General features: G+C 73.7%; 41 protein-coding genes and 1 riboswitch (1 of these 42 only partly in view). Of the genes, 25 read left to right on the top strand and 16 right to left on the bottom strand.

What is annotated here, in order from left to right:
• Positions 1-412 precede the first annotated feature (412 nt).
• Complete coding sequence (locus tag ACZ4YL_RS02825) at positions 413-3,520, top strand: DNRLRE domain-containing protein (protein ID WP_468113420.1); 3,108 nt, start codon at positions 413-415, stop codon at positions 3,518-3,520.
• Between the two features lie 73 nt (positions 3,521-3,593).
• Here the strand turns inward: ACZ4YL_RS02825 and ACZ4YL_RS02820 are convergent, their stop codons facing one another.
• Entirely contained in the window at positions 3,594-5,603 is a 2,010-nt protein-coding gene (locus ACZ4YL_RS02820) for an ABC transporter ATP-binding protein (protein WP_468113419.1), read from the bottom strand.
• 323 nt (positions 5,604-5,926) lie between these two features.
• On the opposite strand from ACZ4YL_RS02820, the gene ACZ4YL_RS02815 reads away from it, so the two are divergent.
• Positions 5,927-7,441 carry an immunity 49 family protein gene (locus tag ACZ4YL_RS02815; RefSeq protein WP_468113418.1) on the top strand — a complete coding sequence of 505 codons (1,515 nt, stop codon included), beginning with the start codon at positions 5,927-5,929 and terminating at the stop codon, positions 7,439-7,441.
• A 91-nt stretch (positions 7,442-7,532) separates the two neighbouring features.
• A complete protein-coding gene (locus tag ACZ4YL_RS02810) occupies positions 7,533-7,754 on the top strand; it encodes a hypothetical protein (protein WP_030715088.1) in 222 nt (73 codons plus the stop codon).
• Positions 7,755-7,858: 104 nt separating this feature from the next.
• Here ACZ4YL_RS02810 and cobN read toward each other — a convergent pair whose 3' ends face one another.
• Positions 7,859-11,476: a cobaltochelatase subunit CobN gene (gene cobN, locus ACZ4YL_RS02805; RefSeq protein ID WP_468113417.1), complete on the bottom strand. Its 3,618-nt coding sequence runs from the start codon at positions 11,474-11,476 to the stop codon at positions 7,859-7,861.
• Positions 11,477-11,531: 55 nt separating this feature from the next.
• A riboswitch (cobalamin riboswitch) is annotated at positions 11,532-11,636 on the bottom strand.
• Positions 11,637-11,936: 300 nt separating this feature from the next.
• On the opposite strand from cobN, the gene ACZ4YL_RS02800 reads away from it, so the two are divergent.
• Genes ACZ4YL_RS02800 through ACZ4YL_RS02790 form a run of 3 tightly spaced genes read left to right on the top strand, consistent with a single transcriptional unit; the run spans position 11,937 to position 15,384 of the window.
• Positions 11,937-13,247 carry a cobalamin biosynthesis protein CobG gene (locus ACZ4YL_RS02800; protein WP_468113416.1) on the top strand — a complete coding sequence of 437 codons (1,311 nt, stop codon included), beginning with the start codon at positions 11,937-11,939 and terminating at the stop codon, positions 13,245-13,247.
• On the top strand, positions 13,244-13,891 hold the full coding sequence (locus ACZ4YL_RS02795; protein ID WP_468113415.1) for a precorrin-8X methylmutase: 648 nt from the start codon (positions 13,244-13,246) through the stop codon (positions 13,889-13,891). The genes ACZ4YL_RS02800 and ACZ4YL_RS02795 overlap by 4 nt, the downstream gene beginning before the upstream one ends.
• The gene (locus ACZ4YL_RS02790; RefSeq protein WP_468113414.1) at positions 13,888-15,384 is read left to right on the top strand and encodes a precorrin-2 C(20)-methyltransferase; all 1,497 of its coding nucleotides are present in this window, start codon (positions 13,888-13,890) and stop codon (positions 15,382-15,384) included. Before ACZ4YL_RS02795 ends, ACZ4YL_RS02790 begins: the two co-directional genes overlap by 4 nt.
• 81 nt (positions 15,385-15,465) lie before the next feature.
• Here ACZ4YL_RS02790 and ACZ4YL_RS02785 read toward each other — a convergent pair whose 3' ends face one another.
• The 4 genes from ACZ4YL_RS02785 to cbiE all read right to left on the bottom strand — a co-directional run bounded on the left by ACZ4YL_RS02785 (position 15,466) and on the right by cbiE (position 18,890).
• Positions 15,466-16,035, bottom strand: coding sequence for a GNAT family N-acetyltransferase (locus ACZ4YL_RS02785; RefSeq protein WP_468113413.1), 570 nt, complete (start codon positions 16,033-16,035; stop codon positions 15,466-15,468).
• Positions 16,036-16,103: 68 nt separating this feature from the next.
• Positions 16,104-16,862 (bottom strand): cobalt-precorrin-6A reductase, encoded by a 759-nt coding sequence (locus ACZ4YL_RS02780; RefSeq protein WP_468113412.1) that lies wholly within the window; start codon positions 16,860-16,862, stop codon positions 16,104-16,106.
• Positions 16,852-17,601: a precorrin-4 C(11)-methyltransferase gene (gene cobM, locus ACZ4YL_RS02775; protein WP_468113411.1), complete on the bottom strand. Its 750-nt coding sequence runs from the start codon at positions 17,599-17,601 to the stop codon at positions 16,852-16,854. The genes ACZ4YL_RS02780 and cobM overlap by 11 nt, the downstream gene beginning before the upstream one ends.
• Complete coding sequence (gene cbiE, locus ACZ4YL_RS02770) at positions 17,598-18,890, bottom strand: precorrin-6y C5,15-methyltransferase (decarboxylating) subunit CbiE (RefSeq protein WP_468113479.1); 1,293 nt, start codon at positions 18,888-18,890, stop codon at positions 17,598-17,600. Before cbiE ends, cobM begins: the two co-directional genes overlap by 4 nt.
• A gap of 191 nt (positions 18,891-19,081) precedes the next feature.
• Between cbiE and ACZ4YL_RS02765 the strand changes: the two genes are divergently transcribed.
• Entirely contained in the window at positions 19,082-20,044 is a 963-nt protein-coding gene (locus ACZ4YL_RS02765) for an oxidoreductase (RefSeq protein WP_468113410.1), read from the top strand.
• A 204-nt stretch (positions 20,045-20,248) separates the two neighbouring features.
• On the opposite strand, the gene ACZ4YL_RS02760 is transcribed toward ACZ4YL_RS02765, so the two are convergent.
• Positions 20,249-20,851 carry a TetR/AcrR family transcriptional regulator gene (locus ACZ4YL_RS02760; protein ID WP_468113409.1) on the bottom strand — a complete coding sequence of 201 codons (603 nt, stop codon included), beginning with the start codon at positions 20,849-20,851 and terminating at the stop codon, positions 20,249-20,251.
• Between the two features lie 133 nt (positions 20,852-20,984).
• The gene (locus ACZ4YL_RS02755) at positions 20,985-21,953 is read right to left on the bottom strand and encodes a trypsin-like serine peptidase (protein WP_468113408.1); all 969 of its coding nucleotides are present in this window, start codon (positions 21,951-21,953) and stop codon (positions 20,985-20,987) included.
• A 229-nt stretch (positions 21,954-22,182) separates the two neighbouring features.
• Here ACZ4YL_RS02755 and ACZ4YL_RS02750 point away from each other — a divergent pair, with 229 nt between their 5' ends.
• From ACZ4YL_RS02750 to ACZ4YL_RS02735, 4 genes are read left to right on the top strand one after another with little or no spacing between them, the layout of a single operon-like run.
• Positions 22,183-23,481, top strand: a complete 1,299-nt coding sequence (locus ACZ4YL_RS02750; protein WP_468113407.1) for a hypothetical protein — start codon at positions 22,183-22,185, stop codon at positions 23,479-23,481.
• On the top strand, positions 23,478-25,553 hold the full coding sequence (locus ACZ4YL_RS02745; protein WP_468113406.1) for a VMAP-C domain-containing protein: 2,076 nt from the start codon (positions 23,478-23,480) through the stop codon (positions 25,551-25,553). Before ACZ4YL_RS02750 ends, ACZ4YL_RS02745 begins: the two co-directional genes overlap by 4 nt.
• A gap of 31 nt (positions 25,554-25,584) precedes the next feature.
• The gene (locus ACZ4YL_RS02740) at positions 25,585-26,712 is read left to right on the top strand and encodes an AAA family ATPase (RefSeq protein WP_468113405.1); all 1,128 of its coding nucleotides are present in this window, start codon (positions 25,585-25,587) and stop codon (positions 26,710-26,712) included.
• Positions 26,709-30,296, top strand: coding sequence for an SAV_2336 N-terminal domain-related protein (locus ACZ4YL_RS02735; RefSeq protein ID WP_468113404.1), 3,588 nt, complete (start codon positions 26,709-26,711; stop codon positions 30,294-30,296). Before ACZ4YL_RS02740 ends, ACZ4YL_RS02735 begins: the two co-directional genes overlap by 4 nt.
• A 24-nt stretch (positions 30,297-30,320) precedes the next feature.
• Here ACZ4YL_RS02735 and ACZ4YL_RS02730 read toward each other — a convergent pair whose 3' ends face one another.
• The gene (locus tag ACZ4YL_RS02730; protein WP_468113403.1) at positions 30,321-31,214 is read right to left on the bottom strand and encodes an ion transporter; all 894 of its coding nucleotides are present in this window, start codon (positions 31,212-31,214) and stop codon (positions 30,321-30,323) included.
• Positions 31,215-31,530: 316 nt separating this feature from the next.
• Between ACZ4YL_RS02730 and ACZ4YL_RS02725 the strand changes: the two genes are divergently transcribed.
• The 13 genes from ACZ4YL_RS02725 (at position 31,531) to ACZ4YL_RS02665 (ending at position 47,590) form a co-directional block, all read left to right on the top strand.
• Positions 31,531-32,130, top strand: coding sequence for an acyltransferase (locus tag ACZ4YL_RS02725; protein WP_468113402.1), 600 nt, complete (start codon positions 31,531-31,533; stop codon positions 32,128-32,130).
• Between the two features lie 433 nt (positions 32,131-32,563).
• On the top strand, positions 32,564-33,733 hold the full coding sequence (locus ACZ4YL_RS02720; RefSeq protein ID WP_468113401.1) for a hypothetical protein: 1,170 nt from the start codon (positions 32,564-32,566) through the stop codon (positions 33,731-33,733).
• On the top strand, positions 33,730-34,506 hold the full coding sequence (locus ACZ4YL_RS02715) for a WecB/TagA/CpsF family glycosyltransferase (protein WP_468113400.1): 777 nt from the start codon (positions 33,730-33,732) through the stop codon (positions 34,504-34,506). Before ACZ4YL_RS02720 ends, ACZ4YL_RS02715 begins: the two co-directional genes overlap by 4 nt.
• A complete protein-coding gene (locus ACZ4YL_RS02710) occupies positions 34,506-35,762 on the top strand; it encodes a nucleotide sugar dehydrogenase (protein WP_030009430.1) in 1,257 nt (418 codons plus the stop codon). The genes ACZ4YL_RS02715 and ACZ4YL_RS02710 overlap by 1 nt, the downstream gene beginning before the upstream one ends.
• A gap of 4 nt (positions 35,763-35,766) precedes the next feature.
• A complete protein-coding gene (gene wecB, locus ACZ4YL_RS02705) occupies positions 35,767-36,909 on the top strand; it encodes a non-hydrolyzing UDP-N-acetylglucosamine 2-epimerase (protein ID WP_468113399.1) in 1,143 nt (380 codons plus the stop codon).
• A 22-nt stretch (positions 36,910-36,931) separates the two neighbouring features.
• A complete protein-coding gene (locus ACZ4YL_RS02700) occupies positions 36,932-37,690 on the top strand; it encodes a YveK family protein (protein ID WP_468113398.1) in 759 nt (252 codons plus the stop codon).
• A complete protein-coding gene (locus ACZ4YL_RS02695; protein WP_468113397.1) occupies positions 37,687-39,141 on the top strand; it encodes an oligosaccharide flippase family protein in 1,455 nt (484 codons plus the stop codon). Before ACZ4YL_RS02700 ends, ACZ4YL_RS02695 begins: the two co-directional genes overlap by 4 nt.
• A 6-nt stretch (positions 39,142-39,147) precedes the next feature.
• Complete coding sequence (locus tag ACZ4YL_RS02690; protein WP_468113396.1) at positions 39,148-40,212, top strand: hypothetical protein; 1,065 nt, start codon at positions 39,148-39,150, stop codon at positions 40,210-40,212.
• 28 nt (positions 40,213-40,240) lie between these two features.
• Positions 40,241-41,038, top strand: coding sequence for a glycosyltransferase family 2 protein (locus ACZ4YL_RS02685; protein ID WP_468113395.1), 798 nt, complete (start codon positions 40,241-40,243; stop codon positions 41,036-41,038).
• 124 nt (positions 41,039-41,162) lie between these two features.
• Positions 41,163-42,350 carry an AAA family ATPase gene (locus ACZ4YL_RS02680; RefSeq protein WP_468113394.1) on the top strand — a complete coding sequence of 396 codons (1,188 nt, stop codon included), beginning with the start codon at positions 41,163-41,165 and terminating at the stop codon, positions 42,348-42,350.
• Positions 42,347-42,853 (top strand): bpX5 domain-containing protein, encoded by a 507-nt coding sequence (locus ACZ4YL_RS02675; RefSeq protein WP_468113393.1) that lies wholly within the window; start codon positions 42,347-42,349, stop codon positions 42,851-42,853. The genes ACZ4YL_RS02680 and ACZ4YL_RS02675 overlap by 4 nt, the downstream gene beginning before the upstream one ends.
• 166 nt (positions 42,854-43,019) lie before the next feature.
• Complete coding sequence (locus ACZ4YL_RS02670; RefSeq protein ID WP_468113392.1) at positions 43,020-44,723, top strand: hypothetical protein; 1,704 nt, start codon at positions 43,020-43,022, stop codon at positions 44,721-44,723.
• On the top strand, positions 44,720-47,590 hold the full coding sequence (locus ACZ4YL_RS02665) for a bpX6 domain-containing protein (protein WP_468113391.1): 2,871 nt from the start codon (positions 44,720-44,722) through the stop codon (positions 47,588-47,590). Before ACZ4YL_RS02670 ends, ACZ4YL_RS02665 begins: the two co-directional genes overlap by 4 nt.
• 75 nt (positions 47,591-47,665) lie before the next feature.
• On the opposite strand, the gene ACZ4YL_RS02660 is transcribed toward ACZ4YL_RS02665, so the two are convergent.
• Positions 47,666-48,637 carry a glycosyltransferase gene (locus ACZ4YL_RS02660; RefSeq protein ID WP_468113390.1) on the bottom strand — a complete coding sequence of 324 codons (972 nt, stop codon included), beginning with the start codon at positions 48,635-48,637 and terminating at the stop codon, positions 47,666-47,668.
• Positions 48,583-50,598: an O-antigen ligase family protein gene (locus ACZ4YL_RS02655; RefSeq protein ID WP_468113389.1), complete on the bottom strand. Its 2,016-nt coding sequence runs from the start codon at positions 50,596-50,598 to the stop codon at positions 48,583-48,585. The genes ACZ4YL_RS02660 and ACZ4YL_RS02655 overlap by 55 nt, the downstream gene beginning before the upstream one ends.
• 80 nt (positions 50,599-50,678) lie before the next feature.
• Between ACZ4YL_RS02655 and ACZ4YL_RS02650 the strand changes: the two genes are divergently transcribed.
• Entirely contained in the window at positions 50,679-51,383 is a 705-nt protein-coding gene (locus ACZ4YL_RS02650) for a Wzz/FepE/Etk N-terminal domain-containing protein (protein ID WP_468113388.1), read from the top strand.
• Positions 51,384-51,400: 17 nt separating this feature from the next.
• Here ACZ4YL_RS02650 and ACZ4YL_RS02645 read toward each other — a convergent pair whose 3' ends face one another.
• The 5 genes in view from ACZ4YL_RS02645 to ACZ4YL_RS02625 are tightly spaced (at most 30 nt apart) and all read right to left on the bottom strand, a layout consistent with a single transcriptional unit that may run on beyond the window.
• Positions 51,401-52,450 (bottom strand): glycosyltransferase, encoded by a 1,050-nt coding sequence (locus tag ACZ4YL_RS02645; RefSeq protein ID WP_468113387.1) that lies wholly within the window; start codon positions 52,448-52,450, stop codon positions 51,401-51,403.
• Positions 52,447-55,746, bottom strand: a complete 3,300-nt coding sequence (locus ACZ4YL_RS02640) for a DUF4082 domain-containing protein (RefSeq protein WP_468113386.1) — start codon at positions 55,744-55,746, stop codon at positions 52,447-52,449. The genes ACZ4YL_RS02645 and ACZ4YL_RS02640 overlap by 4 nt, the downstream gene beginning before the upstream one ends.
• Positions 55,747-55,776: 30 nt before the next feature.
• Positions 55,777-56,892, bottom strand: a complete 1,116-nt coding sequence (locus ACZ4YL_RS02635; RefSeq protein WP_468113385.1) for a DegT/DnrJ/EryC1/StrS family aminotransferase — start codon at positions 56,890-56,892, stop codon at positions 55,777-55,779.
• Positions 56,889-57,662, bottom strand: a complete 774-nt coding sequence (locus tag ACZ4YL_RS02630) for a NeuD/PglB/VioB family sugar acetyltransferase (RefSeq protein ID WP_314250254.1) — start codon at positions 57,660-57,662, stop codon at positions 56,889-56,891. Before ACZ4YL_RS02630 ends, ACZ4YL_RS02635 begins: the two co-directional genes overlap by 4 nt.
• On the bottom strand, positions 57,659-57,671 hold the 3' end of the coding sequence (locus tag ACZ4YL_RS02625) for a DegT/DnrJ/EryC1/StrS family aminotransferase (protein ID WP_468113384.1). Its footprint extends 1,142 nt past the window's final position; only the last 13 of its 1,155 coding nucleotides appear in the window; its start codon lies beyond the right edge, outside the window — the gene reads right to left on this strand; its stop codon occupies positions 57,659-57,661. Before ACZ4YL_RS02625 ends, ACZ4YL_RS02630 begins: the two co-directional genes overlap by 4 nt.

The following is a 57,671-nucleotide window of genomic DNA, read 5'->3' as shown; positions in this document are numbered from 1 at the left end:
TAGCCACGTGATTCTGTGGTCCGGCGTGACCTAAAAGCCACCTCGGGCATGCCCGTGTGGTGTTAATCACCTGATGGTCCGTATACCTTGGGGCAATTCGCCCGAACTGGCTGTAAGCAATGGTCAGTTGGGGTGCGATGTGGTGTGACGATCGGCGTCGTATGGCTCATGCTCAGCTCGCGCGTTCATCGCGTGACGGCCGAGCGGGGGAGCGGACCCCGAGCCTCTTGGGCCGATGGCCGAAACACGAGCAAGTACCGAGGGTTGCGCAAGCGTGCGCCCGCGGGGGGAGAGAACAGAAGAGATGGCTGTCAGCGAATCCGTGGACACCAGTCCGCCAACAGACGTGACAGAAACACCACCTGCTTCTTCGGAGCGTCGCTGGTATCGGCGCCGCAGGGTTGTGGGTGGCTTGGCCGCTCTGCTCGCGGTGGCTGTTGCCGTGCCGGTCGGAGTGCAGCTGGGCGGGGGTGAGAAGCCGAAGGAGAAGGCGTCCGGCGGGGCGAGTGGTCCGGTGGCGGCGCCGCAGGCGCGGAAGCTGGCTGCCGAGACGGGCAAGGACGTGGAGGTGACGGCCGACCGGAGTGCGAACACGACGACGTGGGCGCAGCCTGATGGTCTGTTCAAGAAGCAGATCTCCAGCTCGGCGGTCCGGGCGAGGGTCGGTGACGCGTGGAAGGCGATCGACACCGATCTGCAGCAGGTCGAGGGCGGGTTCGCCGCGAAGGCGGTGAACGGGTCTGTCGTCTTCAGCGCCGGATCCGCTGCGGGTGGTGACGGGCGGTCTTCGCGTGGTGTGGTGCGGTCCGCGTTGACGGTGGATGCGCCGGGTCAGGTGTGGACCGAGCTGGTGCGTCTGAAGGTCGACGGGCATGACATGTCGGTGAGTTGGCCGGGTGCGTTGCCGGTGCCGGTGATCGATGGTCCGCGTGCGTTGTATGAGAATGTGCGGCCGGGTGTCGATCTGCTGATGACGGCGCAGGACGGCGGCTATTCGCACCTGCTGGTCGTGAAGGACAAGCAGGCCGCCGCCGATCCGCTCCTCGCCGAGATCAATTACCGGCTTGCTTCACCCGATCTGCAGTTCCAGCTCGACGCCGAGTCCGGTTCCCTCAGTGCCCGGGATGCGAAGGGCGAGGAGGTGGCGGGTTCGCCGTCACCGTTGATGTGGGATTCGTCGGGCAAGGTCGCCACCACCGACGACGTGCCCGCGTGGAAGGCCCCGGCGGCGGCGAAGCAGCATCCGACACTGGGCCTGGCGGGCCTGGCCGGTGCGGAGCGCGCGCACCTGTCGGTCGCGGCGGCCTCGTTCAAGGACGGCACCCTGTCCCTGAAAGCGGACGCCGGACTGCTGAATGCCGCGGACACCGTTTATCCGGTGTTCGTGGACCCGTCGTTCAAGGGCCATAAGAACTCCTGGTCGCTGCTCTACAAGACGGCCGGTAATTCGAGTTTCTACAACGGCCAGAACTACAACGCGTCGGGTACGAACGAGGCCCGCGTCGGCTACGAGTCGGATTCCGGCGGCACGTCCCGGTCGATCTTCAACTTCGATTTCGGGACCGAGCTCCACGGTGCCGGTATCCGCTCGGCGAGTGTCCGCGCCCTGCAGACCTATTCGTGGTCATGCAGCAAGAAGGACATGGACATCTACTCCACCCCGTACGTGTCCTCGTCCTCGACGTGGAACAGCACCACGGGCTGGTGGGGCAACAAGATCGGCACGGAGAACGCCGGCTACGGCTACAACTCCTCCTGCCCCGACAACTGGGTCGCCCCCGACATCAAGGGCCTGGTCACCCAGGCCGCGAGCGCCCGCTGGAGTGCGCTGTCGCTCGGTTTCAAGGCACCGAGCGAGTCGGACTCGTACTACTGGAAGAAGCTCCTCGCCAACGGTGAGAGCGCCCCGTACATCGAGGTCACCTACAACAGCAACCCCGACACCCCCCTCGCCGCTAACATGAGCACATCCCCGGGCGGTCCGTGCCTGACCAGCGGCAGCGGCACCAGCATCGGCAAAACCGACGTGTCCTTCCAGGTCAAGGGCAGTGACCGGGACGGCAACCTGACCGGCCTGCAGATCGAGATCTGGGACGCCGCGTCCGGGCAGTCCGTCTTCAACGAGTGGACCGACGTCAACAGCGACGGCACGATCAGCCGCTCCGTGCCCTTCGACAAGTTCACCTCGGGCCGCAAGTACTACTGGCTCTCCCGCGCCGTCGACAGCGACGGCTTCGGCTCCCCCGGATCGGGCCCGCAGGACTCCGGCTCCCCCGACTGGTGCACCTTCACCATCGACCACACCGCGCCCGCCAACCCGGCCGTCTCCTCGGCGCACTTCCCGCCGCCCGGCCCCGACGCCGCCGACTGGAGCATGAACCCGGCCTCCACCCCCGACCAGATCGTCGAGATCCGGGGCAACGGCACCGCGGCCGGCACCATCCGCGAGTACCAGTGGTCCCTGAACAAGCCCAGCTGGGAGAACAAGGCAGTCCCCACCAGCGGCGACCTCGCCCAGGTCAAACTCCAGGTCGACACCGCCGGACCCAACGTCCTGTACGTCCGCACCGTCAACCAGTCCGGGAACATCTCCGTCCCCACCGAGTACCTCTTCTACGTCAGCCCCCGCACCGGCACCGACAAGCCCGGTGATGTCACCGGCGACCAGTTCGCCGACCTCCTGGCCATCGACAAGGACGGCAACCTGCGCACTTACGCCGGTGACCGCCAGGGCGACACCGACGCGTTCATCCCCGGCGCCGTCCAGGACGGCAAGCCCGTCGCGCCCGGCCACTTCAAGGACCCGGCCTCCACCATCCCCGCCCTGATCGGGCACGCCACCGACTGGCACCCCGGCGACGGCATCACCGACATGATCGCCCGGATGCCCGACGGGAAGCTGTACATCTACCCCGGCACCGGCACCGGCCAGTTCGACGCCGGGCGCCGCATCGAGATGCAGCTCCCCGCGTCCGCACCCGACCCGGCGACGTTCCGGCAGATCGTCGTTTCCGAGGACGTCGACGGTGACGGCCTGCCCGACCTGTTCGCGCTGGACGCGGACGGCTTCTGGGCGTTCTCCGGCTACACCGGATCCAGCTTCGCCTCCTACCGCAAGATGGCCACGGGCTGGGCCGCCCGCGACATCGTCGGTGTCCGCGACGTCTCCGGCGACAACATTCCCGACCTCCTCTTCCGCGACAACGCCAACGCCAACCGCACGATGGCACTGCGCAAGGGCAAGGCGGGCGTCAACGGAGGCGCGGACCTGACCTCCCTGCAGTACGCGACGAGTGCGGAAGGCGGCGTCGACTACACCTACGCCACGACCGCCTGGAGCCGCGCTGCCTGGCCCATGGTCCTCGGCACCGAGGACAGCACCGGCGACGGCATCCCCGACATCTGGGGTGTCGAGGCGGGCAGCGGCTGGCAGTACTACTTCCAGGGCGGCGCCACCACCTACGGCAACGCCACCGGACGCGACGAGGACAACTGGAACACCTTCCTCACCATCGGATAACCGGCGGCGTCACGTCCGCGGGCACGACACAGGCGCCCTCCCCGAACGACACCGGGGAGGGCGTCCGCCCGTTTCAGGCGACCGTGTCGTCGTTCTGAGGTGCGGCGGACTGCCGGGGGATCGAAGGCGACCGGCGCCGCGGATCGTGGCCGAACTGCTCGGCCTGCATCGCGTACATGGAGGCGTACCGGCCGCCCAGCGCCATCAGTTCGTCGTGGCCGCCCCGCTCGACGAGCCGGCCCTCGTGCAGCACGTAGATCACGTCGGCGTACCTGACGCCCGACATCCGGTGCGTGACGAGGACGACCGCGCGCTCGGGGCCGGCGAGGCCCCGGATGCTGTCGAAGGCGGCGATCTCCGCCTCCGGGTCGAGCGCCGAGGTGGGCTCGTCCACGACCAGGACGCGGGCGTCGCGGAAGCGGGTGCGGGCGAGACCGAACTTCTGCCACTGCCCGCCGGAGAGCTCCGAGGCGCCCCTGAACACCCGGGCGAGCAGGGTCTCGTATCCGTTCGGCAGCTTCTCGACGATCCGGTCTGCGCCCGCGTACTCGGCGGCGGCCACCACCTCCGCGGCCCGGTCGACGGCGCGTTCGGGGTCCTCCTCCCCGGGCCGGCCGATGGCGATGTTGGTACGGGCGGTCACCGGCCAGCGCTCGAAGTCCTGGGTGAGGAGCGCGACCCGGTCGAAGACCTGCGCCCGGTCGGCGTCCCGCACCTCCACCCCGTCCCAGGTGACCGAACCCGAGTCGGGCAGGTGCAGGCCCGCCAGCAGCTTCACCAGGGTGCTCTTGCCGGAGCCGTTCTCGCCGACCAGGGCGACCACCTGGCCCGCCTCGATGGTGAGGGAGACCCCGCGCAGGGCGGGCTCGTCCCGGTCCGGGTAGCTGAAGTCCACGTCCCGGAGCCGTACCGCGGTGAGCCGCCCGGGCAGCGCGGCCCCGCCGGACGGGATGGCGCGGCGGGCCGCCTCGGCGACGAACCGTTCCAGGTCGCGCACGTACAGGGACTCCTCGTGCAGGGTGTTGGTGGTGGCCACCAGCGCCCCCAGGCTCGCCGAGCCGGTGCGCACCGCGATCACGGCGGTACCGGCGACGGCGAGGTCCATCCGGCCGGAGACGATGAGCGCGCCCATCGCCCCGTAGGTGACCAGGGCCGCGACGCCGGAGAGCGCGGCGGCCAGCAGTTCGGTGGCGGCCTTGTCCTTGGCGAGGCGGGTGGCCTCGCCCTCGGCGACCTCGGCCATGTTGCGGTAGTGGCCCAGCAGGTAGCGGCCGACGCCGTGGACCCGTACCTCGGGGGCCGACGTACGGGAGATCAGCAGCTGGCCGATGAGCCGGGCGGCCCGTACGTGCTCCACCCAGGTGATCATCGACAGGTAGCGGCGCTGCGCCACCCGCATCGCGCCCCAGCCGCGCGGGGCGGCGATCAGCAGGAGCATGGGCAGCAGCAGTGGGTGCAGTACGGTCAGCACCCCGGCGGTGGCGATCAGGGAGATGACCCCGCCGAGGGTGGCCACGCAGGCGCCGACCGTGCGGCGGGCCGAGGGCGGCCCCCACTGGGCGCTGTCCAGCAGCCGGCGGAACTCCCCGTCCTCGATGGCCTCCAGTTCCACCGCGACGGCGGCGCTCAGGTACTGCTCGTGCGCGGCCCGTTCGACCTTGGGCTCCAGCCGTCCGGCGGCCGCCGTGGAACGGGAGGCGAGTACGGCCCCCAGTACGGCGACCAGCGCCCCGGCGGCGAGGGCGGGCAGGGCCGCGTACAGCCGGTCGGCGGCGCTGCCCGCGCCCAGGAGCGTACGGAGCACATCGCTGATGACGAGCAGCCCGACGGCGGAGGTGCCCCCCTGTCCGGCCTCGGCGGCGGCGACGGTGAGCAGGGCCGGCCGGTCGGTGTCCCAGGCGAGGCGCAGAGTCCCGCCGACCATGCGGGGCATGGAGCGCAGGGTGGTCAGCAGCCGCCCTTCGAGTTGGGCGTATTCGTGGTTGGACCAGCCGGCGTCGTAGCGCAGGGGCCCGCCGAAGAGGCGCCGTTCGCTCTCGGAGACGGCGGGCTCGGTGGCTTCGGGCCGCTTGAGGAGCCTCATGCGCGGCCACCCCCGCCCGGTGCCGGGTCGAACACCACATGAACGTGCACGGATCGCAAGATTCCTCCCGGGGCGCTGCGGCTGCGAACTGATGCCGCAAGAACGTGGCTGTTCAGAGCGGCGTCACGGGGCCCGGGGAACGAATGCCCGCACACAGTTGCGACCAGGCGCCGGACCCCATGGGCGGTGCGGCGACGCGGCGTTCGAACCACCCGCAGGTGTCGATGCCCCCCTTCGAGGGATTGCGCGCCGCCCCCGCCGGGACCGGCGGCCCACGGACCCGGCCGACGGACGGTGTGGGGGTGCCTCGTAGAGTTCAAGGGGTGAATCGAGACAACTCACCTGAATCCAGCGCCGGTCACGGCGGCGAGAGTGCCGAGGAACTGCTGCGCGGGGTGCACGCCCGACTGTTGCCCGTCGGGTTGATCACCCAGGAGGTTGCCGGTGGCATGCAGTACGCCCGGCTCGTGGCGGACGAGCTGGTATTCGCCTACGCCCTCGACGGGCCCACCAGCGTGCGCACCCTCACCGACGGCGACGTGGCGCGCGCCGGGATCGAGGAACTGGGGCAGGCGGCGCGCGCCAACCTGATGCGGGTTCCCGTCACGTACGAGGAGATTCCCATCGAGGGGCGGGCCACGCTGCACTCCGTCTTCGGTGACTCGCACTTCGTGGCCTCCAAGGCGCTGTACCTCGGAGAGCTGGCGCGGCAGGTCACCGGTGAGCCGCTGCCGTCCGCCGGTGCCCTCGTTGTGGTTCCCACCCGGCACCTGCTGGCCTTCCATCCGATAGTCAACGGCTCCGTGGTGGACGCCCTCAACGACCTGGCCGCGTACGCCCTGGGCGCCTACGAGGACGGGCCCGGGCCCCTGTCGCCGCGTGTGTACTGGTGGCACCGGGGCAGCCTGACCTCGCTCACGGTCGTCGACGAGGACACGCGCACGCTGTCGCTGCAGCCGCCACAGCACCTGCTCGGTCTGATGAAGGGGCTGGTCCGCCTCGACCGCGCCGGACGCATCGCCGGGCCCACCGCGGACCGGGAGGCCCCGGACCCCGCCGCCCTCACCCGCGTGACCGTGGAGTCGGTGGCCCGGCTCGCGCACGACCCGTCGGGGCTGGGCGACGCCTTCGCCTCGGCCCTGGCCCTCGCCCACGTCCGCTGCGCCGCCGATCCCCGCGCCTCCGGCGTCGGCACGTGGGACGCGTGGGAATCGGCCGTGCGGCTCGGCTCAGCGCTGTTCACCGGCGCCGAGCCGGCGCAGTGGTACCTGGGTGAGGAGAACACCCTGAGGCTGCCCGCCACGGCCGCGACTCCGCCCGCCGACGCCCGCGCCTGGCTCGACGCCGTCTACCTCGCGCTCGCCTGCCGCGCGCACGACCGGGTGGCCCGCCTGTGCGGGGTCCCCCTGGAGACGCTGCGGCAGGACGACACCGTCGACGCCTACGTCCTGCACTGGATCGACACCCTGCAGACCTACCTCACCGGCGGACCCGGCGACACGGTTGTGGAGAAGCTGCTCGCCACCATGCAGGCGTCCCTGCCCGAGACGCTGACCCACTCCCCGGACGAGTTCGTGAACCGCGTCGACTACCAGCCGGTCGCGCTCTTCCACCGCCTCTTCACGCGGGAGCACGAGGCCTTCGGCGAGGTGCTCGCCGAAGCCGTCGCGGAACACGGCGGCTACTGGGCGGAGTCGGCGGCGCCGCGCGCCCGGGTGGCGCTCGGCCCGCTCGCCATGGCCTGTCTCGCCCACGACCAGGGCTTCCCGCTCGACCCGGAACTGCCGCGCCTGCCCCGATACCTGGTCGACGGCAAGAGGGTCGAGGACTTCTCCTGACACACCGCCGGCGTGCCGCAGCGCGAGGTGATTGTCCGATTGAGTTAGGTTTGCTCGCATATGTAGTGCCGATGTTCCCGGAGGGACACTCATGGCGATCGATCTGGACAAGGTGCTCGACAAGGCGTGGGCCGACAAGCCGCTCGCCGAGGTGCTCGCGGCTCCCGTTGCCGCGCTCAAGGGCGTCAGCGACGAGGACGGCAAGCTGCTGCACCAGGCGTTCGGGGTCAAGACCGTCGCCGACTTCGGGCAGCTGAAGTACGTCCGCTGGGCCCAGGCCCTCGTCGCGCTGAACCAGACCGTCAAGGCGTAGTGGTCGAGGTCCGCGTGCTCGGGGTGCGTGGGCCTGCATGAGGAAAGCCGTCCCCCTCACCCTTCGGCAGGGTGAGGGGGACGGCTTGTGTGACGGGGAGCGGACTACTCCGACTCGCCCTCCAGGTTGCCCTCCGTGTCCAGGTAGACCTGGCGCAGCGATTCGAGGATCTGCGGGTCCGGCTTCTCCCACATGCCGCGGGACTCGGCCTCCAGCAGGCGCTCCGCGATGCCGTGCAGGGCCCAGGGGTTGGCCTCCTCCAGGAAGGCGCGGTTCGTCGGGTCCAGGACGTACGTCTCGGTGAGCTTGTCGTACATCCAGTCCGCGACCACGCCCGTCGTGGCGTCGTAGCCGAAGAGGTAGTCCACCGTCGCCGCGAGCTCGAAGGCGCCCTTGTAACCGTGGCGGCGCATCGCCTCGATCCACTTGGGGTTCACGACGCGGGCGCGGAAGACGCGGCTGGTCTCCTCGACCAGGGTGCGGGTCTTGACCGTCTCCGGGCGGGTGGAGTCACCGATGTAGGCCTCGGGGGCGGTGCCGCGCAGGGCGCGAACCGTGGCCACCATGCCGCCGTGGTACTGGAAGTAGTCGTCCGAGTCCGCGATGTCGTGCTCGCGGGTGTCGGTGTTCTTCGCCGCGACCGTGATGCGCTTGTACGCCGTTTCCATCTCGTCCCGGGCGGGGCGGCCTTCCAGGCCCCGGCCGTACGCGTAGCCGCCCCACACCGTGTAGACCTCCGCGAGGTCGGCGTCCGTACGCCAGTCGCGGGAGTCGATCAGCTGGAGGATGCCGGCTCCGTACGTGCCCGGGCGCGAGCCGAAGATACGGGTCGTCGCGCGGCGCTCGTCCCCGTGCTCGGCCAGGTCCGCCTGGGCATGGGCGCGGATGAAGTTCTCCGAGGCCGGTTCGTCCAGGGACGCGGCCAGGCGTACCGCGTCGTCCAGCAGGCCGATCACGTGCGGGAACGCGTCGCGGAAGAAGCCCGAGATGCGGAGGGTGACGTCGATGCGGGGGCGGCCCAGCTCGTCGAGCGGGATCGGCTCCAGGCCGGTGACGCGGCGCGAGGCCTCGTCCCAGACCGGGCGGACGCCGAGGAGCGAGAGGGCTTCGGCGACGTCGTCGCCCGAGGTGCGCATCGCGCTCGTGCCCCACAGGGACAGGCCGACCGAGGCCGGCCACTCGCCGTTGTCCGTGCGGTAGCGGGTGAGCAGGGACTCGGCCAGCGCCTGGCCCGTCTCCCACGCCAGGCGGGAGGGGACGGCCTTCGGGTCGACCGAGTAGAAGTTGCGGCCGGTCGGCAGGACGTTGACCAGGCCGCGCAGCGGCGAGCCGGACGGACCCGCCGGGATGAACCGGCCGTCCAGGGCAGCGACCACGTGGGTGATCTCGTCCGTGGTGCCGGCCAGGCGCGGGACCACCTCGCGGGCCGCGAAGGACAGGACCGATGCGACGTCCGCCGAGTGGTCCGCCGCGACCGTGGACACGGCGTCGAGGGACCAGTTCGCGTCCTCCATCGCCTGGACCAGGGCGCGGGCCTGCTCCTCCACGGCGTCCGCCGAGGTGCGGGTGGGCTTGGACTCGTCCAGGCCGAGCGCCTCGCGCAGACCCGGGAGGGCCGTCGTACCGCCCCAGATCTGCCGGGCGCGCAGGATCGCGAGGACCAGGTTGACCCGGGCCTCGCCTGTCGGCGCGCCGCCCAGGACGTGCAGACCGTCGCGGATCTGGGCGTCCTTGACCTCGCACAGCCAGCCGTCGACGTGCAGCAGGAAGTCGTCGAAGCCGTCGTCGTCCGGACGCTCCTCCAGACCCAGGTCGTGGTGGAGCTTCGCCGCCTGGATCAGGGTCCAGATCTGGGCCCGGATGGCCGGCAGCTTCGCCGGGTCCATCGCGGAGATCTGGGCGTACTCGTCCAGGTGCTGCTCCAGGCGTGCGATGTCGCCGTACGACTCCGCGCGCGCCATCGGCGGCACCAGGTGGTCGACCAGGGTGGCGTGCACGCGGCGCTTGGCCTGGGTGCCCTCGCCCGGGTCGTTGACCAGGAACGGGTAGATGAGGGGCAGGTCGCCCAGGGCCGCGTCGGGCGCGCACGCCGCGGAGAGGCCGGCGTTCTTGCCCGGCAGCCACTCCAGGTTGCCGTGCTTGCCCAGGTGGATCATCGCGTCGGCGCCGAAGCCGCCGTCCTCCGCGCGCGCCTGGATCCAGCGGTACGCCGCCAGGTAGTGGTGCGACGGCGGCAGGTCCGGGTCGTGGTAGATCGCGATCGGGTTCTCGCCGAAGCCGCGCGGCGGCTGGATGAGGATGAGGAGGTTCCCGCGGCGCAGGGCCGCGAGCACGATGTCGCCCTCCGGGTTCGCGGAGCGGTCCACGAACATGTTGCCCGGGGCCTCGCCCCAGTGCTCGGTGACGCTGTCGCGCAGCTCGGCCGGGAGCTCGGCGAACCACCGCTTGTAGTCGGCGGCCGGGATGCGGACCGGGTTGCGGGCCAGCTGCTCCTCGGTCAGCCAGTCCTGGTCGTGGCCGCCGGCCTCGATCAGGGCGCGGATCAGCTCGTCGCCGTCGCCCGAGACCAGGCCGGGGATGCCCTCGGTCGGCCCGAAGTCGTAGCCGCCGGCGATGAGGGTGCGCAGCAGCTCCACGGCGCTGGCCGGGGTGTCCAGGCCGACCGCGTTGCCGATGCGGGAGTGCTTGGTCGGGTAGGCGGACAGGACCAGCGCGACCCTCTTGTCGCGGCGGTCGATGTGCCGCAGGCGGGCGTGGCGTACGGCGATCCCCGCGACCCGGGCGGCCCGCTCGGGGTCGGCCACGTAGGCGGGCAGGCCGTCCTCGTCGAGCTCCTTGAAGGAGAACGGGACGGTGATCAGGCGGCCGTCGAACTCGGGCACCGCGACCTGGGTGGCGGCGTCCAGCGGGGACAGGCCCTCGTCGTTCTCCTCCCAGGCGGCGCGCGAGCCGGTCAGGCACAGGGCCTGCAGGATCGGCACGCCGAGGCCGGCGAGCGCGCCCGCGTCCCAGGACTCGTCGTCGCCGCCCGCCGAGGCGGTGGCGGGCTTGGTGCCGCCGGCCGCGAGGACGGTGGTGACGACCGCGTCGGCCGACTCCAGGGCGGCGATCAGCTCCGGCTCCGGGGTGCGCAGGGAGGACACGTACAGGGGCAGCGCCTGGGCGTCGTGGGCCTCGATCGCGTCGCACAGGGCGTGGACGAAGGAGGTGTTGCCGCTCATCTGGTGGGCGCGGTAGTACAGCACGGCGATCCGCGGGCCCGTGGTGGTCCCGGGCGTGCGCTCCAGCGGGCCCCAGGTGGGGGAGGCGGCCGGGGGCTCGAAGCCGTGGCCGGTCAGCAGGACGGTGTCGGAGAGGAACCGGGCCAGCTGGTCCAGGTTGGCCGGGCCGCCGTGGGCGAGGTAGCCGTGCGCCTCGGCGGCGATGCCGATGGGGACCGTGGAGGCCTCCATGAGCTGCGCGTCCGGAGCCTGCTCGCCGGTCAGCACCACGACCGGGCGGGTCTGGCCCGGGGCCAGGAGCAGGTCGAGGCCGTCCTGCCAGGCGCGGAGGCCGCCGAGGAGGCGTACGACGACCAGGCCGACCCCGTCGAGGAGGCCGGGGAGGTCGTCGAGGGGGAGACGGGAGGGGTTCGCGAACCGGTACGGGACGGGGCCGTCCGCCGTGTTCGCTGCGCGGGCGCTGAGCAGATCGGTGTCGGACGTCGACAGCAGCAGAATCATGCGGCGGCAGGCCTTCCTCGGGGTTTCCGCGCCCCGGGCAGTGTGAGGACAGCGGGAGTTCCTGACTCACCCCGGTCGCCGGATCGCTCCGCGGGGTTCACAGTGGCGGGACCGCGCCGGAATCGCACCGGGCTTCCTCCCATGTCGCCGTCCTCGGCGACGGCGGGCCGTGTGGTCCGCCGGAAGGTCATCTTAGGGGTGGGTGGCTTCCGCCGGGGTGCGCGGGTCCGGGTGCGGTGGTGCGCTCCCGCTGGGGTGGCGGGTGCGCGGTCCGGGTGCGGCTCCGTTGCCGGGGCTCTGCCCCGGACCCCGCGCCTCAAACGCCGGCGGGGCTGGAAGAGCGGGGCTCCGCGCCTCAAACGCCGACGGGGCCGGGATCGGCCGGGCGGGGCCGGAATCGCTGGTCGGGGTGGTGACGGACACAGGTCCGGGGGTCGTAATCGTGGGTATGCTCGCGGCCATGCCCCAGCCCCCCTCCGCCGCATCGCGGGACGAACCCGTCATACGGGAGCGCGGTGACGCCTGCCCGGGCGCGCTGCGGCTGCACGCCGCGGACGACGGGTTCCTGGCGCGGGTCCGGCTGCCGGGCGGGCTGCTCACCGTGCGGCAGGCCTCGGCGCTGGCGCTCGCCGCCGACCGGTTCGGGGACGGGCACCTGGAGCTGACCTCGCGCGGCAACGTGCAGCTGCGCGGACTGGCCGACGGGTGCGGCGCCGGGCTCGCGGAGCTGCTGGACGGGGCCGGGCTGCTCCCCGCGCCGAGCCACGAGCGGGTTCGGAACATCGTGGCGACGCCCATGTCAGGCCTGGAGGGGCCGGAGGGGCCGGAGGGGCCGGACCGGCCCGACGCGCTCGCCTGGGCCTTGGAGTTCGACCGGCTGCTGTGCGCGAGCCCCTGGGCGGCCGCACTGTCCGGGCGGTTCCTGTTCGCCTTCGACGACGGGCGCGGCGACGTGGCCTCGCTCGGCCCCGACGTGACCGTCCTCGGCTGCCCCGACGGCCGGGCGCTGGTCCGGCTCGGCCGGGCCGCCGACGCCGTGGAGCTCGCCGGGCAGGACGCCCCCGGGGCGGCGCTGACGGCCGCCCGGTACTTCCTCGACGCCGCCGCCGAAGCGGGCACCCAGGCCTGGCGGGTCTCCGAACTGCCCGCCGAACACGCCCTGAAAAGCACTGAGTTCGGTCGGCGCCTCGACGCTGCGGGGATCGCCTCGACAGCCGCCGGCCCCGTGGACCGGCCGTACGCGCCGCCGCCCGAGCCGTCGGGCGCCGGCGGGCACGACCGCGCCACCCTGTGCGTACTGCCCCCGCTCGGCCGGCTCGACTCCGCGCAGTGGCGGGTCCTTGCGCAGGTCGCGGACGAGGGGAGCGGCGAGCTGCGCGTCACCCCGTGGCGCAGCGTCATCCTGCCCGCGGCGAGCGCCCGCGGAGCCGCCCGCATCGAGGACGCCGGGCTGATCCTCGCCCCCGGCAGCCCCTGGGAGTCCGTCACCGCCTGTACCGGGCGCCCCGGTTGTGTGAAATCCCGCGCGGATGTACGCGCCGACGCGCGGGCCGTCGCCGACCGGGCGCGGGGTCCGCTGCCCGTGCACTGGTCCGGCTGCGAGCGCCGCTGCGGGCATCCGCGCGGCACCGCCTGGGTGGACCTGGTCGCCACCGGCTCCGGATACCGGCTCGCCGCGCCCGGCCGCCCCGTACGCGACGACGTACGGCCCTCCGAACTTGCCGCGGCACTCGCGGACGCCCGCACCGACCCCGACGTAGTGAAGAAATGAGCGAGTACACCGTGTTTGAGTACGAGAAGGACGGCGCGGCCATCTACCGCCAGTCCTTTGCCACGATCCGCGCCGAGGCGGACCTCTCCGGGCTGCCCGACACGGTCGCCCAGGTCGCGGTGCGCATGATCCACGCCTGCGGAATGACCGACCTCCCGCAGGACCTCGGGTACACCCCCGAGGTCGTGCTGCGCGCCCGCGCGGCGCTGGAGGCGGGCGCGCCGATCCTGTGCGACGTGCAGATGGTCGCCAGCGGTGTCACCCGTAAGCGGCTGCCCGCCGGCAACGACGTGATCTGCACGCTCTCCGACCCGGCCGTACCGGAGCTCGCCGCGAAGATGGGCACCACGCGCAGCGCCGCCGCCTTGGACGTATGGCGCGACCGCGGCCTGCTGGAGGGCTCGGTCATCGCCGTCGGCAACGCGCCGACCGCGCTGTTCCGGCTGCTGGAGATGATCGAGGAGGGCGCCCCGCGCCCCGCCGCCGTCATCGGGGTCCCCGTCGGCTTCATCGGCGCCGCCGAGTCCAAGGACGCCCTCGCCGCCCACCCCTCGGGGCTCGACCACCTGATCGTGCGCGGCCGGCGCGGTGGCAGCGCGATGGCCGCCGCCGCCGTCAACGCCATTGCGAGCGTGGCCGAATGAGCGACATCGCCAAGGGGCGGCTGTACGGGGTGGGGCTCGGCCCCGGCGACCCGTCGCTGATGACCCTGCGCGCCGTCGAGGTGATCGCCGAAGCCGACGTCGTGGCCTACCACAGCGCCCGCCACGGCCGTTCCATCGCCCGTTCGATCGCGGCGAAGCACCTGCGCGCCGACCACGTCGAGGAACCGCTGGTCTACCCGGTCACCACCGAGACCACCGACCACCCCGGCGGGTACCAGGGGGCGATGGAGGAGTTCTACGAGGCCGCCGCGGCCCGCCTGGCCGCGCACCTGGACGCCGGCCGGACCGTCGCCGTGCTCGCGGAGGGCGACCCGCTCTTCTACGGCTCGTACATGCACATGCACAAGCGGCTCGCGGACCGGTACGAGACCGAGGTCATCCCCGGCGTCACCTCCGTGAGCGCCGCCGCCGCCCGGCTCGGCACCCCGCTCGTGGAGGGCGAGGAGGTGCTGACCATCCTCCCCGGCACCCTGCCCGAGGAGGAGCTCACCGCCCGTCTCGCCGCCACCGACTCGGCGGTCGTGATGAAGCTCGGCCGGACCTTCCCCGCCGTCCGCGGCGCGATGGAAGCAAGCGGCCGGCTCGCCGAGGCCCGCTACGTCGAGCGCGCCACCATGGCCGGCGAGCGCACCGGACTCCTCGCCGACATCGAAGCCGACAGCGTGCCGTACTTCGCCGTCGCCGTGCTCCCCAGCCGCATCGGCAACCCGGGCAGCGTGCCGTCCGGCCCCGGCGAGGTCGTCGTCGTCGGCACCGGCCCGGCCGGCCCGCTGTGGCTCACCCCGCAGACCCGGCGCGCCCTCGCCGACGCCGAGGTGCTGGTCGGCTACACCACCTACCTGGACCGGGTGCCCGTCAAGCCGGGCCAGATCCGGCACGGCTCCGACAACAAGGTGGAGTCGGAGCGCGCCGAGTTCGCCCTCGACCTCGCCCGGCGCGGCAAGCGGGTGGCCGTGGTCTCCGGCGGCGACCCCGGTGTCTTCGCCATGGCCACGGCGGTCCTGGAGGTGGCCGGGCAGGCGGAGTACAAGGACGTGCCGGTACGGGTCCTGCCGGGGGTGACCGCGGCCAACGCGGCGGCCGCCGCGGCCGGGGCCCCGCTCGGCCACGACTACGCCACCATCTCGCTCTCGGACCGGCTCAAGCCCTGGGAGGTCATCGCGGAGCGGTTGCGCGCGGCCGCCGCGGCCGACCTGGTGCTCGCCCTCTACAACCCCGGCTCGCGCAGCCGGACCTGGCAGGTGGCCCAGGCCCGGGAGCTGCTACTGGAACTGCGCTCGCCCGAGACCCCGGTGGTCGTCGCGCGCGACGTGGGCGGCCCCGAGCAGTCGGTGCGGATCGTCACGCTCGCCGAACTGGAGCCGTCCGAGGTGGACATGCGCACGATCCTGCTGATCGGCTCCTCGCAGACGCAGGTCACCGAGCGGGCCGACGGGTCGAGGATCACCTGGACGCCGCGCCGCTACCCGTGACCGGGTGAGGCGGGGCGCAGCGGTACACGGGGAAGGCCCGGTGCGGCGAGCGCACCGGGCCTTCCCCCGTCCGGTGGCGCCTCAGCGGGATCCCGGCGCACCGCCCGCCGCTGCCGTCGCCGCACCACGCTCCAGCCGGAACAGCACGTTCGGACGCAGCGGTCCTTCGGGCGCGTCGGGGTCGTCGAAGTCGTCGGCCGGGTTCCGGGTCATCCCGGTCTTCCGCATCACCGCCTGGGAGCGGAGGTTGCCGACCGTGGTCACGGCGAGGAGCTCGGGCAGCCCGAGCGCGTCGAAGCCGTGGGCCACGACCGCCCGCGCGGCCTCGGTGGCGTAGCCCCGTCCCCAGGAGGCACGGGCGAGCCGCCAGCCGATCTCCACCCCGGTGAACGGCATGCCGTCGTCCACGTCGTCCATGCCCGCGAAGCCGATGAACTCACCCGTGGCCCGGACCTCCACGGCCCACCAGCCGTGGCCCCGCCGGTCGAACGCGGCCCGGAACCGCACCATGGAGGCCTCGCTCTGCTCACGGGTGAGCGGGTCGCCCAGGTGCTCCCGTACCTCGGGATCGGCGTTCATCGCCGCCCAGGGATCGAGGTCGGAGTCCCGCCAGGGGCGCAGGACGAGGCGTTCGGTGTGCAGTACGGTCATGCCGTCCACCCAACGTGGCCCGTCCCCAGCAGGCAATTCCTTTTCCCCAGGGCAGAACCGGACCTCCTCTACCGGCTCACACCGAGCCAGTCCCGCACGGCCTCGACCGAGCCCGTCTCCGGTACGCCCTCCGGGACCGCCGGGCGGCGTACGACGAGGACCGGGAGGCCGGCCTCGCGGGCCGCGGTGAGCTTGGGGGCGGTGGCCGAGCCGCCGCTGTCCTTGGTGACCAGGACGTCGATCCGGTGCCGGGCGATCAGCTCCCGCTCGTCGTCCAGGGTGAACGGGCCCCGGTCCAGGAGTACTTCGAGGCGCGGCGGAACCGGCGGGGCCGGAGGGTCCACCGAACGCACCAGGAACCAGGTGCCGGTGAGGTGCGCGAAGGTGTGCAGGCCCATCCGGCCGGTGGTCAGGAACGCGCGGGAGCCGAGGCCGGGCAGCCGGTCGGCCGCCTCTTCCAGACGGTCCACGAAGGTCCAGTCGTCGCCCGGCCCCGGCGTCCAGCCCGGGCGCCGCAGCGCCAGCAGCGGGACGCCCGTGAGGGCCGCCGCCCCCGCCGCGTTGAAGCTCATCCGCTCCGCGAAGGGATGGGTGGCGTCGACCAGGTGGGTGACCCCGTGGGAGCCGATCCAGGCCGCCAGCCCCTCGGGCCCGCCGAAGCCGCCGATGCGGGTCTCGCCCGGCGGGAGCACGGGCGAGGTGACCCGCCCCGCCAGCGAGGTCGTCACCCGGTACGAGGGTTCCCCGGCCAGCGCCTCCGCGAGGCGCCGGGCCTCCGTCGTGCCGCCCAGGATCAGGACGTGGGCCGGAGCCACGTCAGCAGACATGCCGGTCGCGCTCGGGCGAGTACAGGTGGCTGTCGCGGAACTGCTCCGCGCCGAGCGTGCGGCCCACCATGATGACGGCGGTGCGCACCAGTCCGTGCTCCTTCACCTGTGCGGCGATGTCGGCCAGGGTGCCGCGCAGGATCAGTTCGTCGGGGCGGCTGGCCATCGCCACGACCGCCACCGGGCACTCGGCCCCGTAGTGCGGCAGCAGCTCGTCGACGACCCGGTCCACGTAGCGGGTGGCCAGGTGCAGCACCAGCAGCGCGCCGCTGCGGCCCAGCGTCGCCAGGTCCTCGCCGGGCGGCATGGGGGTGGCCTGCTGGGCGATCCGGGTCAGGATCACGGTCTGGCCGACGGTGGGGACGGTCAGCTCCCGCTTGAGGGCGGCGGCGGCCGCGGCGAACGCCGGGACACCCGGGACGACCTCGTAGGGGATGCCGGCCGCGTCGAGCCGGCGCATCTGCTCCGCGACCGCGCTGAAGATCGACGGGTCGCCGGAGTGCAGCCGCGCCACGTCCTGGCCCGCCGCGTGGGCCCGTACGCACTCGGCGACGATCTCGTCCAGGTTGAGCTGCGAGGTGTCGACCAGGCGGGCGTCCGCCGGGCACTCGGCCAGCAGTTCGCGCGGCACGAGGCTGCCCGCGTACAGGCAGACGGGGGCGGCGGCCAGGGTCCGGGCACCGCGCACCGTGATCAGGTCGGCGGCGCCGGGGCCCGCACCGATGAAGTACACGGTCATGTTCGATCCTTCTCCTCGGTCGATCCGGTCGATCCGGTCGATCCGGTCGATGCGGTCGGCCCGGTGGCCGTCCCGTCCGGCTTCGTCACTGACCACTGGGTGACCGGCATCGCCTGCCGCCAGCCCGTGAAACCGCCGACCGGCACGGCGTGCGCGACGGCGAGCTTCACCAGTTCGCCGCCGTGGCGCCGGTAGCGCTCGGCGAGCACCGCCTCCGACTCCAGGGTGACGGTGTTGACCACCAGCCGGCCGCCGGGGGCCAGCGCGTCCCAGACCGCGTCCAGCAGGCCGGGCGCGGTCAGCCCGCCGCCGATGAACACGGCGTCGGGGGCCGGCAGCCCGGCCAGTGCCTGCGGTGCGGCGCCGATGACCACGCGCAGGCCGGGTACGCCGAGCGCCGCCGCGTTGCGGGTGATGCGTGCGGCCCGCTCCGGGACGCGCTCCACGGCCACCGCCCGGCACGAGGGGTGCGTACGCATCCACTCGATGCCGATGGAGCCGGAGCCGCCGCCGATGTCCCACAGCAGCTCGCCGGGGGCCGGGGCCAGCGCGCACAGGGTCGCGGCCCGGACGTGGCGCTTGGTGAGCTGCCCGTCGTGTTCGTACGCGGTGTCCGGCAGGCCCGGGGTCGCGCCGAGGCGCGGCGCGTCGTGGGCCGGGTCCCGGCGGCAGTCGAGCGCGACCACGTTCAGGGGATCGCCGGGCGCGTGGTCCCAGCCGTCGGCGTGGCCCTCGTACGTGTCCTCGCGCTCGGACCCGAGCTGTTCCAGCACCCGCATCCGGCTCGGGCCGAAGCCCCGCTCCCGCAGCAGGGCGGCGATCTCGCCCGGGGACGACGCTCCGGCGCTGAGCACCAGCACCCGGCGCCCTTCGTGGAGCGCGGCCGCCAGCCGGGCCACCGGGCGGCCGACCACCGTGACCACCTCGGTTTCCTCCACCGGCCAGCCCAGGCGGGCGCATGCGTAGGACACCGACGAGGGGTGCGGGTGGACCCGCAGGGACCGCGGCCCGAGCTCCTCGGCGAGGGCGCGGCCGATCCCGTAGAACATCGGGTCACCGCTGGCCAGCACCACGATCCGGCGGCCGGCGTGCTCGGCCATCAGCTTCGGAACGGCGGGCCGCAGCGGGCTCGGCCAGGCCACCCGCTCACCGGTGCAATCGGCGGCCGGCAGCAGGTCCAGCTGGCGCGGCCCGCCGATCAGCACCTCGGCCGAGGACAGCGCGGAGCGGCCGGCGGCGGTGAGCCCGGCCCAGCCGTCCGCGCCGAGGCCGACGACCGTCACGGGCATGGGGGGCGGCGGGGAGCTCACTGCGCGGTTCCTCGGGGACGGGAGGGGGAAAGAGGGCGGACCCGCAGCCTACTGGCCTGCCCATCCGTGACCCGCGCCGCCCTGGCCCCTGCCCTGGCCCCGGCCCGGCGGCACCCGCGGAACCTCCTCGGGCTACCCTCGGTAACTCACTGCCTCACGAGGGAGCCGCCATGCCGGGCTGGAACGCGACGCACATCCCCGACCAGAGCGGCCGCAGCGCCGTCGTGACCGGGGCCAACAGCGGGATCGGCTACGTCACCGCCCGCGAGCTCGCCCGGCGCGGCGCCTCGGTGGTGCTGGCCTGCCGCAGCGCGGCCCGCGGCCGGGCCGCCGTGATCCGGCTGCGCGCGGAAGTTCCGGGGGCGCGGGCCGAGTTCCTCCCGCTGGACCTCGCCGACCTGTCCTCCGTACGGGAGTTCGCCGCCGGGTACGGACAGCGGCACGCCTCGCTGGACCTGCTGGTCAACAACGCGGGGGTGATGGCCCTGCCGTACGGGCGGACCGCCGACGGGTTCGAGACACAGTTCGGGGTCAACCACCTCGGGCACTTCGCCCTGACCGGACTGCTGCTGCCGCGACTGCGCGCCGCCGCCCCCGGGGCCCGGATCGTCAACGTCTCCAGCGGCTTCCACGTACTGGGGAGGATCGGTCCCGCCGACGCGGACCTCGTCGCCCCGGGCCTCGCCGACGCGGGCGGCGAGCACGGCTACCGGCGGTGGATCGCTTACGGCCGCTCCAAGACCGCCAACCTGCTCTTCACCCACGAGCTGTCCCGCCGCTTCACGGCCGCCGGCTCCCCGATCACCGCCGTCGCCGCCCACCCCGGCTACGCCTCCAGCAACCTCCACTCCGGAGCGTCGAAGCTGGAGGGCCCCACCCTCAACTCGCGGGTGGCCGCGATCGGCAACGCGGTCCTCGCCCAGCCCACCGCCTCGGGCGCGCTGCCCACCCTCTACGCGGCCACCGCGCCCGGGGTCCGGCCTGACACGTTCATCGGCCCGCGGTTCGGCTGGCGCGGGGCGCCCGCGCGGTCCTGGCGGGCCGGGTGGACCCTCGACGACAGCTCCGGCGAGCTGCTGTGGGCCGCCTCCGAGAAGCTCACGGGGGTCTCGTACGCCGCCCTGCCGCGCTGAGCGGATCGCGCGGGCGCTCCGAAGTGAGTCCGCCCGCCCCCGTGTCGCCTCCGGGCGCCCCGGCGCGGACCTGCCCCGAGCGCCCCCTGCACAGCAGAATCTGCGGCATGAGCGACGACGAGCCGGACAACCACCCAGGAATCCGCGGCCGTCACGACCGCATCGGCCGTCACGGCGGGGGACCGGGCCGGGCCGGGCGGGATCTCAGACGGGCTCGGGGCGCAGGGAGCGCCAGATGTGGTCGGGGAGGTAGCGGGCGGCCTCGGTGAGGTCGATCTCGTAGGTGCTGGACAGCCAGCGCCGGGCGGCCTCCGCGAGCGGGCCCATGACGAGCACCTCGACCACGGGCGCCGGGAGCGGGGCGATCTCGCCGCGCTCCATGCGCACCGCCAGCCACCGCATGATGGCCGCGAACTTCTCCGCCTTGGCCGCGCCGATCTCCTCGGCGTGGGCCACCAGATAACCGGAATAGGCGGAGGCGTGCAGGAACAGCGCGACGTCCCGGTGTTCCCGGGTGAACGTCAGGTAGGCCGTCACCCACGCACGCACCCCGGTGCGGGCCGTGCGGCACCGGGTGAGGGCGGCGATCATCGCGTCGCACAGCTCGTCCATGCACCGGATGTAGAGGGCGGCGGCAAGACCGTCGAAGCTGCCGAAGTGGTGGTAGAGGCTGCCGAGGCTGACCCCGCCGGCCGACACGACCGCGTTCACGGTGAAGCCCTGCTGGCCGGACTCGGCGAACACCCGCAGGGCGGTGGTCAGGAGCAGGTCGACGGTGGCCTCGCCACGCTGCTGCTTAGGAGACACGGTGCCGTCCCGTCGGTGTGCGTCCTGATGTCCGAAATCCGTGCCGACGAGCCTAGCAACTCCCGGAAACCGGAGAACTGTTTCGGAAAGGTCCTCCAGAACCTCCCCGGGGGCCTCCGGGGCGACCGGCCGCTCAGGACTTGGCGGAGCGCTCGTACAGGGCGCGGGCGCCGTCGCCGAAGCGGACGCTGTACGTGGTCTCCTCGTCCCCGCCCCCGTCGCGGCCGCCGATCACCCCGATCAGGGTGCTGCGGCCGGTCGTCACCGGGCCGCCACTGGTGCCGTTGGGTACGTCCGCGCAGTCCACGCGCACCTGCGCCGGCCCGGCCAGGACCGCGGTGTTCCGGCACTCCAGCGGCTGCTCGGCGTAGTTCGGGTAGCCCATGAGCCGGGCGGGCGACGGCAGTTCGGTCCCGAAGTCCATGGTCAGGGCCCCCGTGACGTCCTCCAGCCGCTGCCCCGGATAGCCCGGCCGGCGCAGCCGGACCAGGGCGATGTCGTGGTCGGGGTCCTGGTCCTGCGTCCAGCGCGGGTCCACGTCGATCCGGGTCGGCACCCAGATGCCGTACGGGGCCACGCCGTCCCGGTAGCCGGGCGCGAAGGCGAGGTTGGTGCGGAAGCCGCCGGCGTACACGCAGTGCGCGGCGGTGGCGATCAGGTCGCCCCGCGGGGAGTGGACCACCACGGCCGAGCAGTGGTGGTCGGGGTCGCCGTCGCCGCCGGGGGAGAAGAGCGCGCCGACGGCGGGCTCGGCCGGGGCGGGCCCGGCCTCCAGGGGATCGGAGGGCTGCCACCCGGCGTACCGCCAGTCCACCGGGCCGCCGCCGTCGCCGAAGGCCTGGCCGTCCCTCGGCGGCTCCGGGGCCTCCCGCACGATCCCGTCCAGCACCGAGGCCGCCGTTCTGTCGGCCCGCTCGGGGTCCTGCTGGTAGACGCCTTGCGCCGGATCGCCGTCCGCACGGTTCGCGGCGATGCCGCGCAGCTCCCAGGCGACGTAGCCGACGCCCGCGAGGACCACGGTGCACAGGAGGCCGACGGCCATGGAGCCCCGCGGGGCGGCCCGGCCCCGCCGCCGTTCCCGCTCGTCAACCCTGCCGACCATGTGGTGCTCCCGCCCCAGACGCATTCAGACTCTTCGTTCGATGGGGGAGCGCCGGCCCGGGTTCCGGCGGGCGGACGTGTCCGTGCTCACAGCCCCCGCCCCCGGTACCCCTGCCCGAAGGCCCCCGATCCGCCCGCGCACGCCGAACTCGGCGTTCCATGGCCCCTGTTACCCCCGCCGGGCTATGGTGCCGGGCGGGGGACGACTGCGCGAGGGGGGCCGGGCTGCGATGCGTTTTCTCTTTGTCCACGGTACGGGGGTACGGCGCGAGCGGCACGACAGGCTGTTCGCCCAGGTCCGTGAGCGGCTGACGGCCAGATTCCCCGGAGCCGCCGTCGACTCCTGCTACTGGGGCGACCGGTTCGGCGCGACCCTCGGCGCGGGCGGCCGTTCGGTGCCGGGTCTGCGCCCCGGGCCGCAGGGCGCGCCCGACCCCGTGGACGCGGAGACGGCCGAGTGGGCGCTGCTGCTCGCCGACCCGCTGTGCGAGCTGCGGGTCCTGGCCGAGGCGGGCTGGGCGGGCCCCGGCGACCGGGGTGTCCGGGGTGACCGGGGTGACGCCGGCGACGCGGACGACGAGGACGCCGGGTACGGCGACGCCTTCGCGATGCCCGGCGTACAGGCCGCCGGAGCCCGCGTGCTCGCCCTGCTCGAAGGCTTACCGCCCGCGCCGCCGCCGGCCGGGGACGAACTCGGCGCCCTGCTCCACGGAACCGGCCTCGCCGCGGGCTTCGCCGCCGCCCTGGACGCCGCCGCGGGCTCCGCCGAAGCGACCCGGGCCGCGGCCCGCGCCACCGACGAGCCGCAGGCCCGCGAGCTGGCCACCGCCCTCGCCCGGGCCGTGACCGCCGCCGCCCTGGCGGCCGCCACCGACGAGGCCGACTGCACGGGCGCCGAACGCGACCGCCTCGTCGAGCTGCTCACCACCCGCCTCGGCGGCGACGGCCGGGTTCCCGGCGCCCGCGTGGCCGCCGTCCTCGGCCGGCTCGCCCTGCGGGTCACCACCCAGCCCCTCCTCGACGCCCGGCGCGGCTCCCTCACCGTCGGCGCCACCCCCGTGCTCGGCGACATCCTGCGCTACCAGTCCCGCGGCCACGAGCTGCGGGAGTTCCTGCACGCCCGGATCACCGCCGATCCGGGGCCGACCGTACTCATCGGCCACAGCCTCGGCGGGATCGCCCTCGTGGACCTCCTCACCCTCGCCGCCGCCCGCGGTGAGGCCGTCCCCGGGGCCGAGCTGCTGGTCACCGTCGGCTCCCAGGCCCCGTTCCTCTACGAACTGGGCGCGCTCACCGCGCTCGAACCCGGCGCGAAACTCCCGTACGGCTTCCCGCGCTGGCTCAACGTCTACGACCGGCACGACGTGCTCTCCTACCTCGCCGCACCCGTCTTCCCCGGCGACGCGCGCGTCAGCGACCACGAGGTCCGCAGCCGCCAGCCCTTCCCGGCCTGCCACAGCGCCTACTGGAAACAGGACTCCCTCTACGAGCGCATCGAACAGGCGGTGACCGAGGCGGAGATCGGGTGACTCCCGCCGACTTCCTGCCCCCGGCCCTCGGACCGCAGCGCACCTTCGCGCTCGTCGCCGGGGTCGAGCGCTACGACATCAGCCACCGCTGGAACCTGCGCGGCCCGGCCCGCGACGCCCTGCGCTTCGCCCGGTGGCTGACCGGCCCCGCCGAGGTGCCGCCCGGCAACGTCCGCCTGCTGCTCTCCCCGCTCGACGATCCGGGCGACCTCGACTGGACGGACTCCCCGGCGATGACCGCCCTGCGCACGGCCTACCGGCCGGCGACCGAGGAGAACGTGAAGTCGGCACTGCTCGACGAACTCCCGCAGTGCGACGGCGACCTGCTGTGGATCTTCTGGGCCGGACACGGCTACCTCGGGCCGCGCCAGGAGCTGATGCTGCCCTGCGCCGACGCCCGCCCCAGCCAGATCAGGCACCTCAACCTGGACTCGGCGCTGCGCTGGTGGCGGACCGACCTCGTCAAACAGCGCCGCTTCCCGCTCCAGGCCGCACTCGTGGACTCCTGCCGGGTCGACGCGCCCCGCGACACCCGCTGGAACTTCGGCAACACCGACTACGGGGGCGGGAGTTCGGTACCCGGCCGACGCCAGTTCCGGCTCTACGCCTCCCGCGAGGGCGAGGTCGCGCAGAACGACCCCGAGCGCGGCGCCGGCCGGTTCACCGAGGCCCTGCTCGGCGAACTGGGCGGACGGTCCGTACGGGAGAGCGTCAGCGGGCTGCCCGGCGCCGCCCTCAGCATCCACCGCACCTTCCAGGAGCTGCGCGAGCGCGGTGAGGGCTGGCAGCTGCCGCAGTTCATCGTCGACCGGGACTGGGACGCCTGCTCCTTCCTCGACGACGACCTGTCCCGGGCCGCACTGCCCCGGGCCGCCAAGCTCGACCAGACGGCCTGGGACGGGCTCGGCGAGCTCTTCGAGGGCCGAGAACTGCCGCGCTGCGCCTACGAGGCCTACGCCTGGGCGTTCAAGGCGGCCGGCTGCACCACCCCGGCGCGCGGCGGCCTGCCCGGGGACGGCCTGCTGGAGGTGGTCCAGGACCTGGACGAGCGGCAGGGCGGGCGCGGCGGGATGCCACTGGCGGTGCCCTTCGTACGGTTCCTCGCGGACCGGGCCGCCGCCGCGGGCGACGCGCGGTGGGCGGCCCGGCTCGGGGACTGGGTACGGGCCACCCGCGAGCGCCTCGCCCTGCCGGTGCTGCCCCCGCCCCCGCCCCCGGCCCGCAGGATGGTCGTGCACGTCCGGCTGGAGACACCGCCGGGCGGGGAACCCGGGTACCTGGCCCGGATGTGGCTGCGGGGCGAACGGACCCGGCACATATGGGAGTCGGAAGGGCAGCCGGTCGCACTGGACGGGGTGCGGGAGGAGCTCGTACGGCAACTCGCCCTCATCGGCGGCGCCTCGGACACCGGCGGCGGGGCAGACGGCGGAGCCGGGCGGCAGGCGTACGCCGCGGTGGACCGCATCGAGTTCCACGTGCCGTACGAGCTGCTCGACGCCGACTTCGACCAGTGGCCGGTGCCCCGCGGCCCGGCCGGCCGGCGCCGCGCCCTCGGCCTGCTCCACCAGGTGGTGGTGCGCTGCCCGCAGGAGCGGGCGGACACCCGCGCCGAGTGGCACGGCACCTGGCGCTGGCTGCACGCCCAGGGCGGCCGGCACCCCGACGCCGTACGCGTCGTCACGGACGAGGAGGTCACCGACGCGCTCGGCATGGAGCTGGCCGCGCAGCCGCCGCCCGCCTGCGTCCTCGCCCACACCGCGGCCGCCCCGCATACCGGGCTGCTGGAGGCCGTACTCGAAGGCGGGCTCCCGGTGGCCGTATGGCGGCGCGGCGGCGGCCTGCCCGCACCCGCACTCCTCGACCTGCTGGCTCCGGCCGGGCCGGACGGCCGCCCCGACCCCGGCGCACTGGACGTACTGGCCCTGCCCGCACGCGTGCGGGAGGTGCGCCGGGCGGCAGCCGGCGCCGCCGGGGGAGCCGCACGCGCCCACCAACCACCGTCAGGGGGAGACCAGTTGGTGCTCCTGTGGGACGATCCCGACGACATACCGGGCCTCCGGTCCCTGGCCTGACCCCGACCACCGACAGACGGCGGAACCGAAGATGGAGGCAGAGGCAGTGGTGAAGGACTGGTGGCTGTACCACGGGACCGGCGAGGGCGCGGACCGGCGTGCCCGCCTGGAGGCCGGATTCCCGCCACCCTGGCGGGACTTCACCGGCGCCCCCGACCCCGGATACGCGCCGCCCGGGTGCACCGGAGCGGCCTGGGAGCGCACCTGGCGGCGCGGCGAGGGCTACGTACCCGACGAGCCGGAGAAGGACGTCGTCAACACGGCGCTGCACCTGCGCAGGCCGCTGCTCGTCACCGGGAAACCGGGCGTCGGCAAGTCCACGCTCGCCTACAGCATCGCCTCCGACCTGAGCCTGGGACCCGTACTGCACTGGCCGATCACCAGCCGGACCGTACTGCGGGACGGGCTGTACCTGTACGACGCCATCGGCCGGCTCCAGGAGGCCGGGCTGGAGCAGCTGCGCACACCGGGCGCGCAGCCCGCCGCGGCCGTACCCGTGCCCGCGCCGGACACCGCCGTCGCCCCCTCCGCCCCCTCCGCCCCCTCCGCCCCCTCCGCCCCCTCCGGCCCCTCGATCTCCCGCTATCTGCGCCTCGGCCCCCTCGGTACCGCCCTGCTCCCGCAGGACCGCCCCCGCGTGCTGCTCGTCGACGAGATCGACAAGAGCGACATCGACCTCCCCGGCGACCTCCTCACCGTCTTCGAGGACGGCGGCTTCCTGATCCCCGAACTCGCCCGCCTCGCCCAGGAGGACCCCACCGTCGCCATCGGCACCGACGACGACCCCGACGCGGCCGTACGGATCACCCAGGGCCGCGTCCAGTGCCGCTACTTCCCCATCGTCGTCCTCACCAGCAACGGCGAACGGGACTTCCCGCCCGCCTTCCTGCGCCGCTGCGTCCGCCTCCACCTGGAGCCGCCCGGACCGGACAAGCTCGCCCGCATCGTGCGCCGCCGGCTCGGCGTCGACATCGCATCCGGCGAGGAGTACCAGGACCTCGTCCAGGCCTTCCTCGACCGTGGCGAGGACGGCGACCTGGCCACCGACCAGCTCCTCAACGCCATCCAGCTCCGCCTCGCCGGTGCCTGGTCCGCGCCCGCCGACCGCGAACGCTTCCTCGCCACCGTCATGCAGCACCTGACCGGGCCCACGGCGTGATCGAGGAGCTGCTCGCGGCCCTCGCCGACGGCGCCGACGGCAGCGTCCCGAACACCGGCATCGGCGCGGAGGAGATCGCCGACATCCTGTGGCTGGCGGCCCGGGTGGACCCGGGGCGCGCGGACCGCCCGCCCGGTGCGCCCGGCACCGGCCCCCCGGGCGAGCGGCCGCCGCCCCCCGACACCCCTTCCCCCGAGCCCGGCCCCGCACCCGGCGCGGACGCCCCGGCCGGCGGCGAACCGGCCGTCCAGCTCTTCCCGGCCGCCCGGCGCCGCCCCGCCGGGAAACCGGACGACGGCGGCACGGAACGCCGCGGCTCACCCCTGCGGCTGCCGCGGGCCGCCTCCCTCGACGACCCGCTCGCCCTGATGCGCTCCCTGCGGCCCGTCGGGAGACGCTCCATCGGCGGCCCGGGAGAGGAACTGGACGAGCAGCTCACCGTGGAACGCAGCATCGAGCGGATGGTGACGACCCCGGTCCTGCGCCCCGCCGAGAGCCGCTGGCTGGACCTGGCGCTGGTCGTCGACACCCACCACTCCATGCTGCTCTGGTCGGACCACGTGGACGAGCTCCGCCGCGTCCTGACCCGCAGCGGCGTCTTCCGCGACGTGCGCACCTGGCAGCTGACCGGCACCGGCCCCGGCGCCACCCCGATGGTCACCCGCGGCCACGGCGGCCCGCCCCGCAACCCCCTGGAACTGGCCGACCCGGCGGGCCGCCGGCTGATCCTCGTACTCTCCGACACCGTGGCGGGCGGCTGGCGCGAGGCCCCGGTGCAGGGCATGCTCCGGCACTGGTGCGCGCACAACGCCGTCGCCGTACTGAACGTCCTGCCCGAACGGCTCTGGACGCGCGGCGCCGTCCGGCCCGTCCCCTTCGCCGTCCGCGCCGACCGGCCGGCCGCCGCCACCCGCTCCTGGCAGCGGATCCCGGCCGCCCGCCGCGCCCGCGCCGGACGCCGGCGCGCCGCCCCGCCGGCCGTCGTCCCCGTGGTCGGGGTCGCCTCCGGCAGCCTGGCCCGGCTGGTGCGGGTGGTCTCCGGGGACGGCCGGTGGCGGCGCCTCGCCTGCCTGCGCCTGGACCCGGAACCCGCCGCCGCGAGCGCCCCGGCCGATCCGGCCCCCGGCGGCGGCCGCAGCGCCCTGGAAGTGGTGGAGGACTTCCGCGCGAACGCCTCCCCGACGGCCCAGCAGCTCGCCGCCCACCTGGCCGCCGTACCGCTCACCCTGCCGGTGATGACCCTGGTCCGGCGCTCCCTGCTGCGCGACTCGGAGCACGGCCACCTCGCCGAGGTCGCCCTCGGCGGGCTCTTCGAGGCCTGGGACGACGAACAGGACTCCGGTGAGGTGGAGTTCGAGTTCCTGCCCGGCGTACGGGAGGTGCTGCTCGGCTCGCAGCTGCGCGGGGACGTGGCCGCCGTACGGGAGCTGGTCCGGCGCCGCGTCTGGGAGTTCATGTCCCGCAACCGGCGCACCGGCCCGGACTTCTCCGCGACCCGGGTCACCACGGGCCGGGAGGGCGTGCGCCGGGTGGCCGAGGGGGCCCTGCCGTTCGCGGCGCGGCCACCGCGGGATCCGGGCCTGGCCGACCGGGTCGTCCGGGTCCGCCACGACGGGATGGCCGAGCCGCAGGAGGTCGGCACCCTGCTGACGCCGAGGCTGGTGCTCACGGTGGGGGACGCGGTGCCCCCCGCGGGCGCGGTGGCCTGGGTACGGCCCGGCGACCGGGAGATCCCCTGCCGTGCGGTGTGGTGGGATGACGCGGCGCCCCGGATGCTGCTGCTCCAGGCCGACGAGGACCTGATGGATCCGGCGGTCGGCGTGGAGCCGCTGCCCTGGCTGACGGCGGGGGGCCACCACCGCCTGGACCGGCTGCGGATCGACGGCCGCACCGACCAGGGGGACCCGCTCGCGCTCACGGGCGAGGTGGCTCCGCACGACGGCGAACGCAACGGCGAGCTCGTCCGGCTCTCCGCGGAACCGGAGGGCTGGACGCACTTCCGCGGCGGCCCCGTCTCCGCGGACGGCGCGCTGGCCGGCGTCGTCCACACGGTCTGGCCCGACCGCATGGTGTTCCTGCTGGCCGACGCCCTGCTGGAACAACCGGGCTTCCGCGCGGCGCTGGAGGGTTCCGGGCGGGCGCGGGACACGGAGACCGCGGTGTGCCTGGCGGTGCTGCCCGGCGCGGACGGCGTGGTCCCGACCGGGAGCACGCCGCTCGCGGAGACGCGCGACATGCTGGTCGAGCTCATGCAGCGCACCGGTGTCGGCGGGCGGCTGACCGGCGGCGAGGGGGACGCTCCGCTGCTCGTCACGTTCGCCGCGCCGGGCGCCCACGCCAAGGCGGGCCGGCTCCTGCACGATCTGCCCGGGGTCATGACCCGGTACGGATTCCGGCGCGTGGACGGCATGCACCCCTCGCTCGGCGTGGCCGTGGGAGGCGGCACGGACGAGAGCGCCCGGCTGGTGCGGCACCCCGTGATCGCGGATCTGCTGGGACGGACGGTGCGTCCGGGGGCGCTCGTCCTCGCCGTCTCCCACCGCCTGCACGAGGAACTGGGCGACGTGATCGGCTCGCCCGCCCGGCTCGCACTGCGCCGGGTGGGCGGCGCCGACGAGGGCTGGGTGTGTTCCGACGACCACGCGCCCGCCGGGGTGCTCGGGCAGGTACTGACCGAGGCGGGCGGGCTCCTGGACGAGGGCATCGACTGGCCGGCCTGTGGACTCGACGCCTCACCGGCCGACCCGCGGGCCTGCATCGGCATCCGGCTGCCGGGCCACGAGCGGTGCCTTGCCCATCTGGAGATCGAGGACCAGGAAACCTACCTCGGGACACTGTCGCCGGGAGCGCCGGTCGACCTGCGGGGCACCACCTTCGATCACGGCCTGCTGCCGCGCCTCCTCATGGCGTTGCAGCCGAGCGCTCCGGGACCCGCCAGAGTGGGTCCGGCGGCCTTCGACCGGGCACGGTTCGCGGAGGGCTGGAACCGGCCGGACATCGAGTTCTCGGATCACGCGTCCTTCGTCCGGGCCACCTTCGCGGGCCGGGCCGGTTTCGCCGGAGCCACCTTCGCCGGGCCGGTCTCCCTCGACGGCGCGGTCTTCGAGCACGTCGGCGACTTCGACCGGTGCCGCTTCCACCGCGCGGCCACCTTCCGGCGGACGCGCTTTCGCGGCTCGGCGGGATTCAAGGACGCGGTCTTCCTCGCCGACGTCTCCTTCGGCCGGGCCGTGCTGCAGGCCTCCGCGGACCTGAACGGGATGCGGGTGGACGGGACGGCGGACTTCACCCGCGCTGCCTTCCGCGGCCTGGCGGGGATGAGCGCGACCGGCTTCGCGGGCTCCGTCTCCTTCGCGTCGGCGACATGGGAGCGCGGGCTCCTGTCCACTGGGGCGGTGTTCGAAGGGCCGGTGGACTTCGCGCGTGCCACCTTCCGGGGACGGGTCCGCTTCGAAGGCGTGCTCTTCGAAGCGGACTCGATCGTCGGGCAGTTCTCCTCGGTCGTCCCGCCGGACCGCTGGGCCTCCACCCGGCGCTCGGACGGTACGTGGGACATCCGGCTGCTCGACGCCGAGAACGGATGACCGGGGCGGCCCGGCCCCGGGCCGTCAGGGCCCGCTGTGCGAGGCCTCCAGCTGCCGCTCCGGCCGCCCGCCGTCGGCTGCCACCGGGAGGCTCGCCTCGATCTCGTCCAGAGCCCGGCGGGCGGTGGCGATGCGTGCCCGGACGTCGGGATCCGTGCCCGGCGCCGGGGCGCGGTTCGCCTCGTCCTCCATCTCGCGCGCCTCGTCGAGGGAGTTGAGGACGACGCCGATGAGTACGTTCACCAGTACGAAGGAGGCGAGCAGCGCGTAGGAGGCGTAGTAGATGATGCTCAGCCGGGAGATCTGCAGTCCCGCGCGGACGGCGTCGGTCAGACCGTCGAGCGTGGTCAGCAGGAAGAGCGTGAGCATCGCGCGGCCCACCGAGCCGTAGTGCCCGGGGTCCGACCTCGCGAAGCACACCCAGCCGACCATGGCGTACACGTACAGGACCAGCGCGCCGACGAACAGGAAGCTGGCGGTGCCCGGCAGGCTGCGGCCGACGGCGATCAGCAGGATGCGCAGGTGGGGCAGGAAGCGGGCGGTGCGCAGGACCCGGGCCAGGCGCAGCATCCGCAGCAGGGTGGTGTTCTCGCGGACGAGCGGGACGAAGGCGGAGGCCACGACCGCGAGGTCGAAGAGGTTCCACGGGTCACGGAAGAATGCTTTCGGCCGGTCGGCGCAGGCGCCCAGGCGCAGCAGCATTTCCAGGGTGAACAGGGCCAGGCAGCAGTTCTCCGCACCCTGCAGCACGAGCCGGTACTCGGCGGCGAGCCCGCTGTACGTCTCCACCCCCATCAGCGCGGCGTTGAAGAGGATCGCGCAGAAGACGACCATCCCGAAGGCGGGGGCCTCCGTGGCCACCCGGCATCGGGCTGCCAGTTTCATCCGGCCGCGTCCGGCCGGCCTCGGGTCTGTCATCGTGCTCCTCGTACTCTCGTCTGCGCCGCGGGCGAAACGGCGGGCCACCCCTCTAACGCCCCAAGGCCGATCGGGTTTCACCCCTGTCCGCCCCCCGATGCGCCGAACGTGAGCCGGAGCGCGGTTCCGCTCCCGCGCGCCTCCGGTGACGCGTCGTGCCGGACCGGGGTCAAGTGCGTTGCGTGAACAGTCGGTTGATCTGCGGGTGGGGCGAGCCTTGGGCGCATATGCTCGCTTCGTACACCCGCACTCCGTACATCCGTACATCGTGCATCCGTGCTTCCGCATGCTCTCGCAGCCGTAAGGGGACCGCGCCGTGAGTGTCCGTATCCAACCCTCCTCCCAGGTCGACGAGAGCGCCGAACTCGGTGAGGGAACCACGATCTGGGATCTGGCGCAGATCCGCGAGGAGGCCCGGCTCGGGCGCGGGTGCATCGTGGGGCGCGGGGCGTACGTAGGGCCGGGCGTACGGATCGGCGACCACGTGAAGCTGCAGAACTACGCACTCGTCTACGAGCCCGCGGTCCTCGGCGACGGGGTCTTCATCGGTCCCGCGGCGGTGCTCACCAACGACTTCTACCCGCGCGCGGTCGACCCCGAGGGCCGGATCAAGCGCGACGGCGACTGGGAGGCCGCCGGGGTCGTCGTCGCCGAGGGAGCCTCGCTCGGGGCCCGTTCGGTGTGCGTGGCCGGGGTACGCGTCGGGCGCTGGGCGCTCGTCGCGGCCGGCGCCGTGGTGTCCAAGGACGTGCCGGACTTCGCGCTCGTCGCGGGCGTGCCGGCCCGCCGGATCGGCTGGGTGGGCCGGGCCGGGGTCCGCCTGGTGGAGCGCGAGGGGGAACCGGGCATCTGGGAGTGCCCGCGCACCGGAGCGCTGCACGACGAGAAGGACGGCACGCTCAGCGAGCGAACCTGACGGAATGTCGGCAATTTAGGGCAACGGCATTTCCTCAAAACCACAATCAATGAACATCCGTGGGCATACCGTGTCCCTGCACACGGGATCTGAGCAGGCAACAGGCCATGTTCAGTGGGGGGTTGTGTACGACGAGGGCACCGGGGCAGTGCCATGCCGGCGCGGGCACACCCGCGTCTGCTGACACTGCTGTTCACGCGTGTCCCGGTCCGAGGCATCGCTGGGGGGATCCAGACGCCGGCCTTCGGACGGTTCGTGCCATCGGCGTGACATCGCCGCGGGCGCGGACGCCGTCATGCGCAGTCCCCCTCCGCGGAGTGACGACCGCCAGGTCCGTCCGAGGAGAACGATCAGAGGGGGTAGGTGTGTTGGAGCCGTACAGCTCGGACATACGGGGTGCGGGGAGCACCAGGGGAATCGGGGTGGGGACCCGATGAACACCACACGATTAGGAGCACTGGCCCACGAGGACCGGTCGCTGCACGCCCTCGCCGAGCGGCTGCTCGCGCTGGCCGAGGCGGGGCTCCCGGCGATGTACCTGCCGGACGCCGAGACCTTCGTGTTCACCCGGGCGGGGGTCATCTCACCCGAGGGAACTCCCGTCCTGGAGCAGCGGGGAACGAGCACCCGGTACGCGGCGATCACCGCGCTGGGAGCCCGCTTCCTGCCCGAGGACCGGCAGCGCGCGCTCTTCGGCGGGCGCACCGCCGAGGAGTTCACGGGCGTGCTCGTGGAGCGGCTGCCCGGGGTGGTGAACCTCGGCGACGCGGCGCTCATCGCCTGGGCCGCCGCGGAGACCGGCCATCCCAAACTGTCCGACGCCCTCGACCGGGTGGCCGCGCTGGACGTACCCGGGCGGCCGCAGTACACGGTCGAGGCGGCCTGGGTGCTCTCCGCACTCGTGGCCGCGCGCTCCGTCGTGGACGTGGAGGAGCGCATCGCGGCGGCCCGCGTACGGCTGCTGGCGGCCAGGGTCGGCGACAGCCCGCTCTTCCCGCACGCCACCGAGCCCGGACTGGTCCCCGGCTACCGGTCCCACGTGGCCTGTTTCGCCGACCAGACCTATCCGCTGCAGGCACTGGCCCGGCTGCACGCGAGCGGCGACGACCCGGAGGCCCTCGCGGCCGCCGACGCCTGCGCCGCCCGTATCTGCACACTGCAGGGCGACGGCGGACAGTGGTGGTGGCACTACGACGCCCGCGAGGGCGGCGTGGTGGAGGGCTACCCGGTCTACAGCGTGCACCAGCACGCGATGGCCCCGACCGCCCTGTTCGACCTGGCCGAGGCGGGTGGCACGGACTTCGGCCCGGCGATCCGCCGCGGACTGCGCTGGATGACCGACGTGCCCGAACTCGCGGATCCCACCGGGAACGCGCGGGAGCCGATGATCCGCGAGGACTTCGGCGTCACCTGGCGCAAGGTCTACCGCGGCGACCCGAAGAAGGCCGTCCGGGCCGCCCGCGGACTCACCACCCGGGTGGCACCGCACGCCCGGCTCGCCCCGCTCGACCGGATCTTCCGCCCCGGTGCGGTGGACCGCGAGTGCCGCCCGTACGAGTTCGGCTGGATGCTCTTCGCCTGGCTCGGAGGGATCCAGAGATGACACGACGACAGTCCCTCTTCGGGGTCCCGCTCGACCCGCTGACCATGGACGAGACCGTGCAGCGCTGCCTCGACGCGGTGCGGCGCGGAGAACAGATCGAGATCGGCATGGTCAACGCGGCCAAGCTGGTCAACATGCGGCGCGACCCCCTCCTCGCCGAGGCGGTCGCCGGCTGCGACCTGGTCCTGGCCGACGGCCAGGCCGTGGTCTGGGCCGGCCGCGTGCTGGGCGTCCGGCTGCCCGAACGGGTCGCGGGAATCGACCTGTTCATGCGCCTGCTGGCCGCCGCCGAGGTGGCGGACATCCCCGTCTACCTGCTCGGGGCCCAGGAGGACGTGCTGGAGATGATGCTCGCGCAGATCTCCGAGCGCTTCCCGGAGCTGCAGGTGGCCGGCAGCCGCAACGGCTACTTCGGCGACGGCGACCAGGAGGCGATCGCCGACGCCATCGCCGACAGCCGCGCGCGGCTGCTGTTCCTCGGCATGACCTCGCCCAAGAAGGAGATCTTCACCGCCGGCTACGGCAAGCGCACCGGCGCGCACGTCGTCCACGGCGTCGGAGGCTCCTTCGACATCCTCGCCGGCATCACCAAGCGGGCCCCCCTGGTCTGGCAGCGGATGGGACTCGAATGGTTCTACCGCACCCTCCAGGAACCGCGCCGTCTGGGCAAGCGCTACCTCACCACCAACGCTGCCTTCCTCCTCATGACGGTCCGGGAACTCATCCACCGCACACCGTCTGCCGGTTCCGCTTCCGCGAAGGGGAGTTACTGATGCGCGTCGTCGTCGTGGGACAGGGATACGTCGGACTGCCGCTGGCCATCCGGGCCGCCGAGGTCGGACACCAGGTGATCGGGTACGACGTGGACACCCGGCGGGTCAAGAGCCTCGCCGCCGGTGAGTCGTACGTGGAGGACGTCTCCTCCGAACGGCTGGCCCGCGCGCTGGCGCGCGGCACCTACCGCCCCAGCGAACTGGCCCGGGACTGCGGCGGCTTCGACGTCGCCGTCGTCACCGTCCCGACCCCCTTACAGGACGGAGCCCCCGACCTGCGCTACATCGAGGAGTCGGCGCACACCCTGGCCCGCTTCCTGCGCCCGGGTGCCACCGTCATCCTGGAGTCCACCACCTACCCGGGCACCACCGAGGAGCTGTTCGCGCCCATCCTGGAGGACGGTTCCGGGCTCACCGCGGGCGAGGACTTCCACCTGGGCTACAGCCCCGAGCGCATCGACCCCGGCAACACCGTCTGGGGCTTCCAGCAGACCCCCAAGGTGGTCTCCGGCGTCGACGCCCGGTCCCTGAAGGCCGTCGAGTCCTTCTACGGGGACCTCGTCGACACCACCGTGCCGGTGCGCTCCCCCAAGGAGGCCGAGCTGGCCAAACTGCTGGAGAACACCTTCCGCCACGTGAACATCGCCCTCGTCAACGAGATCGCGATGTTCGCCCGCCACCTGGACATCGACGTCTGGCAGGCCATCGAGGCGGCGTCCAGCAAGCCCTTCGGCTTCATGAAGTTCACCCCCGGCCCGGGCGTCGGCGGACACTGCCTGCCGATCGACCCGTCGTACCTCAACTGGCGGGTGCAGCGCGAACTCGGCCAGAACTTCCGGTTCGTCGAACTCGCCAACGACATCAACAACCACATGCCCGAGTACGTGACGCGCCGCGTGATCGACGCGCTCAACGCCAAGCGCCGCTCGGTCAACGGCTCCAAGGTCCTGCTGCTGGGGCTCGCGTACAAGAAGAACACCGGCGACGCCCGGGAGTCGCCCGCCGTCCGCATCGCACAGCTGCTCCTCGACATGGGGGCCAAGGTCCGCGCGGCCGACCCCCACGTGGTGGAGAGCATCAAGGTCGACGCCCGCCTGGTGCGGGTCGAGCCGACCCGCAAGGAGCTGGCGGCCGCCGACGTGGTGGTCCTGCTCACCGACCACGACTCCTTCGACTACCAGATGGTCACCGAGCACGCCTCCTTCGTCCTCGACTGCCGCAACCGGGTCTCCGGACCCACCGTGGAGGTGCTCTGACCCCGTGACCAGGATCGTCTGCGTGGCCGGGGCCCGGCCCAACTACATGAAGATCAAACCGGTGATGGACGCACTGGAGCGCCGCGGCGCCGAGGTGATCCTCGTCCACACCGGGCAGCACTACGACGAGTCGATGAACGACGTGTTCTTCCGCGACCTCGGCATCCGCCCGCCCGACCGCTACCTGGGCGCCGGATCCGGCAGCCACGCCCAGCAGACCGGGCGGGTCATGGCCGCCTTCGAGCCGCTGATCGGCGAACTCGCCCCGGACGCCGTCGTGGTGGTCGGGGACATCAACTCCACCCTCGCCTGCGCCCTCGTCACCGCGAAGGCCGGCCCGCTGCTGGCCCACGTGGAGGCCGGGCTGCGCAGCCGTGACTGGAGCATGCCCGAGGAGGTCAACCGGGTCGCCACCGACCGGCTCAGCGACTACCTGCTGGCGCCCTCGCCCGACGCCGCCGTGAACCTGCGCGCGGAGGGCTACCGGGAGGACCAGATCCACGTCGTCGGCAACGTCATGATCGACACCCTCCTCGCCAACCTGGACCGGGCCCGCCGGTCGGACGTCCTGGACCGGTACGGGCTCACCCGCGGCGGATACGGCCTGGTCACCCTGCACCGGCCGGCCAACGTGGACGATCCCGGGGCGCTGCGCGGCCTACTCAAGGCCCTGGGCGAGATCGCCGACCGCTGTCCGCTGCTGCTGCCCGTGCACCCGCGGGCCGCCGAGCGGCTGGCCGAACTGGGCGTGCCCGGCGGCATCCGGCTGGTCCCGGCCGCCGGATACCTCGACTTCATCGCCCTGCAGGACTCCGCCCGCGTGGTGCTCACCGACTCCGGGGGCATCCAGGAGGAGACCACCGCCCTGGGGGTGCCCTGCGTGACCCTGCGGGAGAACACCGAGCGCCCCATCACCGTGGAGGAGGGCACGAACGTGCTGGCGGGCACGGACCCGGACCGCATCACGGCCACCGTGAACCGGGTCCTCGACGATCCGCCCGCGCCGCGCTGCCCCGAACTCTGGGACGGCCGGGCGAGCGAGCGCATCGCCGCGGTCCTGCTCGACGGACCACCCGCGCACACCAGGCCGCGCCCCACCGACCTCGTGTCGCACGGGGCGGCCACCGATCGACAGCACGTGCTGTAAACGCAATTCGAAGGGGAAGACCATGGATCTCGCGGAGATCTGGCGGGTCATGCGCAGGCGCTGGTACGTCCTGCTGCCCGGACTGCTGATCACGGCGGCGCTCACCGCCGCCGTGTACCTGCTGGTCCCGGTGGAGTACCGGTCGCAGAGCACGGTGACACTGCTGAACTCGAAGAAGGCCACGGTGGCCTTCGACGGCAACCCCTTCCTGAGCACGCAGGCCTCGCTCACCGGCATGGCCGACGGCCTGGCCCGCAACCTCAACTCCGACGACGCCAAGGCCGACCTCAAGTCCCTGGGCGTCACCGGAGTGCACGAGGCGAAGATCGCCGACAACGCGCTCGGCCCCTACATGTGGCTGAGCGTCGTCGGGACCGACCAGGCCGCCGTGCTGAAGTCGGACGAGATCCTCACCAAGTACGCCGAGAAGCGGCTGCTGGAGTTCCAGACCCAGCAGTCGGTGACCCCCGACGCCATGATCCGGATGGCCACGATCGTGCCTCCCCAGAAGCCGGAGGCACAGACCAAGGCCAGGCTCCAGTTCCTGATCATGGCGGGTGCGCTGGGCTTCGTGCTCAGCCTGGTGGCCACCTTCTTCGTGGAGGCCCGGGGGCGCCGGGGGGCGTCGCCCGGCAAGCACCGGCCCGCCCCCGGCGAGGGCGGCGAGAACGGCGAGGGCGAGGGCGCCGATGCCGGCGACCCGACGGCCACCCTGCGCATGACCGCCGCCCACCCGGCCGGCTCCGCCGCAGCCGGCTCCCGTACGGCCGGATCGCCGTGACCGGCCCTGCGGCGGACACCGCGAGCACCACCCCGGCGGCGGCGCCCTCGCTCGGGCGCAAGGTCGGCTCCGCCGCCAAGTGGAGCCTGATCAACACCGTGGTCATGCGCCTCGGCAACTTCGCCACCGGCATCGTCCTGGCCCGCTTCTTCCTCGGACCCGAGGCCTGGGGCGTGTACGGGATCGCCCAGACGGTCCTGCTGGTCCTCCTCTCCGCCAACGAACTCGGCGTCTCGCTGGCGATCGTGCGCTGGGAGGGCGACCCCCGCCGCTTCGCCCCGACCGTCCTCACCCTCAGCGCCGCCTCCAGCTGCCTGCTGTACGCCGTACTCTTCGCGGTCGCACCCGCGGTGGCCGGGGTGCTCGGCTCGCCCGAGGCCTCCGGCGTCCTGCGGGTGATGTGCCTGTGCGTGGTCCTCGACGGACTCTCCCAGGTCCCCGCCGGCTTCCTCACCCGGGAGTTCGCGCAGGGCAGGCGGATGGCCGTCGACGGGCTCAACTTCGTCCTCAGCACCGCGGTGACCCTGCTGCTCGCCGTCGAGGGCTGGGGCGCCATGAGCTTCGCCTGGGGATCCGTGGTGGGCAACGTGGCCGCGCTCATCGGCTGCTGCCTCGCCGCACCCGGCACCCTGAAGTTCGGCTGGGACCGGGAACAGGCCCGGGCGCTGCTGAAGTTCGGACTGCCGCTCGCCGGTGCCAGCATGCTCGCCCTCGGCGTGGTCAACGTGGACACCATGGTGGTGGGCTCGGCCCTGGACCCGCTGGCCCTCGGCTTCTACGTGCTCGCCTTCAACATCTCCGGCTGGCCCGTGCGCATCATCTCCGAAGCGGCCCGCCGCGTCTCCTTCGCGGGCTTCTCCCGGCTGGCCGACACACCGCAGGCGCTCGCCGCAGGATTCGCCCGCGCCCTCGGCGTCGTGATGGCCGGCACCGTCCCGATCTGCGTCCTGCTCGCCGCACTCGCCGCCCCCGTCGTGGAGCTCATCTACGGTGAACGCTGGCTGCCCGCAGCCCGGGCCCTGCCCTGGCTGATGGCGCTCGGCCTGGTCCGCATCGGCTGCGAACTCGCCTACGACTGCCTGGTGGCCATCGGCAGGCGCCGCTCGCTCATCGGCGTCCAGGGACTCTGGCTGATCATCCTGATCCCGGCCCTCGTGATCGGCGCCCGCACCGGCGGGATCGTCGGAGTGGCCCAGGGCCACGTCCTGGTCGCCGGGGCCGTCGTGGTCCCCGTGTTCCTCCTCGCCCTGCACCGCGCGGGCATCCTCCTGGGTACCGTCGCCCGGGCCTGCGCCTGGCCGCTGCTCGGCGGCGCGGTGATGGCCGCCGTACTCCTCGTCCTGGAGCGGTACCTGGGCGACAGCGTGCTCGCGCTCCTGGCGACCGGAGCCGCCGGCACCCTGTGCTACGTCCTGTGCGTGCTGCCCGGCCGCGCATTACTCAAAGGGTAGACAGCTGTGACACAGCACCGAAGGCGCCTGACGGCGTGGCTGCTCGCCGGAGTGGTGCTCGCCGTCGTCCTCACCCTCTACCAGGCCGACCGCACCGGTGTGAGCGAGCACGCGGCCGCGCCCGGCGCCACCGAGCCCGCCGCCCCCTCCGGCACGGCCCCGCCCCCGACCCCGGCCTCGCCGTCCCCCTCCGGCCCGCCCTCCCCGACCGCCTCGCCGCCGGCGAGCGAACCGCCGCCCACCACCCCCGCCTGCACCTCGCCCGGCACCTGCGGATTCCCCGACGCGAGCACCACCGGCCCGCGGATGGAGCTGGAGCGGCACGACACCGGGAACATGTCCGTCAAGCAGGACGGCACGGTCATCAAGGGCTGGGACATCCGCGGGTCCCTCGACATCTACGCCAACGACGTCACCGTCATCGACAGCCGGATCACCTCGACCAACTGGTGGGGGATCAACCTGCGCCCCGGCTTCAGCGGACTGAGGGTCCTGCACACCGCGATCACCGCCGTGCCCGGCAAGGGCCCCGACAACGGAGGGGTCAACTACGCCGTCTCCAACATGGGCGGCAGCTCGATCGAGGTCGGCTGGTGCGACATCTCCGTGTTCGGCAACGCCCTGTCCATGGGGCAGGGCGATCTGCACGACAACTACGTCCACGACATCGTCGCGTTCCGCAACCAGGGCGGCGAATGGCAGCACACCGACGCCGTCATCAGCGGCGGCGGCAACAAGGGCCGGCTGACCATCCGCCGCAACACCCTGCTCAACTCCACCGCGGTGGACCGGGGCGCCACCGCGGCCGTCGGCCTGTTCGCCGACACCGGAGTGGTCTCCTCCGTCGTCGTCGACGGCAACTGGCTGGCCGGGGGAGCGTACGCCCTCTACGGCGGCGGCCCGGGCGCCACCGGCATCCAGGTCACGAACAACGTCTTCTCCACCGAGTACCACCCGGCCGCCGGGGCCTACGGCGCCGCCACCGCCTGGAACGCGGGCGGCGCGGGGAACGTGTGGAAGGGCAACCGCATGTCCGACGGCAGGCCCGTCGAACCCCCGCCCGCTTCCTGACCACCGACACCGAGAGGACCGACAGCACATGATGCGCCGGATCGCGCGCGCCCCCTGGGAACTGCTCAAACGGACCTTCGGCTGGCTGGTGCTCTTCGAAGCCAGGAACAAGGTCCTGCTGGCCCCCTCCGCCCTGCGGCTGCGCCGCTTCGAGGACGCCGAGACCCACCGCCTCGCCGCCGCCCTGGGCGAGCCCCCGGCCGCCCTGGTCGCCACCGTCGTGCCCACTCACCGGCGGCCGGACGCACTGCGCGCGGCGGTCCGCTCCGCGCTCGCCCAGACGGTCACCGACCAGGTGGTCATCGTCGTCGACGACGGCGCGGGCCTCCCCGAACTTCCGCACGACCCACGGCTGTTCGCGGTCTCCCTGGCCCGCAACACGGCGACCGCCGGAGTCGTGCGCAACGTGGGGATCCGGCTGACCAGGTCGCGCTACGTGGCCTTCCTCGACGACGACAACCTCTGGGAGCCCGACCACCTGGAACAGGCCCTGGCCACGCTGGAAGCACCCGACGGGCCCGACGCCGTCTACACCGCCCTGCGCAGGGTGCTGCCCGACGGCACCGACCGGGACGTCCTCTCGGTGCCCTTCGACCGCCGCCGCGCCGCCCACGAGGCCTTCCTGGACACCAACGCCTTCGTGGCGCGGCGCAACCGGTCCCTGTACTTCAGCCGGCTGCGCCGCACCCCCGAGGTGCTGCCCCGCGAGGACTGGGAGCTGGTCCGCCGCTACAGCCGCCGCCACGAGGTACGCCACCTGCCCCGGGCGACCGTCCGCTACCTGGTCAACCCGGACAGCTTCTGGACCAGCTGGGACGGCTCCTGAGCCCTGTCGTCGAAGTACTGTGCGGCTGAGCACGCCGCGCGCGGCGGCGGTGCCGGGCGGTCCGTCCGGCCGTAGGGAAACCCGCTGGTGGGCGCGGATTCGGCCCCCGTAGACTCCGGTGCTCGTGACCGAGATCAGCACCGCCCCGACCACCGTCCCCGCCCCGCCCGCGGCGTCCACGCTCGCCGCGGACGCCGAGTCGGTCGGCGCCGCCGTGGCCGCCGCGGGCCGGGGCCTGATCGACCGTGAGACCGTCGCGGAGGTGGTCACGCTCTGCGCGGTCGCCGGTGAGCACCTCCTGGTCGTCGGCGCGCCGGGCACCGCCAAGTCCGAGGCCGTGCGCCGGATCGCCGGTGGGCTCGGCGGCCGCTACTTCGAGTACCTGCTCGGCCGGTTCACCGAGCCGAACGAGCTGTTCGGCCCCGTCGACCTGCGCGGCCTGCGTGAGGGCCGGGTCGAGTTCGAGACGGCCGGGATGCTGCCCGAGGCCGAGATCGCCTTCCTGGACGAGGTGTTCCTCGGGTCCACAGCCGTGCTCAACACCCTCCTCGGACTGCTCAACGAACGGGTCTTCCGCCGCGGCCGCACCGTCCTCGACAGCCCGCTGCGGGTCTGCGTCGCCGCTGCCAACCACCTGCCCGACGACCCCGCCCTGGCCGCCTTCGCGGACCGCTTCCTCGCCCGCGTGTTCGTCGAGCCGGTGGCCGACGCCCGGCTGGAGGAACTGCTGGAGGCCGGCCGCCGCCCTGCGGTCGCGTCCGCAGCGCCGGCCGGCTCCGGCGGCCTGCTCGCCGCCGTCGACCGGCTCGCCGCCGCCGCCCGCGCCTGCGACCTCGACGAGGTCACCCCGCTGGTCGGTACCGCACTGCGCCGGCTGCGCGCAGCCGGGGTGCCGGTCGGCGACCGCCGGGCGGTGCGCTCGCAGAAGCTGGTCGCGGCCGCCGCCGTGCTGGACGGCCGGACCACCGCATCCGCGCGCGACCTGTGGGTACTGCCGCTGATCGCCCCGACCGCCGACACCCAGGCGCTGGCCCGCGACACCCTCTCCGACCTGGTGGAGAAGGCCGCCAACCGCAGCCTGGTGCACGCCGCCGAAGAGCTGTCCCGCAGCACCGCCGCGCGCGCCGAGCGGCTGGCCCGCACCGGCACGGCCCTGCTCGCGGAGCACCGGGACCTCCCCGGGGGACGTGACTCGCGGCTGCGGCTGGAGGCCGCGCTGCGTGAGATCGACGCGGGTTTCGAGCCGGCCGACCTGCCGGCCGCGCTGGCCGGGATACGTGCCGAGCTGGTCGCGGCGGTCGCACCCTCGTGACCGCCGCCCAGCCGTCTCCGCCCGCCCCTGCGCCCGCCCCTGCGCCGTCCTTTCCGCTCCGGTGGGAGCGCCGTGAGCCCCCGCTCCCGGCCGCCGCCGTCCTCGCGGTGGGCGACGCGGTGCCCGGCCTGGCCGCGGCGGCCCGTGAGCGGGTCCGCGAGGGCGCCCGCCTCGGTGTGCTCGCCGACGACGGTCCGGGCCTGCCGGCCGCCGATCGCGCGCTGCTCGTGCTCGGTGCGGAGGCGGACCTGCCGTGGGCCGACGGCGCCCGCTACCTGGGCCGCGACGCCGGCCTGCTGGTCCCCACCACCGCCCGTCCCACGCCGGACGCCCCGCTCTGGCGCCGGGCCGTCGGCGCGGCCGAGGGCCAGCTCTGCGTTCTCGTCCCGGGCCGTGCGCTGGTCGCCGACGCGCCCGCGCCGGTCACCTCCCCGGACGCGCTGGACGCCTTCACCCGGCCGGCGGGCGCTGACCCGGACGGCCCCCGGGGCGGCACCCGATGACCCGGCCACAGCAGCCTGCCCGCCGCCGGGCCGCCGCGGGGCGGCCGTGTGCCGTGCCGTCCCCGGCCGCGGCCGCCGGCCCGGCACCCCTACAGACCCGCGCATCCGTTCCCGGTTCCGCCCCGCCGCCCCGCGGCTCGGCCGCCCCTCCGTGGAGTGCCCGCCGATGAAGACCGCCCGCCTGCCCGCCGCCCTCGCCCCCTGGGCCGGCACCCTCTCGGCCATCACCCCCGAACTGGCTGTCGCCTTCGGCCCGTTGCTACGCCGGCTGGACGCCCTCGTCGGTGAGCGCGAGCCCGTCGCCGACGTCGTCGGCGACCCCGACGGCCTCGGCGGCCTCGCCCGCTCGGGCCGGCCGGACCAGCTGCTGCCGTCCGAGTGGCTGCTCGCCGACGAGTACCCGGACGAGTTCCTGCGCCGCTTCGTCGACGGCGAACTGCTCCACCTCGCACCCGAGTTCCACACCCCGGCGGCCCGCGGCAGGATCGCCGCCCTGGTCGACACCGGCCCCACCCAGGCCGGCGCGGGCCGGTTGGTCCAGCTCGCCGCGCTCCTCGTCCTGCACCGGCGGGCGGCCGCACGCGGCACCGAACTGGTCGTCGTCGTCCTCGGCGACCCGACCGGACGCCGGCTCACCGGAGACCTCGCCGAGCTGCTGCCGGCCTGGCTGGCCGCTCGCCGGCCCGCCGACCCGACGCCCGGGGACGTACAGCACGCCCTGGCCGACCTGGACGCCGCCGACCAGGCCTGGCTGCTGACCTCGCCGCGTCTCGCCGAACGGCTCCCGGCGCGCTCCAGGGTCCTGACGAGCGAGCCCACCCGCTGGTCCGCCGACGGCGCCGGCCACGTCGTCGTCCGGCTTGACGGAGCGACGGCCGAACTCCCCCTGCCCGCAGGTGAGATCGCCGTACGGGCACTGCGCGGGGCGGAGTTCCGCCGGGCCGATCCCGTCACCGTCGGACTGCCGGCCGGCGACGCCGGGGGAGCGGCCGGCTGGGCGCTGCCCGCCTTCACCACCGACGCCCGCACCCTGCTTGCCCGAGGCCGGCGGGCCACCACCCTGTTCGCCGCCAACCTGCCGAACGGCGACTCCCGCATCACCACCACCGTCCGGGCGCGCCGCCACGACCTGCCCGGGCCGGTGCTCGCCGCCGGCCGGACCGGCCGGCGCCTGATCGCCCTGTACGTCCGGGGCGGCGAGCTCGTCCCGTACGTCAGTGGCCGGCCGCTCGGCGAGCGCGGCGGGTACACCGCCGACCTCGCCGCCTTCGGGGTCGGCCGCGACGATGCCGTGCCGGAGGAACTGTTCGCCCGCCCGGTCCTGCCGCTGCTGCGCGCCGGTGCCGACCTGCTGCTGCCGCTGGCCGGCCGCTGGTGGCGGATCGGCCCGGACGGCAGCGTCGCCGAGGACGGCGCGCTCGGCCGGGGAGCGCACGACCGGCCGCACTTCAACCGGTTCCGCGAGCCGCGGCTGCTCGACGGCCAACCGCTTCACGAGGCGGCCCGCGACGCCCGCCACTTCCTGCACGGCGGCGGCTCCCAGGCCTGGTCGCAGGACGGCCGGACCTGGCAGGTGCGGACCAGGTCGGGGGACGAGAGTCGCATCTCCTTCCGCGAGAACGCCGACGTGATCGGCCTCGTCCACGACGAGGGGAGGCCCGCGCTGATCACCGTCAGCCGCAGCGGCTTCGTGGTGCGCAGCGTGCGCGCCGACGGTGTGCGGACCCTGACCCGCTTTTCCGGCGGCTCCGGGCCGCCGGCCGTGCACTCTTCCCTGCCGCTGATCGCCGCCGAGACCCGGCCGGGCCGGATCGTGGTCGGCGACGCCAACACCGCCGGGATCCACTTCTTGATCGGGGACACCGAGTGAGCGCCACCCAGGGCGCGGCGTTCCGCGCCACCGTCACGGCCACCGGGTTCGTCCTCGACGTGCCCGTGATCGGCCCGGCCGAGGCCGCCGAGCGCGTCGTGGCCTCCTGGCGGGACGGCGCCGATCTGCGGCAACTGCCCGACGGAAAATGGCTGTTCATGCTGGCCGAACCTGTGGAGATCCGCTCCGACCGGGCTCCTGGGCTGCCCGTCGTGCGGACGGACGGCAGCGCACCGGCCACCGTCGGAGCCGACGCCACCGCAGCGGCCGCCGGGCACCTCGCGGTGGGCGCAGGTGGAGTGACGGTCATTCATCAGATCGCAGAACTGGCGGAGCTGGACCCGGCCCGGTGGCTCGACCTGTCCGGGCTCACGCTCCACCGCCCCCGACCGGTCGGCGCCACCGAGCCCGAGGCCGAACCCGTCGTGGAGTCCCTGCCGCAGCAACCGAGGCCCGACCTGCGCGCGGCCGCCGGCATCGCGCCCCGGACGGAGCGGGCCCGGCGGCTCACCGAGGACGCCCCGGCCGGTGCCCGTCGCCGGGGGGCGCCGTTCGCGGGGCGTCCGAGTCCGCGTCCGCGTCCGTCTTCCCTGACCGGCCCGCTCGCCTTGGCCGTTGTCGTTCTCCTCGTGGTGCTGCCCCTCCTCGTCGTCGTCGCGTCGCAGGGCGGCACCTTCCACGTCGCCGTGCTGCTGCTCGCGTTCGCCGCGGGCCCGGCAGCCGCCCGCTTCCGTAAGCGCAACAGCGGCGCCGCACCGGGCCCGGAAGGTTCCGCCGCCGGCGCCGGCGCCGCCACCTCTGAACCGGAGCTCGGCCGGTCGCGCGGCCGCGCCCGCCGCCCCCTGTTCAACGCCCTCCTGGCGCGCCTGGCGATGCGTACGGCGGGTCCGCTGGTCCAGGGCCGGCACGCCCGCTACCTCCGTGAGCTGACCACCGCGTTCGAGCAGCGCCGCTGGGACGACGCCCTGCGCGACGCGATCCGGCTCACGGGCGACCGGTCGGCCGGGCAGAAGCCCTGGCTGTCCCTCGGCCTGCCCCGCCGCTACGAGGGTGCCCTGCGCCCCACGCCCCGGACCGGCGGTTCCGGCACCGCCTCCCCGCTGTCCGGCCGCACGGTGCACGAGCACCTCGCCGCGCTCTACCAGCGGGCCGCCGAGGACCTGGAGCGCGCGGGACGGATCGACGAGGCCGCATTCGTCCTCGCCGATCTTCGAGACGCCCCGGCCGAGGCCGTCGCGTTGCTGGTGCGGCACCGGCGCACCGCGCAGGCCGCCGAGCTGGCAGAGGGCCGCGACCTCGGTGCGGACCTCGTGGTCCGGCTCTGGTGGCAGGCCGGCGAGCGCGAGCGGGCCGTCCGGACGGCGTACCGCCGGGCCGCTTTCGCCCCGGCCGTCGAGCGCCTCGCGGCCGACGACCCGGCGTCCGCCCGTGAGCTGCGTGTCGCCTGGGCCGCGCACTGCAGGGAGTCCGGTGACCGGCTGGGCGCCGCCGAGGTGCTCTGGGCGGACGAGTCGCTGCGGCCGTCGGCGGTCGGCGACCTGCGCGACGCGGTCGCGCTCGGCGGGCCGACCCGGAGCCGGGCGCTGCCGTACCTGCTGGCGCTCGGCGCCGGAAAGTCGACCCGGGCGCTCGCCCTGGCCGTCCTTGAAAGCGACGGGCACCCGGCCGCCACCGGGCGGTCGGCGCTGGCCGCCGCACTGGCGGAACTCCCGGCCGCCGACCCGGCCCAGGACCGTGAACTCGCCACCGCGGCGGCCCGGGCGGTCGTCCGGGACGGCGGTTTCGGCGGCGCCCTCGGCGTCCGGGACGCGGGGGCCCGCCACCAGCGGCTGCTGAAGCGGGCCGACCCGCTGGTCGCCGCCGACCTGGCCAGGCCGAGCCGCGTCGCCCCTGCGGCGCACCTCACCACGTACACCGCCGCCGACCGGTCCGGCACGCTGCCGGTGCTGGACGCGGCGCTGCTCGGATCCGGCGCCGTCCTGGTCGCCTGCGGCCAGGCGGGCGTCCGGCTGCTCACCGCCGACGGCCGCACCAAGGCCCGCTGGGATGTGCCCGCCGACCAGCTGGTGCTGGCCGACCACGGCGGCGCCGCGCTGCTCGTGGCGGGCTACGGCCGGGTCCGGGAAGTCTCCCGGCTCGACCTCGCCACCCGCTCGGTCCGGCGGTGGACGACGCTGCGTTCACGGCAGATCGTCCCCTCCTTCGACGGCCGGCACCTGATCACGGCCGACGACGACGGCATCACGGTGCTGGACACCCTCGCGCCCCGGCCCACCGTGGTCTGGCGCGAACTCGGCGGCGGCGAGCGGCTGGTCGGCCGGCTCGCCCGCACCCCCGCCGGATGTACAGGTGTCGTGGTGTCACCGCTTCCCGACGGCACGCAGGTCGTCGAGCTCTGGCGCTGGGACCTGCCCGGCTGGGAGCTGCGCTCCCGGCTCCGGCCGGACGAGTTCAGCCCCGGCCGCTCCGCGGCGCTCGCCGCCGGCAGCCTGCTGGTGGCCGGCCCGCAGCCGGCGGACGGGTCACCGGACAGGACCGTCCTGCACTGGACCACCGAGAGTCCGCTCGCCCGCCCCGGCGCCCGCCCGAGCATCGAAGGCGTCGCGCCGCACGGCCCGATCGTCGACGGCGACCACTGGACGCTCGCGGTGCCCGGCCCCGACGGCAGCGGAGTCCTCCTCCACACGGGCGCGGGCGCGGGCTCCGCGCCCACCACGACCGTGTTCTTCCCACAGGCCGACACCCAGGCCCCGGGCCTTCGCCGCCACGCCGACGCGGTCACCCACTGGCACCGCTCCGGCCGTGTCCTCGCCACCACCCCCGACGGAGCCACCCTGCTCGCCAACCTGCGCGTCACGGCCGGCTGAGGACGGGAACGGGGACGGGACGGGGCCGGGGACGGGACGGGGGCCAGGACGAGGGCGCGCCGGTCCGGCGTCGTCTCACGGCCCGGGCGTGGCCCGCAGCGCGGACGGGCTGGCCAGGGCCTTCGCGGCCGCCAGACTCGCGGGCCGGCCGAGCACCGCGCGGGAGGTCTCCCGCAGCAGTACGGCCGCCCGGAACGCGGCGGTCGCCGCCGCCCCGTTCCGGCGCCCGTAGAGCCGGACCCGGTTGAGCGTCAGGAGCGTCCACAGCCGGGGCGACACCTGCGAGTCCCCGCCCAGATGGGTGGCCGTGGCCGCGGGCTCCAGCCGGGTGACGAAGCCGAGGTCCCGGGCCCGCAGGCAGTACTCGGTCTCCTCCGAGTACAGGAAGAAGGACTCGTCCCAGTCCCCGCACGCCGCCAGGCACTCCCCGGACAGGGCCATCAGCGCGCCCGTCGCCCAGTCCGCGACCGTGGCCCGCTCGTACGCGGACGGATCGGTCACCATCTCGCTCCAGCGCGGGAACCGCCCCGCCCGGCGATTGCCCAGCACCGCCTCGCCGAGCGCCCGGGTCACCCGCGACTCGCGGCGCAGCGAGAGCAGCAGCGTACGGCCGTCCTCCTCGTACAGCAGCGGGACGCTGATCCCGACCCGGCCGCCGCCGGGCGCGCCCGTGCCCAGCGCGTCCACCAGCACCTTGGCGCAGCCCTGCCGCATCCGGACGTCCGGATTGCAGACCAGGGCCGCCCGGAAGCCGCCCTCCCACGCGGCCGCGGCCCCGAGGGCGGCGTTCACCCCGGCCGCGTAGCCGGCGTTGCGGCCGGTCTGGACGACCGTCGCGTCCGGCGCCAGGGAGCGGATCAGCTCCACGGTGCCGTCGGCCGAGTCGTTGTCGGCGACGACCAGACGCCAGTCGAGCCCGGCCATGCCCTCGGGCAGCGAGGCGAGGAACTCCGGGAGCACCCCGGCGCTGTTCCAGGTGACGACGACGACCGCTACAGGGCCGGCACCCGGCTCCGGTCGGCGGGCTGCTGACTGGCTGAACTGCATGGGCACTCCACGGTTGCGGGCTCCGGCGCCGCGCGCCGGATGAACCCGAGGTAGCTGCCTCCGGCGGCGATCGTCAGGAAGAACACCCCGGCGAACATCGGGAAGCTGAGGGCGTCGAAGGTGGCGGCGATGACGAGGGAGACCAGCGCGGAGGCGAAGAACGCCTGCCCCAGCTCCCGGTCCGACTCGGTGCGGGCCAGCCTGCGGATGGCACCGCCCTGGTGGATTCCGGTGAACAGCAGGACCAGGAGCGCGATCACCCCCACGAGGCCCATCTCCGCCAGGGTGAGCATGTACTGGTTGTCGGTGAAGAAGAACAGTTCGGGCAGGAAGGTCCCGAAGCCCCGTCCGAACAGCGGCCGTTCGGTGAGATAGGGGACGATCGCGCTGTACTTGACCGTACGGGCCTGGGTGCTGCTGTCGGAGTTCGTCAGGAACGAGGCGAAGAGCGCGGTGATGGTGCCGATCAGCCCCGGGATGATCACCTTGAAGCAGGCCACCGAGCCTATCAGCAGACCGATCGCGGCCCACCTCCGCTCCGGCCTCCAGCGCAGCACCATCACCAGGATCACGATGAGCGCCCCGATGATGGAGGTCCGCGACACCGTCAGCGGCAGCGCGCCGCCCATCAGCACCACCGGCCCCCAGCGGCGCCACGCGCGCAGGTGGCGCCGTATCGGATCGAAGGCCTGCTGCACGGCGAAGGGCAGCATGATGGCGAGCATCCCGCCGAACTCCAGGGGCTGCGCCGTGGTGGACCGCGGCCGGGTGAAGGAACCCCGGTCCAGGGTGGTGATCTGGGCGACGCTGGACTGCAGGCCCGGGATGCTGATGCTGTCGGCGATGTTCGTCGCGGTGAAGAAGTCGTAGAAGCCGATGGCGGCCACCACCGACCCCATCACCACGGCCCGGCGCAGCAGCACGTCCAGGCGCTCGCGGTCCTGGATCCCCGCGGACACCAGTACCACCAGCGACACCCAGACCAGCAGCCCGATCAGCCCGCGGTCCGCCGCGAGGACCTCCTTGTGCGAGCTGCCGCGCATCGCGTTCGCGAGGTACGAGGCCAGCACCGAGAAGGCCAGCAGGCACATCACCACCCGTGGCAGCCGGGTGCCGGGGGCGGGCCGGATCCGGCCCGTGATCCACGCCGCCAGGTACCAGAACAGGCACAGCAAGGCGAACACGTTGGCCGGGGTGCCCACCCCGCCCATGCCGGGGAGGGTCAGGTTCGAGGGCACGAAGAAGGCCAGCGCCAGATAGCAGCTCAGCAGGGCGGTCGCGTCCAGCTGCCGCCCCCACGGCTTGCGGCGCCCGCGCCCCCGGGCCGGCGCGGCCGCGGCCGCGCGCCTGCGGCGGATCGCCGCCAGCAGGCTGTCCGTCAGGAAGGAGAGCACGAAGGCGGCGGTGGTGCCCACGATGACGACGCCCAGCACCTGCTGGTAGCGGCTCTTCATCTGCGGCACCGGGGTCTGCGGCAGCACCACGGGGGCCGTCTGCACCATGTACGCGGGCTTGACCTTGGCCGCCGCCTGGAGCGCGTTGAGCGTCTCCCCGGCGAATGCGGTCAGCTTGTTGGTCTCCTCCAGCACGTTCGCCCGGTCGGTCCCCGTGACGGTCAGCGTGAGCATCGGCCCCGAGGTGTTCGCGGCGAATCCGACCGTGTAGGGATCGGTCACCCCGATGCCCTGCAGGTCCCGCGCCGCGTCCGTCCCCGACAGCGTCCTGATCAGCACGTCCGCGGTGACCACCAGCGAACCGCCGGCGTTCGAGATGGGATTGCCGAAGGCGGGGGCCAGTTCGGCCACCGCCGTCGAGTCGAGCAGCGCCACCGAGCTCTGCGACTGATAGGCCACCGGCACCGAACGGTACAGGTGCGCCCCCGCGAGCAGACTGATCAGCGTCAGCGGCACCATCACGTACCAGCGGCGCCGGAGCACCGCGAGGATCTCACCGATGCTCATGAACACCCCCCGGGCAAGCCGCAATTGATGGCGGACCTACCCGTGTCCTGGAAAGATCGGTCACAACGGAAGGAATCCCTGTGTCGCCTGGTGAGTTGATCCGTGCGCTGCGTCGGCGCTGGTACGTCCTGATCGTGGCGGCGGTGCTCGCGGCCGCCGGAGCCGTGCAAGTGCTGCACCCCACGCAGACGTACCTGAGTACGGCGATCGTCGTGCTCAAGCCGCCGGTGACGGACAATCAGCCCAACCAGCTGGCCAATCTGCAACCGCCGCTCGCCGCCGTCTCCTACGCCGCGGTGCAGCAGCTGGACTCGCCCGAAGGGGCCGAGGAGCTGCGGGCCGCGGGGGTGCGCGGAACGTACCGGCTGATCCCGCGCAACAGCGGGACCAGCGTCACCCCGCGCTATCTGATCCCCTCGCTCCAGGTCCAGGCGGAGCAGGCCGAGCCGGCCGCCGCCGACACGGCGGTCCGGAAGATCATCGAGATCTACACGAAGCACCTGACGGACATGCAGACGCAGCAGGGGGTCCCGGAGTCCGCCCGGATGAGCGTGACGCTCCTGGTGCCGCCCACCGCGGTGGTGCAGAGCGGCAACAAGAGCCGGGGCCTCGCCGGGGCGGCCCTGCTGGGCGGGGTCGGCGGTGTGGTGGTGGCCCTGTGGACCGACCGGCTCCTGACACGCCGGAGCCGGCGCCGGCAGCGGCACGAGGCCGCCGCCGACGCCGGTCCGGTGGTCCGGGCCGAAGAGCCCGAGCGGGCCGCCCTCGCCGGGGCGGCCCGCTGAACACGGCGTTCGAGTCATCAAATCCCTCGACGCTTCCAGGACCGCCACCACAGCCACTCGCGCCCCCGGTCGGCCACGGCCGAGAGCACGAGCGGCTGGAGGTACGGCATGGTGCGCGCCCCGATGCGCCGGCGCCTGAGCAGCGCCCGGTACTCGGCCAGCTTCGTGTAGTTCCCCGGCAGGCACTCCGCCGCGAACTCCACGAGCTCGTCGACCGGTACCACCGCGGTGCGTCCCCGGTCGTACGCCCGGTAGGCGCGCCGCAGTGCGTACCGGGCCAGCCGGGTGCGCGCCGACAGCGCCAGCCGGTCGGCCCCCGGCAGCAGGCCGGAGCACTTGTCGAGCACCGAGTCGAACGCGACGAGGCGCTGGCGCAGGTCGTCGAGCTGGCCGCCGAAGTCCGTGGTGGACATGTTGTTGCCGTGGACCCGGTAGAAGGCCTGGTCGGCCCCGCGGACGTAGCCCACGTCGGCGTGCGCCGCGAGCCGCATCCACATCTCGATGTCGCCGGCGTGCGGCAGCTCCGGATCGTAGCCCCCGACCTTGCGCTGGAGACTGGTGCGGACCACCACCTCGGGTGAGGTGATGCACCCGGTGCCCTCGCGGAACCGCCGGTCCAGCCACCACCGTCCGGGGTAGACGACCGATCCGGTGCTGCGGGTGCGGGCCGCGGGCAGCGGTCCGCCGTGCTGGAAGCGCAGCGGCCTGCCGTAGCAGAAGCCCGCCTCCGGATGCGCGTCGAGCAGTGCGGCGGCGCGTACCAGGGCGCCGGGGACCAGCCGGTCGTCCGCCGACAGCAGCGCGACGTAGTCCCCGTCGGCCCACTCCAGCAGGCCCTCGTTGTAGGTGGCGATGTGGCCCTTGTTGCTCTCGTGGACCCGCACCTCGATCCGCGGGTCGGCGGCCGCCAGCGCGCGGGCGACCTCCGCGGAGTCGTCGGGCGAGGCGTCGTCGATGATCAGTACTCGTACGTCGACGCCCTCCTGCTCGTCCAGCACGCTCTTGACGCAGTCCGCCAGGAAGTGGCCGTACTTGTAGCAGGGGATCACCACGCTGACCGTGCTCACTGCCCGCTCACCTCCGTGGACAGCCCGGACTGCGCGGCGGCCGGTGCGGTGGTGGTGAAGATCGGGCCGACCCAGTAGTTCACCGAGCCGAAGGTGTTCGTCGGGAAGGCGGTGGCCGCCCCGTACTTGTAGAGCCCGTTGGCGCTGCCGGCCGTGTCGGCCGGGGCCACCAGCGGATAGGAGCGGTGCGCGCCGGCGAAGTAGCCGCCGTCCACCGAGTAGTTGCCGTTCGGTGCGTGGTAGGAGGCCACGTACGTGGTGCCCGCGGTGATCTGTACCGGCGTGGCGAACTGCAGCTGCTGCCAGCCGGACACCGTCTCGCTGCCGAAGGTGCCGGTGGCGAGCAGGGTGCCGGAGGCGGACCACAGGCTCCCGGTGTGCGTACCGGTGTTGCCGGGGCCCTTGTAGAAGGTGACACCGGTGATGTAGCCGTTCACCGCGGACTGGAAACGGGTGCCCAGCTCCACGGAGTTGGCGTCGTCACCCACGTTGGCGGTGGTCGGCGTCGCGGTGCCGTTCCACAGGGTGCAGGGGCAGTTCACGGTGGGCGGGCTCGCGCTCGTGGTGAAGTTCCACGTGACCGGCGTGGCCATGGCGTTGCCCCACAGGTCGGAGGCCTGGACGGACGCCGTGTACGTGGAGTTCAGGGCCAGTTCGGAGGACGGGGTGAAGGTCGCGCTGTTCGACGCGCCCAGCACCTTGGCACCGGGGACGGCCGCGCCGCCGGAGTCCTTGACGGAGAACACCAGGGTGTCCGCGTCGACGGCGTTGCTGAAGGTGGCCGACACGGCCGCCGTGATCTGGGTGCCGGTCGCCGCGGACTGCGGCGAGGTGCCGGTGACGGTGGGCGGGGTCGTGCTCGCGGTGGAGGTGTCCAGGACCGCGTCCACCCAGTAGTTGCTGCCGGACGAGGCGGTGGACGGGAACCCGCCCGTGGCGCTGTAGCGGTAGACGCCGTTGCCGCCGTCGGTGCCGCTCTTGAGTGCGGTGAGCGGGGCCAGGCCCGCGTCGGAGCCGGCGAAGGTGGTGTCGAAGGAGTAGCCGCCGTGCGGGGCGAAGTAGGAGGCGACGTAGGTTGTGTTCGCCTTGACCGGGACCGGCGTGGCGAAGTTCAGCTGCTGCCAGCCGGAGGCCGTCTCGTTGGTGAAGGTGCCGGTGGCCAGGCGCTGGCCGGTGCTGCTCCAGAGGCTGCCGGTGTGGGTTCCGGTGTTGGCGGGGGACTTGTAGAAGCGGACGCCGGTGATCGAACCGGCCACCGAGGAACGGATCTTCACGCCGAGCTCGACGGCGCTGCCGTCACCGGCGTTGACGGTGCCCGGCACGGCCGCGGCGGGCCATACGGTGCAGGGGCACTGCTGGGGTCCCACGGTCAGCGGCACCGTGGTGGTGGCGCCGATGTTGACGCTGTCGTCCACCGCGCGCACCTTGATCTGCGCGGCGCCCGGAACGGTCGGGGTCCACTTGTAGCTCCACGAGCCGAGGCCCGTGGTCGCCTTCCAGGTCGTGCCGCCGTCGGTGGAGACCTCCACCCGGGCGACCACGCCGCCGCCGGTGTCGGCGGCCGTGCCCGTGATGGTCACGGGCCGCAGCGCCGGTACGGTGGCGTTCGCCGCCGGGCTGGTCACCGTCACGGCCGGTCCCACGGTGTCCGTGGAGGCGGTGGCGGCGACCAGGTCGCTCTGCAGGGACTTGGGCTGGACGCCCATGTCGGCGAAGACGTTCACCGTGGCCTGCTGCATCCGCTTGTCCGCGGTGACCACGGCGTCGTCCGGGTTGCCCGTGGGCATGTTGGTCAGGCCCCAGGACCACTGCACCGTGCCCGCGCCGAACACCAGCGCGTGCGAGGTCTGGTCGCGGAAGGCCACCAGGCTGTGCGTCGCGGTGCCGTTCCCGTACGTGTTGCCGTAGTCCTTGAGGAGCTTGCCGTCCTCGATGTCCACCGTGGTGGAGGACATCGTGATCTGCCCGGCCGGGCGGCTGGCGTTCTCCACGTCGCTGTCCCACTCGTAGCCGAGCGTGCCGGTGGGGAAGGTGGCGGTCTGCGAGGGGGTGAGGTTCGCGACCGTGGTGTTGCGCCACAGCCGCTGCCTGGCGAAGGTGCCGGGCACCGTGATCGCGTCACTGCGGTAGCCGTTGACGCTGAACATCGAGCCCGTCAGCTGGTTCTGCGGCTGGAAGGGCCGGCCGTTCGTCGCACTGGCCGGGTCCATGAAGGTGCCCGTCCAGATCCCGCTCGGGTCGGGGATGCCGTTCGGCTGCGGGAAGGACAGCTTGGTCTCCTTGTACGAGACCAGCGTCCGGTTGGCGGTGCCCGCGCCGTCGATGCTCGGCGCCAGACGGGTCTTCCAGAAGACCTCGTTGCCGCTGAAGTACGTCTGGTGGACCCCGGCCCGGCGCGCGTTCAGCGCGTTCGTGAACTGCTCCTGGGTCCAGTACTCGTCGTGCCCGGAGGACAGGAAGACCTTGTGGTTCTGCAGCAGGGTCCCGCCACGGACCGACATGTCGACGCCGGACATGTAGCTCACGTCGTAGCCGTTGCGCTCCAGCCAGGAGACCATCTGGAACTCGGACCCGTAGATTCCGTTGTCCCCGCCGATGTCCATCGGCCGGTTGTAGCTGACCTCGTACGCCCGCCCGTCCGGGGCGGGGCCGCCGCCGTCGTACAGGTCCTGGCCGCCGTAGTTGTTGTACGCCTGCCAGGTCTGGTCGCTGGTCTGCACGACGATGTCGGAGTGGCCGGCGTCGTTGCGGACGACGAACGGGTACGGCATCACGCCGTTGCCGTCCGCCTGGTCGAAGTTGACGACGTAGAGCCCGGACACGGCGTCGGCCGGCACGGTCCACGTCGCGGTGACGGGCCAGTTCCCGCAGTCGACCAGCCCGGTGGCGGCCTTCTTGGCGCAGGTCGCCGGATTGCCGCCCGGCGCGAAGTTGGCCGGGTACGTCTGGGCCGCCTGGGCCGCGGTCGACAACAGGCGGGCCCCGGTGCCGCCGTAGTGGCCGAGGCGGTAGACCGAGACCTTGTACGGAGTCGGCGACTGGATCTTGAACTGCACGGTTTCGCCGGCCTGGACACTCGTCTGGGCCGGGAAGCCCTTGATGTCGCCGTACGCGCTGGGTGCGAACCAGTCCTCCATCGGCGTGCCGGGCTTGGAGTTCTCGCACACGATCGCGTTCGTGGTGGGACCGCAGGGATCGGCCGCACCGGCCACCGTCGCCGGCGGCAGGACCGTGGCCGTCAAGGCCGCGATCACGGTGAAGAGACCGTAACGGAGCAACCTTGTCCGTCTGTTCATCTGGACCTCATTGTTTGCGTGAGCGCGGGGTCAGCGCAGGGCGTTGCGGAGCGTTTCCACGACCCGCTGCTGCTGGTCGGCGGTGATCTGCGGGAAGAGGGGGAGCGAGAGCATCCGGTCCGCCGCCTGTTCGGCGTGCGGGAAGTCGCCCCGGTCGTGGCCGAGGTGACCGAAGGCCGGGGTCAGGTGGACCGGCGCCGGGTAGTGCACACCCGCGCCGATGCCCTCCGCGTTGAGCTTGCCGACGACGGCGTCGCGGTCCGCTCCGGTGACCCGTACGACGTACAGGTGCCACACGTGGACATTGCCCTCGGCCGTGACCGGCACGGTGACCTGCCCGGCGGCGGCGAGGTCGGCCAGCAGCTCGTCGTAGCGGGCGGCGGCGGCCCGGCGGGCCGCGTTCCCCCCGGCCAGCCGGGCCAGCTTCGCCCGCAGCACCACGGCCTGCAGACCGTCCAGCCGGCTGTTGAACCCGGCCACGTCGTGGCGGTACTTGGCGATGCCGCCGTGATTGGCCAGGGCCCGGATCAGGTCCGCGCTCTCCAGGTCGTCGGTCACCACCGCGCCCGCGTCGCCGTACGCGCCCAGGTTCTTGCCCGGGTAGAAGCTGGTCGCGGCGATGCCCCCGCTGCCGGGGGAGCGGCCGTCGCGGGTCGCGCCCTGGCTCTGCGCGGCGTCCTCGACGATCTTCACGTGCGCCGGAAGCCCGGCCGCCAGCGCCGCGGTGTCCGCGCACTGCCCGTAGAGGTGGACGGGGACCACCGCGCGGGTCGCCCCGCCCACGGCCTCCAGGGCGGCCCGCGGATCCATCAGCAGGGTGTCGGGGAGGCAGTCGACCAGCACGGGCCGGGCACCGATCCGGGCGACGGCGCCCGCGGTGGCGATGAAGGTGTTCGCGGGCAGCACCACCTCGTCGCCGACGCCCACCCCGCTCGCGCGCAGGGCGAGTTCGAGGGCGTCGGTGCCGTTGGCGACACCCACGCAGTGCCCCACCCCGGCGAAGTCGGCGTACTCACGCTCGAACGCGCGGACCTCCGCACCGCCGATGAAGGCGGTGTCGGCGAGCACACGGTCGAATCCTGCCCGTAACTCCTCGGCGACCTCGGCGTGCGCCGCCTTCAGGTCGACCAGCGGTATCTGATTCATGCGACTGTGCTCCCCATCCGTGTCTCCGGCCAGCGGCCGGCCGTCTCCTCGCCATCGGCCCGCAGCTCGTCGAGCGCCGGGCCACCCGCCTCGCGCAGCCGGCGGGCGGGGCTTCCGGCCCACACCTCACCGGGCGGCACATCGGCCAGGACCGTGCTTCCCATACCGGTCAGCGACCAGGCGCCGACCGACGTGCCCTCGCGCACCAGCGCTCCCGCGCCCACGTACGCCCCGCGCCCCAGCCGCACCCCGCCGCCGAGGCGGACGCCCGAGGCGAGCGTGGCGAAGTCCCCGACCCGGTCGTCGTGGGTGAGCACCACGTGCGGCATCACCGCCACGTGGGACCCGAGCCGGACGGCGGCCGTCAGCACGCAGTGCGCGAGCAGGACCGAGCCCGCGCCGAGCAGCGAGGATCCCGAGACCACCGCCGTGGGATGGACCACCGTGGCGTAGCGGCTCCCGGGCAGCCCCAGGCGCCGTACCAGGCGGGCCCGTACGGCGTAGTCGCGCGGACTGCCCACGCAGACCACCACCCGGGCCGCCGGCAGCTCGTGCACGAGGTGGCCGCCGCCCAGCACCGGCACCCCGTCGACCTCCCGGCCGTGCAGGCCCGGATCGTCGTCGAGGTGCCCGAGCAGCCGCCACCGCGGAGCCCGGCCGTACGCGGCCGCCGCGGCGGCCGCGTCCCGTACCGCCTGGGCGGTCTCGCGGGCGAACCCGCCCGCGCCGACGATCAGCAGATCCTCGGTCCGCGGCGGCGGGCCGCTCATCCGCCCGCC

Source organism: Streptomyces sp. NPDC030021 (assembly GCF_055574035.1).
The sequence above is the reverse complement of the archived record's forward strand: the minus strand, read 5'-3'. Positions and strand labels throughout refer to the sequence as shown.

Excerpts from the sequence above, each read along its gene's own strand:
- ACZ4YL_RS02730 (WP_468113403.1), bottom strand. The coding sequence starts at position 31,214 with ATGACAGACCCGAGGCCGGCCGGACGCGGCCGGATGAAACTGGCAGCC.
- ACZ4YL_RS02795 (WP_468113415.1), top strand. The coding sequence starts at position 13,244 with ATGAGCGAGTACACCGTGTTTGAGTACGAGAAGGACGGCGCGGCCATC.
- ACZ4YL_RS02780 (WP_468113412.1), bottom strand. The coding sequence starts at position 16,862 with ATGTCTGCTGACGTGGCTCCGGCCCACGTCCTGATCCTGGGCGGCACG.
- ACZ4YL_RS02715 (WP_468113400.1), top strand. The coding sequence starts at position 33,730 with ATGACACGACGACAGTCCCTCTTCGGGGTCCCGCTCGACCCGCTGACC.
- ACZ4YL_RS02820 (WP_468113419.1), bottom strand. The coding sequence starts at position 5,603 with ATGAGGCTCCTCAAGCGGCCCGAAGCCACCGAGCCCGCCGTCTCCGAG.
- ACZ4YL_RS02750 (WP_468113407.1), top strand. The coding sequence starts at position 22,183 with ATGCGTTTTCTCTTTGTCCACGGTACGGGGGTACGGCGCGAGCGGCAC.
- ACZ4YL_RS02660 (WP_468113390.1), bottom strand. The coding sequence starts at position 48,637 with ATGCAGTTCAGCCAGTCAGCAGCCCGCCGACCGGAGCCGGGTGCCGGC.
- ACZ4YL_RS02710 (WP_030009430.1), top strand. The coding sequence starts at position 34,506 with ATGCGCGTCGTCGTCGTGGGACAGGGATACGTCGGACTGCCGCTGGCC.
- cobM (WP_468113411.1), bottom strand. The coding sequence starts at position 17,601 with ATGACCGTGTACTTCATCGGTGCGGGCCCCGGCGCCGCCGACCTGATC.
- ACZ4YL_RS02765 (WP_468113410.1), top strand. The coding sequence starts at position 19,082 with ATGCCGGGCTGGAACGCGACGCACATCCCCGACCAGAGCGGCCGCAGC.
- ACZ4YL_RS02670 (WP_468113392.1), top strand. The coding sequence starts at position 43,020 with ATGAAGACCGCCCGCCTGCCCGCCGCCCTCGCCCCCTGGGCCGGCACC.
- ACZ4YL_RS02700 (WP_468113398.1), top strand. The coding sequence starts at position 36,932 with ATGGATCTCGCGGAGATCTGGCGGGTCATGCGCAGGCGCTGGTACGTC.
- cobN (WP_468113417.1), bottom strand. The coding sequence starts at position 11,476 with ATGATTCTGCTGCTGTCGACGTCCGACACCGATCTGCTCAGCGCCCGC.
- ACZ4YL_RS02800 (WP_468113416.1), top strand. The coding sequence starts at position 11,937 with ATGCCCCAGCCCCCCTCCGCCGCATCGCGGGACGAACCCGTCATACGG.
- ACZ4YL_RS02810 (WP_030715088.1), top strand. The coding sequence starts at position 7,533 with ATGGCGATCGATCTGGACAAGGTGCTCGACAAGGCGTGGGCCGACAAG.
- ACZ4YL_RS02740 (WP_468113405.1), top strand. The coding sequence starts at position 25,585 with ATGGAGGCAGAGGCAGTGGTGAAGGACTGGTGGCTGTACCACGGGACC.
- ACZ4YL_RS02785 (WP_468113413.1), bottom strand. The coding sequence starts at position 16,035 with ATGACCGTACTGCACACCGAACGCCTCGTCCTGCGCCCCTGGCGGGAC.
- ACZ4YL_RS02790 (WP_468113414.1), top strand. The coding sequence starts at position 13,888 with ATGAGCGACATCGCCAAGGGGCGGCTGTACGGGGTGGGGCTCGGCCCC.
- cbiE (WP_468113479.1), bottom strand. The coding sequence starts at position 18,890 with ATGCCCGTGACGGTCGTCGGCCTCGGCGCGGACGGCTGGGCCGGGCTC.
- ACZ4YL_RS02640 (WP_468113386.1), bottom strand. The coding sequence starts at position 55,746 with ATGAACAGACGGACAAGGTTGCTCCGTTACGGTCTCTTCACCGTGATC.
- ACZ4YL_RS02655 (WP_468113389.1), bottom strand. The coding sequence starts at position 50,598 with ATGAGCATCGGTGAGATCCTCGCGGTGCTCCGGCGCCGCTGGTACGTG.
- ACZ4YL_RS02685 (WP_468113395.1), top strand. The coding sequence starts at position 40,241 with ATGATGCGCCGGATCGCGCGCGCCCCCTGGGAACTGCTCAAACGGACC.
- ACZ4YL_RS02755 (WP_468113408.1), bottom strand. The coding sequence starts at position 21,953 with ATGGTCGGCAGGGTTGACGAGCGGGAACGGCGGCGGGGCCGGGCCGCC.
- ACZ4YL_RS02635 (WP_468113385.1), bottom strand. The coding sequence starts at position 56,892 with ATGAATCAGATACCGCTGGTCGACCTGAAGGCGGCGCACGCCGAGGTC.
- ACZ4YL_RS02720 (WP_468113401.1), top strand. The coding sequence starts at position 32,564 with ATGAACACCACACGATTAGGAGCACTGGCCCACGAGGACCGGTCGCTG.
- ACZ4YL_RS02630 (WP_314250254.1), bottom strand. The coding sequence starts at position 57,662 with ATGAGCGGCCCGCCGCCGCGGACCGAGGATCTGCTGATCGTCGGCGCG.